Annotated in this window: 41 protein-coding genes, 1 tRNA gene and 1 pseudogene (1 of these 43 running past the window's edge); 26 read left to right on the top strand and 17 right to left on the bottom strand. The window is 69.6% G+C overall.

Annotated features, from left to right (window positions below):
- Together ABH926_RS12310 and ABH926_RS12305 are read left to right on the top strand one after the other, a co-directional pair.
- Positions 1–205: the 3' end of a hypothetical protein gene (locus tag ABH926_RS12310; RefSeq protein WP_370365607.1), read on the top strand. It extends 1,550 nt beyond the left edge of the window; only the last 205 of its 1,755 coding nucleotides appear in the window; the start codon falls outside the window, past its left edge; the stop codon is at positions 203–205.
- Between the two features lie 53 nt (positions 206–258).
- Positions 259–1,755, top strand: coding sequence for an AAA family ATPase (locus ABH926_RS12305; protein ID WP_370365606.1), 1,497 nt, complete (start codon positions 259–261; stop codon positions 1,753–1,755).
- Here the strand turns inward: ABH926_RS12305 and ABH926_RS12300 are convergent.
- Positions 1,752–3,059 carry a hypothetical protein gene (locus ABH926_RS12300; protein WP_370365605.1) on the bottom strand — a complete coding sequence of 436 codons (1,308 nt, stop codon included), beginning with the start codon at positions 3,057–3,059 and terminating at the stop codon, positions 1,752–1,754. The two genes, ABH926_RS12305 and ABH926_RS12300, sit on opposite strands and share 4 nt — an antisense overlap.
- A 106-nt stretch (positions 3,060–3,165) precedes the next feature.
- On the opposite strand from ABH926_RS12300, the gene ABH926_RS12295 reads away from it, so the two are divergent.
- From ABH926_RS12295 to ABH926_RS12285, 3 genes are all read left to right on the top strand, one after another.
- Positions 3,166–4,116 (top strand): ArsR/SmtB family transcription factor, encoded by a 951-nt coding sequence (locus tag ABH926_RS12295; RefSeq protein WP_370365604.1) that lies wholly within the window; start codon positions 3,166–3,168, stop codon positions 4,114–4,116.
- Positions 4,117–4,363: 247 nt separating this feature from the next.
- Positions 4,364–4,444 (top strand) — tRNA-Tyr (locus ABH926_RS12290).
- Between the two features lie 662 nt (positions 4,445–5,106).
- Positions 5,107–5,709, top strand: a complete 603-nt coding sequence (locus tag ABH926_RS12285) for a hypothetical protein (protein ID WP_370365603.1) — start codon at positions 5,107–5,109, stop codon at positions 5,707–5,709.
- Positions 5,710–6,603: 894 nt separating this feature from the next.
- Here the strand turns inward: ABH926_RS12285 and ABH926_RS12280 are convergent.
- A complete protein-coding gene (locus ABH926_RS12280; protein ID WP_370365602.1) occupies positions 6,604–6,879 on the bottom strand; it encodes a hypothetical protein in 276 nt (91 codons plus the stop codon).
- A 215-nt stretch (positions 6,880–7,094) separates the two neighbouring features.
- Here ABH926_RS12280 and ABH926_RS12275 point away from each other — a divergent pair, with 215 nt between their 5' ends.
- The 3 genes from ABH926_RS12275 to ABH926_RS12265 all read left to right on the top strand — a co-directional run bounded on the left by ABH926_RS12275 (position 7,095) and on the right by ABH926_RS12265 (position 11,481).
- A complete protein-coding gene (locus ABH926_RS12275; RefSeq protein WP_370365601.1) occupies positions 7,095–9,122 on the top strand; it encodes a hypothetical protein in 2,028 nt (675 codons plus the stop codon).
- A 9-nt stretch (positions 9,123–9,131) separates the two neighbouring features.
- Positions 9,132–10,385: a peptidase S8 gene (locus ABH926_RS12270; RefSeq protein WP_370365600.1), complete on the top strand. Its 1,254-nt coding sequence runs from the start codon at positions 9,132–9,134 to the stop codon at positions 10,383–10,385.
- Between the two features lie 625 nt (positions 10,386–11,010).
- Complete coding sequence (locus ABH926_RS12265; protein ID WP_370365599.1) at positions 11,011–11,481, top strand: hypothetical protein; 471 nt, start codon at positions 11,011–11,013, stop codon at positions 11,479–11,481.
- A 322-nt stretch (positions 11,482–11,803) separates the two neighbouring features.
- On the opposite strand, the gene ABH926_RS12260 is transcribed toward ABH926_RS12265, so the two are convergent.
- On the bottom strand, positions 11,804–12,133 hold the full coding sequence (locus ABH926_RS12260) for a hypothetical protein (protein WP_370365598.1): 330 nt from the start codon (positions 12,131–12,133) through the stop codon (positions 11,804–11,806).
- 115 nt (positions 12,134–12,248) lie between these two features.
- Between ABH926_RS12260 and ABH926_RS12255 the strand changes: the two genes are divergently transcribed.
- Positions 12,249–12,578, top strand: a complete 330-nt coding sequence (locus tag ABH926_RS12255) for a hypothetical protein (RefSeq protein ID WP_370365597.1) — start codon at positions 12,249–12,251, stop codon at positions 12,576–12,578.
- Positions 12,579–13,120: 542 nt separating this feature from the next.
- A complete protein-coding gene (locus tag ABH926_RS12250; RefSeq protein WP_370365596.1) occupies positions 13,121–13,573 on the top strand; it encodes a hypothetical protein in 453 nt (150 codons plus the stop codon).
- A 239-nt stretch (positions 13,574–13,812) separates the two neighbouring features.
- On the opposite strand, the gene ABH926_RS12245 is transcribed toward ABH926_RS12250, so the two are convergent.
- The 4 genes from ABH926_RS12245 to ABH926_RS12230 form a co-directional block, all read right to left on the bottom strand.
- Complete coding sequence (locus ABH926_RS12245) at positions 13,813–14,130, bottom strand: hypothetical protein (RefSeq protein ID WP_370365595.1); 318 nt, start codon at positions 14,128–14,130, stop codon at positions 13,813–13,815.
- A 4-nt stretch (positions 14,131–14,134) separates the two neighbouring features.
- On the bottom strand, positions 14,135–21,550 hold the full coding sequence (locus ABH926_RS12240; protein WP_370365594.1) for an RHS repeat-associated core domain-containing protein: 7,416 nt from the start codon (positions 21,548–21,550) through the stop codon (positions 14,135–14,137).
- Between the two features lie 870 nt (positions 21,551–22,420).
- A complete protein-coding gene (locus ABH926_RS12235; protein ID WP_370365593.1) occupies positions 22,421–22,666 on the bottom strand; it encodes an IPT/TIG domain-containing protein in 246 nt (81 codons plus the stop codon).
- 423 nt (positions 22,667–23,089) lie between these two features.
- Positions 23,090–23,749 (bottom strand): SMI1/KNR4 family protein, encoded by a 660-nt coding sequence (locus ABH926_RS12230; RefSeq protein ID WP_370365592.1) that lies wholly within the window; start codon positions 23,747–23,749, stop codon positions 23,090–23,092.
- A gap of 416 nt (positions 23,750–24,165) precedes the next feature.
- Here ABH926_RS12230 and ABH926_RS12225 point away from each other — a divergent pair, with 416 nt between their 5' ends.
- From ABH926_RS12225 to pstB, 11 genes are all read left to right on the top strand, one after another.
- On the top strand, positions 24,166–24,564 hold the full coding sequence (locus tag ABH926_RS12225) for a hypothetical protein (RefSeq protein ID WP_370365591.1): 399 nt from the start codon (positions 24,166–24,168) through the stop codon (positions 24,562–24,564).
- Positions 24,561–25,670, top strand: coding sequence for a phosphate ABC transporter permease subunit PstC (pstC, locus tag ABH926_RS12220; protein ID WP_370365590.1), 1,110 nt, complete (start codon positions 24,561–24,563; stop codon positions 25,668–25,670). The genes ABH926_RS12225 and pstC overlap by 4 nt, the downstream gene beginning before the upstream one ends.
- 1 nt (position 25,671) lies before the next feature.
- Positions 25,672–26,979 (top strand): PstA family ABC transporter permease, encoded by a 1,308-nt coding sequence (locus ABH926_RS12215; RefSeq protein ID WP_370365589.1) that lies wholly within the window; start codon positions 25,672–25,674, stop codon positions 26,977–26,979.
- Positions 26,976–28,688, top strand: a complete 1,713-nt coding sequence (locus ABH926_RS12210; protein WP_370365588.1) for a phosphate ABC transporter substrate-binding protein PstS — start codon at positions 26,976–26,978, stop codon at positions 28,686–28,688. The genes ABH926_RS12215 and ABH926_RS12210 overlap by 4 nt, the downstream gene beginning before the upstream one ends.
- Positions 28,685–31,525 carry a hypothetical protein gene (locus ABH926_RS12205; RefSeq protein WP_370365587.1) on the top strand — a complete coding sequence of 947 codons (2,841 nt, stop codon included), beginning with the start codon at positions 28,685–28,687 and terminating at the stop codon, positions 31,523–31,525. The genes ABH926_RS12210 and ABH926_RS12205 overlap by 4 nt, the downstream gene beginning before the upstream one ends.
- Positions 31,522–32,520, top strand: coding sequence for a hypothetical protein (locus ABH926_RS12200; RefSeq protein WP_370365585.1), 999 nt, complete (start codon positions 31,522–31,524; stop codon positions 32,518–32,520). The genes ABH926_RS12205 and ABH926_RS12200 overlap by 4 nt, the downstream gene beginning before the upstream one ends.
- Positions 32,521–32,576: 56 nt before the next feature.
- Positions 32,577–34,154, top strand: a complete 1,578-nt coding sequence (locus ABH926_RS12195; protein ID WP_370365584.1) for an Ig-like domain repeat protein — start codon at positions 32,577–32,579, stop codon at positions 34,152–34,154.
- Positions 34,155–34,288: 134 nt separating this feature from the next.
- Positions 34,289–35,443, top strand: coding sequence for a WxL protein peptidoglycan domain-containing protein (locus ABH926_RS12190; RefSeq protein WP_370365583.1), 1,155 nt, complete (start codon positions 34,289–34,291; stop codon positions 35,441–35,443).
- The gene (locus ABH926_RS12185; RefSeq protein WP_370365582.1) at positions 35,440–35,919 is read left to right on the top strand and encodes a hypothetical protein; all 480 of its coding nucleotides are present in this window, start codon (positions 35,440–35,442) and stop codon (positions 35,917–35,919) included. Before ABH926_RS12190 ends, ABH926_RS12185 begins: the two co-directional genes overlap by 4 nt.
- A gap of 106 nt (positions 35,920–36,025) precedes the next feature.
- The gene (locus ABH926_RS12180; protein WP_370365581.1) at positions 36,026–37,021 is read left to right on the top strand and encodes a sortase; all 996 of its coding nucleotides are present in this window, start codon (positions 36,026–36,028) and stop codon (positions 37,019–37,021) included.
- Positions 37,022–37,132: 111 nt separating this feature from the next.
- Positions 37,133–38,032 carry a phosphate ABC transporter ATP-binding protein PstB gene (gene pstB / locus ABH926_RS12175; RefSeq protein WP_370365580.1) on the top strand — a complete coding sequence of 300 codons (900 nt, stop codon included), beginning with the start codon at positions 37,133–37,135 and terminating at the stop codon, positions 38,030–38,032.
- A gap of 731 nt (positions 38,033–38,763) precedes the next feature.
- Here the strand turns inward: pstB and ABH926_RS12170 are convergent.
- The gene (locus ABH926_RS12170) at positions 38,764–40,170 is read right to left on the bottom strand and encodes a condensation domain-containing protein (RefSeq protein ID WP_370365579.1); all 1,407 of its coding nucleotides are present in this window, start codon (positions 40,168–40,170) and stop codon (positions 38,764–38,766) included.
- A 475-nt stretch (positions 40,171–40,645) separates the two neighbouring features.
- Between ABH926_RS12170 and ABH926_RS12165 the strand changes: the two genes are divergently transcribed.
- Positions 40,646–46,180 (top strand): DUF3320 domain-containing protein, encoded by a 5,535-nt coding sequence (locus ABH926_RS12165; RefSeq protein WP_370365578.1) that lies wholly within the window; start codon positions 40,646–40,648, stop codon positions 46,178–46,180.
- On the opposite strand, the gene ABH926_RS12160 is transcribed toward ABH926_RS12165, so the two are convergent.
- Positions 46,167–46,844: a TetR/AcrR family transcriptional regulator gene (locus ABH926_RS12160; protein WP_370365577.1), complete on the bottom strand. Its 678-nt coding sequence runs from the start codon at positions 46,842–46,844 to the stop codon at positions 46,167–46,169. The two genes, ABH926_RS12165 and ABH926_RS12160, sit on opposite strands and share 14 nt — an antisense overlap.
- Before the next feature lie 43 nt (positions 46,845–46,887).
- Between ABH926_RS12160 and ABH926_RS12155 the strand changes: the two genes are divergently transcribed.
- Positions 46,888–48,687, top strand: a complete 1,800-nt coding sequence (locus tag ABH926_RS12155) for a CDGSH iron-sulfur domain-containing protein (protein ID WP_370365576.1) — start codon at positions 46,888–46,890, stop codon at positions 48,685–48,687.
- A 7-nt stretch (positions 48,688–48,694) separates the two neighbouring features.
- Here the strand turns inward: ABH926_RS12155 and ABH926_RS12150 are convergent, their stop codons facing one another.
- From ABH926_RS12150 to ABH926_RS12115, 8 genes are all read right to left on the bottom strand, one after another.
- A complete protein-coding gene (locus ABH926_RS12150) occupies positions 48,695–48,907 on the bottom strand; it encodes a ferredoxin (RefSeq protein WP_370365575.1) in 213 nt (70 codons plus the stop codon).
- Position 48,908: 1 nt separating this feature from the next.
- Entirely contained in the window at positions 48,909–50,174 is a 1,266-nt protein-coding gene (locus ABH926_RS12145; protein ID WP_370365574.1) for an NADH-ubiquinone oxidoreductase-F iron-sulfur binding region domain-containing protein, read from the bottom strand.
- Positions 50,171–51,280 carry a ferric reductase-like transmembrane domain-containing protein gene (locus tag ABH926_RS12140; RefSeq protein WP_370365573.1) on the bottom strand — a complete coding sequence of 370 codons (1,110 nt, stop codon included), beginning with the start codon at positions 51,278–51,280 and terminating at the stop codon, positions 50,171–50,173. Before ABH926_RS12140 ends, ABH926_RS12145 begins: the two co-directional genes overlap by 4 nt.
- A complete protein-coding gene (locus ABH926_RS12135) occupies positions 51,277–52,332 on the bottom strand; it encodes an FAD:protein FMN transferase (protein WP_370365572.1) in 1,056 nt (351 codons plus the stop codon). The genes ABH926_RS12140 and ABH926_RS12135 overlap by 4 nt, the downstream gene beginning before the upstream one ends.
- 3 nt (positions 52,333–52,335) lie before the next feature.
- Complete coding sequence (locus ABH926_RS12130) at positions 52,336–52,644, bottom strand: hypothetical protein (protein ID WP_370365571.1); 309 nt, start codon at positions 52,642–52,644, stop codon at positions 52,336–52,338.
- A 173-nt stretch (positions 52,645–52,817) separates the two neighbouring features.
- Positions 52,818–53,477, bottom strand: a complete 660-nt coding sequence (locus tag ABH926_RS12125; protein ID WP_370365570.1) for a hypothetical protein — start codon at positions 53,475–53,477, stop codon at positions 52,818–52,820.
- 119 nt (positions 53,478–53,596) lie between these two features.
- On the bottom strand, positions 53,597–55,195 hold the full coding sequence (locus ABH926_RS12120; protein WP_370365569.1) for an ATP-binding protein: 1,599 nt from the start codon (positions 55,193–55,195) through the stop codon (positions 53,597–53,599).
- A gap of 4 nt (positions 55,196–55,199) precedes the next feature.
- Positions 55,200–55,910 carry a response regulator transcription factor gene (locus tag ABH926_RS12115; protein ID WP_370365568.1) on the bottom strand — a complete coding sequence of 237 codons (711 nt, stop codon included), beginning with the start codon at positions 55,908–55,910 and terminating at the stop codon, positions 55,200–55,202.
- Positions 55,911–56,284: 374 nt separating this feature from the next.
- Here ABH926_RS12115 and ABH926_RS12110 point away from each other — a divergent pair, with 374 nt between their 5' ends.
- The 3 genes and pseudogenes from ABH926_RS12110 to ABH926_RS12100 form a co-directional block, all read left to right on the top strand.
- A complete protein-coding gene (locus ABH926_RS12110) occupies positions 56,285–56,488 on the top strand; it encodes a hypothetical protein (RefSeq protein ID WP_370365567.1) in 204 nt (67 codons plus the stop codon).
- A complete protein-coding gene (locus ABH926_RS12105; protein WP_370365566.1) occupies positions 56,485–57,159 on the top strand; it encodes a cytochrome b N-terminal domain-containing protein in 675 nt (224 codons plus the stop codon). The genes ABH926_RS12110 and ABH926_RS12105 overlap by 4 nt, the downstream gene beginning before the upstream one ends.
- Positions 57,156–57,671: pseudogene (locus ABH926_RS12100) on the top strand (hypothetical protein); the annotation flags it as partial. The gene ABH926_RS12105 and the pseudogene ABH926_RS12100, both read left to right, overlap by 4 nt.

Genomic DNA, 57,671 nt, shown 5'->3' with positions numbered 1-57,671 from the left:
GCCCCTCGGGCCGGACAAGGCGCCGCCTTTCAATGCCCTGATCTACTCCCTCGACCTGCTGCTGCCGGTCATCAACTTCGGCCAGGGCCGCGCCTACGTCGCCACCGGCGGGACCCAGTGGATCGCCTATCTGCTCACCGCCGCCGGCTGGATCCTGGCCACCACCATCGCCGCCGGCGTCGCACGAGCCGTCAACCGCGCATAAGCCAGTGCGCCACCCCTGGTTCAGCCCCCTGAAGCGCTGGCATGGTGGACCCCATGTCGTCACAGCCGATGCCGCCGCGCCGCAACGACGCCGAAACGAGCGGCTCACGGAACCACGTCATCACCGGGGGCGGATTCTCCTCTGTCTCCGCCCCCGCCGCGGACGCCGCCCCGAACGGCGCCCCCGGCCTCGCCGAACTCCTCACCGGCCACCTCGGCCCCGACGCCGGCCTGTTCCCCGTCGCCACCACGACGTGGCCGCCCTATGAGCACGTCAACGTCCAGGGCGCCCTGGACCGTTGGCTGTCCCGCAACGGCACCCCCTTCCGCCTGGTCGGCATGGCCGGCTTCCGGCACCGCATGTTCGGCCTGTCCGACCTGTTCCACGAGACCGGCCAGCACGCCATGGCGATCAGCGGCGTGTCCATGACCGACCAGCCCAGCGGCCCCGGCGACCAGACCAGCACCTGCGTCCAGTGCGGCCTGTACCTCGTGGACGGCGTCGACGGCCCCGACGACGGCGACCGCACCGAGGACCCGCGCCCGCCGCTGGCCTTCCTGCTGCGCGGCACCGAGATGCGCGGCCCGCAGCAGGACGTCAGCCTGGAGATCGCCTGCGCCGACCGCGCCCTGGCCCGCAAGGCCGCCAACGAGATCCGCCGGCTGGCCGTGGAGTTCAGCGTCTACCGCGGCCACGTCCTGGAGTTCGGCGCCGAGGTGTTCGGCCCGCACCAGGCCGCCCTGAGCTTCCACGAGCGTCCGGCCATGGACCGCGAGGAGCTGATCCTGCCGCCGGGGATGCTGGAGGGCATCGAGGCGCAGATCCTGGGCGTGAACCGGCACCGCGCGGCCCTGCTGGCGCACGGCCAGCACCTCAAGCGCGGCGTGCTGCTGTTCGGCCCGCCCGGCACCGGCAAGACCCACACCGTCCGGTACCTGATGAGCCGCCTGCCCGAGACCACCGTCGTGGTCCTCACCGCCAACGCCCTGCGCCTGATCGGCCAGGCCTGCGAGATCGCCCGCGCGCTGCAGCCGGCGCTGGTGGTGGTCGAGGACGTGGACCTGATCGCCCAGGACCGCTCGGCCCACATGCACGCCACCCCGCTGCTGTTCCAGCTCCTCAACGAGATGGACGGGCTCGACGGCGACGCCGACGTCACCTTCCTGCTCACCACCAACCGCGTCGACGTCCTGGAGTCGGCGCTGGCGATGCGGCCGGGCCGCGTGGACCACGCGGTCGAGGTGCCGCTGCCGGACGCCGAGGGCCGGGCCCGCCTGCTGGAGCTCTACCGCGGCGGCCTGGATCTGGACCTGACCAAGGCCGACAGCCTGATCGAGCGCATGGACGGGGTCACCGCCTCCTTCATCAAGGAGCTGATACGGCGGGCGGCGCTCATCTCCCTCGACGAGCAGGACCAGGGCTCCGCCCCCGAGGCCGCCGGCAGCCTGCACGTCAGCGCCGACCATCTCGACGCGGCGCTGGAACTGCTGGCCGGCTCCCGCCACCAGCTGACCCGAAGGCTCCTCGGCGCCCCGGACGCCCTCGCCTAGCGCACCTTTAGGAACGCGTCGACGTCGGCGATCACGTTCGTCCCGTCGGCCCCGCTCAGCAGTTGTGTCCCGTGGTCCGAGCCGTCGTAGGTCAGGACGTGCGCCAGGTTCGGCAGATCCGCCTGGAAGGTCTTGGCGGCGTCGGCCGATCCGTAGCCGTCCTGGGCCGCCGTCAGCAGGAGCACGGGACACGTCAGCTTTCTGACATACGTGGACACATCGATGTTCGGGCTGAGCGTCGCCTCCGCGGACAACGTCACCACCGCGGTCACCGGCGGCTTGATCCCGGCCGCGGCGACCAATGAGATCTTGCCGCCCTTCGAGGCGCCGAGCAGGAACACCGGCCCGGACCCGTGCGCCCGGAGGCCGGCGACCATCGCGGTCAGGTTCGCGACAGGGTCCTGATCCGAGTAGTCCCACATCGCGACCTTGTAGCCCTCGCCGACCAGATGGTCCGCGTACGCCTGCCACGACCACTGGTCCTGGTCGCTCTCGTTGCTCAGCACGATTGTCCGCGCGCCGGTGCCCCAGACGGTGTAGCCGGCGCTCAGCCGCGCGGTGATGTAGTCCGTAACGGCGCCCTCGAACCCCTTATCCGCCAACAGGTCCCAGCCGTGTCCCGAACCGCCAGGCCGTACATCCAGCGTCTTGAGCACCGGCGGCGCCGCCAACGCGGCGAACAGATCGCGCTCGTCGGCGGTCGAGACGTTGGTATCGCCGTCCGCGACGGCCATGAAGACGGGGACGTGGATGGTCGGCGCCTCGGCCGGCAGAGTGCCGAGCTCGTCGGCGGACAGCGCCACGACCGCCGCCACACCGGGCGCCGAGTCCGCGGCGGGTCCGGCCTCGGCGGCCAGCGCCGCCGTCGCCCCGGCTGAGGCCCCGGCGAGCACGATCGTCGTGACGCCGGCGGAATGGAGCTCGTTCAGCGCGGTGTCGACGGCCGAGACGTCCTCGGCGGGGCCGGGGCCGGTCTTCGGGCACGTGCCGGCGCCTTGGCACGGCAGGTCGAAGACGAGGACATGCAGCCCCTTGGCCGCCAGCTCGCCCGCATAGGGCATCCATCCGCACTCGCCTCGCGAGCCGGCCTCCGGAACCAGCACCACGCCCCGGGCGCCCCGGCCCATCTCCACCGCGGGCAGCGTGAGGCTGTCGTCGGTGGTGAGCGTCAACGCCCGCGCGCCGGCCGGCTGCCCGGGACACGCCGCGGTCACAGGGGTCTGAGTCACTCTGCCGGGCGCCGCCGTCCGCGGACTGCCCCCGTGGCAGCCCGCGACGGCCAGCGCCAGGACCAGTGCGGACACGATGCGGGATGGTCGTCGCCAGTCCAGGGCCATGCCCCCGACGATGCACCGCGCGACAACCGGCGGCGAAGCTTTCTATCCTGGCGGAAAGGCTTGCGGAGGACCGATGTTGCGCATCCACTTCAGCCCCGGCGACTTCGCCCGGGTCCGCTTCCTGCCCCGGCCCGCGCCGCTGGTGGAGCTGAAGCTGTCGCTGATGATGTCCCGGCGCCGCGACTCGCCGGTCCTGTTCGGCCGCTGGCGCCGCGACGTGGGCCGGCGCCTCCCGGCCAGCACCAGGCCGCTGTGGGACCTGCTCCAGCCGTTCCGCGGCCCGGCCTTCCTCGACCCGGTCTCCCGCGACCTCGAGGAGGGCCTGGACCTGGTCCGCGGCACGCCGGGCACCGAGGTCCGCTCCGCCGTCGCCGGCCTCCAGCGGCCGCCGACCCCGTGGGTCAAAGCCCTGATGGACCGGGACGCCCAAGCCTGGGCCGTCCTCGACCGGGGCCTGCGCGACGCCTACCAGTCCGTCCTGGCCACCGCGTGGACCACCGTCCGCGAACGCCACGCCGCCGAGTTCACCCGCTTCGCCCTACGCGCCGCCGAGAACGGCGTCGAACCGGCCCTGACCACCCTGGCCGCCGGCTCCACGGTCCACGACGGCACCTGGCACATCCCCGCGCTCAAAGACCGCGACCACCACCTGACGGGCAAAGGCCTGACCCTCCTGCCCACCTTCCACTGGACCCACGAACCCCTGATCGGCTTCACCCCCGACCAGCCGCTGCTCCTCGTCTACCCGGCCGGCCCCGGCTTCCCGCCGCCCGCCGAGACCCCGACCGGCGACCCCCTCGCCGACGTCCTGGGCACCTCCCGAGCCCGCGTCCTGCGCCTGCTGGAGCACCCGCACACCACCACCGACCTCGCCGCCGACGCGAACCTCAGCCCGGCCGCGACCAGCTCCCACACCACGGCCCTGCGCCGAGCCGGCCTGATCACCACCCGCCGCGACGGCCGCAGCGTCCAGCACACCCGCACCGACCTCGGCCGCATGCTCACCGAAGCCGGCCCCGCGTAGGCCCGGCCTGCCGCCGCCCGCCGCACCGGCACCGCCGCCGGCGAAAAGCCGACGACCCCACCACCTGTCGACCCGATGATCACAGATCACCCGCCCCACCCGCCCCACCCAACCCCGCCCGACCCCCACCCGACGCCCACCAGACCCCCACCGGACAACCGAGTGGCGAAGCACCCCCCGCCATCCGCTATTCTTGTGCCGTCGCCCCACGGAGCCGGTCCCGATCGGAACCGCGGGACGCGCTATTGGCGGGTTGCCCGAGCGGCCAATGGGAGCGGACTGTAAATCCGTCGCGAAAGCTTCGAAGGTTCGAATCCTTCACCCGCCACAAGCAGGAAGAACAGCCCCTGATCTGCAGCAATGCAGTTCAGAGGGCTGTTTTGCTTTAAGCTTGGCTGGCCCGGCGCCGAAGAATGCACGGTGGAGCCGACACGCTTTGCTTCGATGACCCTCCCGACCTGGGCAGATGAGCCAAAGCCGGCCAAGCTTCGAGCGTCTCGAAATATGAGACGGGACGTATGGTCGAGCCTCCTCCATGTCACATACGCGCCAAAAATGACACCTTCTCGAGGACGGCACAAGCAGGTGGTGCCGTGACGGAGGACTCAGCATCCGTCGCAATTGGCAACGTCACGCGGAACGAGCGCCCACGCAGCGCGTATCTACATAGATCTCGACCTTGTGCGTGCCGACTATCTCATCCATGCGGGTCAGGCTGCGTGCTCGTACTCGTACTGCAGTCCGTCACGCAGTAGGAACTGCGGCACCGCGGCAGCGCGCTGTCACACCTTCACGAAGATCTTGGCAGAACCGCGTCTACTCATGCCTTGACCAGCCGGAACGCCCTCTGACCTGGGCGCAAGTGCCGAAGACGACGGCCGCCAATCGAGTGACTTCTCCGCAGGCGATCGCGACACGCTGTGACGGATGACCCGGCAAGGGCTGTTATTTGCCCAGTATGTCTCGAAACACATCGAGAACGGAGAGCCAATGAAGTTCAGGAGAAGCGTCGCGGTCCTGGTCGCCGCGTGCGGCCTGTCGGTGACGGGTATCGCCGGGGCCGGCGCGGCCCAGGCCGTCACGCCGTCGGCCGGGCCGGTGGCCATCGCCCACGCGCTGCGCGGCCAGGAGCAGCTGTCGCTACAGCAGCTGCTCGACCTGGCCACGCACAAGGTGCGGGGCACGTACCCGAACGCTTCGCTGATGCTGGCCGACGGCGCCTCGCCGACCGGCAGCACCCGGAACATGGAGGATGTGACCGACTGGCGGCTCGTCTACAACACCAACGACGCCAGCTCCCCGGTCAAGTCGCTGGAGCTGTACACAACCCTCGAGGGCGAGATCAGCCACCCGGTCCTGCACAACCAGCCCTGGGGCGGGGTCGTGCGCATCCCGGACCAGGTCGGCCTCTCGCCGGACATGGCCTATAGCATCCTGATGGACGCCGGGCACAACGACCCGTACCAGTACGTCTCGCTGGTCAAGCCGCTCATCGCCAACCCGCACCTGCAGTATCACTTCTCGAACATCCGGGGTGGCTGCGACGGGTTCGCCGTGAACGTCGACGACTTCGCCGTGAACCCCATCTGCTGAGGCGGTTCCCTGGCAAGGGCCCGGATCGGGATGCCTTCCCGATCCGGGCCCTCATTCCGTTCCGGGTTCGAATCCGGGTCCCCGCCTGCGGACACGCCCTGGCGTAGGGCTGTCTATCTCGCCGGGCGCACCTCTGGCACCGCACCGCACCGCACCGCACCGTCAAAGTGTCGCCACCCCCGCCCGGACGACCCCCGCGCCCAGGACAGCTCCTAGGACACGCCGGTAGGCACCCCCGCGTCGAACGCAGCGGCCACCGCAAGCGCCTCGACGTCCCACACGAGTCCCTCGATGTCGTCGGGCGCCAGGGACCGGTGTCCGCGCACAGCATCATGTCGATCGCGTCGCAGGGATCTGTGATGCGCAGATACGGCGGCTCGAAGGGGTTCGCCTTCTTCATCTCCCAGTGGAAGGCGTTCAGGGCCAGCGCCGCCTCCAGCCGCTCGGGCGTGATCGGCTCCGCGTCAAGTCCTGATTGTCCACGCCCCTGGGCCGCGACCCGTTGGACTACCGGACTACGGCGCGTACATCAGATGCCGGGGCCGGCCACGTAGGTGAAGCCGCCGGTGAGCGTGGCGGATCCGCCTGCGGTGCCGACCATAGAGGCACTGAAGGGTGGCCGCGCAGTCCACGTGGAAGAAGTCTGTGGCCGGGATCGTCTTGGCGTGAGCCCGTAGGAACGTGCGCCAGTTGTCGTCGTGCCGATGCGACGGAGGGATGCGGTGGGGCTCGCAGGATCCGGCGGATCGTGGATGCGCCGACGCGGTGCCCGAGGCGGCGCGGTTCGCCCTGGATCCGGATCACGCCCCAGGTCCGGTTCTCGCGAGCCAGCCGGACGATGAGCGCGCCCAACTCCTCGCTGATCGGCGGGCATCCGGGAGCTGTCGGCTGGCGCTATTTCGCTGTGGCCAGCCGGCGGTGCCACCGCAGCAACGTCGCGGGAGTGACGATCCGGTGGGCCCGCAGCAAATTCGGCAGCATCCGGGCCAGCGCGGCGAAGACCGCACGGTCGGTCCAGGTCAGTCCCGGCTTCGGGTTGCCGCGGCGCAGGACCATCACCTCGTGGCGGAGCACCAGTATCTCGACGTCCTTCGATGCCGAGGAGCGTGCCAGCAGCGCCAGCCAGGAGAGCAACTTGACGAAGAGCTGGTAGATCAGTCGCACGGCCACAGACAGATCATGTGAGTCGGGTCTCGGAACACAAGCTGGCGTCCAGGCCCCGAGACGCGGGCTGCCTAGAAGTGTCACAGCTCAACCCCAGCGGCCACATATTGGAGCAGCACAGAGTTGACCCGCCTGCGAATATCAAAGATCTGTAACAGGTGGCCATCTCCGCCGCGTCGGATCGAGTGCAACCCCGATCCACACGCTCGGAGGAACCCTTAGTGAACGCGAAATCCGGCCGTACCACGGCGCTGACCGCGAGCGCTTTAATGAGCCTCGCCGCTCTGACCGGTGCCGCCACGACTGCAGCCGCGGCATCAACGCCAGTCGCGCAGACCGCCGTCCCGATACAGCTCCCGGCGGACCTGGCTGGACACACGTACACGCTCCCCACCGGCGACATAGTGACGGTGCACGGCACCGGAAGCGGCGCCACCTATACCGTGCACGGCCCGGACGGCAGGCCCGCGCAGGCCATCGAATACGACGTCGGCAACGGCCACGCCTACGTCGTCCCGCTGTCCGTGATCGCGGACGACAAGGGCTTCGACCAGGCACAGTTCGACATCCCCGCCCTGGCCTCCGCGCCAGCGCCACCGAAACCGGCCGTGGTCCCGCATTACGCCATGAACATCCTGCAGGTAAACGCCACGGACCTGACCGGGGCGCCGGCGGTGTCCGCCATGACGCTGCTGACCAACGTCGACAGCGTGCAGCGGTGGGGCAACGTGATCCCGGTGGTCAACGGCGTGGCCAGGGCCGCGGTTCCCGCCGGGCACTACGCGGCGTACACGATCTTCGTGACCAGATCAACGGGCGGACCACTCAACACCGAGGTGGACACCGACCACGTGGTCGTCCAGAACGACCTGACCGTCCCGCAGACCGGCGGCGTCACCACGCTGACCGCCGACGAGCGGACCGCGACTTCGCAAGTCACGGCGGCAACACCCCGGCCCTCCACCACTGACGTGGTGCAGGCTCTCCTCACGCGCACCGACGCGGCCGGCCAGAAGGGCAACCTCCAACTCTTCGGGAACTCGCTGTGGCTCAGCCCTCAGCCGAAGCCCCAACTCGGCACCCTCAGCTACGAGCTCGTCTGGGGCGGGGGCGATCCGTACGGCAAGGACCCGTACCACTACGACCTGATGTACGGGCCCGTCGACCACATCGACGCGAACCAGACCTGGCCGGTGGACCCGCACAAGCTCGCTGTACAGCACAACACGTTCGACACCGACGAGGCGCTCGCGAATCAACGTGGTTTCTTCGGCGTGGGCGCCTTCCTGCCCAACGGGGGCGGCGGGTCAACCGCGGTCTACCCCATGAACCCGAGCCATCTCACCGAATATGTCAGTGCCCCGATGCCCGGCGCGCAGTGGACCGAGTCCTACGCCCCGAACATCGGGTTCGGCACCCCGATCGGTTCGGTTCCCCCGCTGAGGATGTTCGTCCAGCCACGCGTGGTGTCGTTCGTCCCGGGCACGGAAACCTGGCGATCCTGGGCACACGGTCCGCTGACGCCGCAGATCGGCCAGGTCCGCGGTGCCGGAGCGGTCTGCGGGGCATGCGCTGACGGCTCGACCCTCGACATGGCCTTCCCGCCGCTGGTCGACTCCGAGCCGGACACAGAGATCCTCCCGCTCGGCGCCCATTCCACCCACTTCTCCCTCTACCGGGACGACACACAGATCTTCAGCCAGGACATGGCCGACGGGGCCGAGGTCACCGGCGTCCCGCAGCAGGCTGGGACCTATCGAGCGGTCTTCGACATGGACATGTCCGGCTCCGGCCTGTCCCAGTCCACTGGGTCGCACACCGACGTGACGTTCCCCTACCGCCCGACCGGCGATCCGGCGTTGCCGACCGGGGATATGTGTCAGGCCCAGGGCGCGAGCACCACACCCTGCCAGATCCTGCCCGTCCTCAATCTGACCTACCACCTGCGCACCGATGGCATCGAGGTCGGTGACAAGCCGGTGCAGAAGCTCGACCTGACCGTCGGTCACCAGTCGTTCGACGGCCTCGGTTCCCACGCCGCCGTGACCGGTGCGACTGTCTCTGTCTCCTTCGACGGCGGCAAGACGTGGACCGCCGCGAAGGTCACGAAGACCGGGGGCGGCCACTTCACGGCGCAGTGGCCGAACAGCGCGGCCAAGGGCACGACGCCCTGGCTGAGGGTCACCGCCACCGACGCGATCGGCGGCGCCATCAGCCAGACCGTCGACAACGCCTACACCATCGGCTGAGGGGGAATCATGAGTCTGATACGCAAGCCGCGCGCCGTGCTCCTGACCGGGGTCGCGGCACTGCTCACCGCCACGCTGGTGCCGGCCGGCGGCGCCGCAGCCGCCGGCGTCACCGTCGCCAAGCCGGCTCCGGCCGGCAACGTCAAGGACGCGTGCGGCCCGGTGAAACCGGGCGACGCCCGCTGCTTCGCCGAGATCCGTACCGACGTCCACGGCGGCACCGGGGTCCGCGGCAAGGCGGCGGCCCGCATCACCGGGCACGCGGCACCGCTGCCGTCCGGACTCGGTCCGGCGGACCTGCACTCGGCCTACAACCTGCCGACGACCGGCGGCGCGAACCAGACCGTTGCCGTCGTCGACGCCGGCGACAGCGCGAACGCCGAGGCTGACCTGGCCGTCTACCGCAGCACCTACGGCCTGCCGGCCTGCACCACCGCGAACGGCTGCTTCCACAAGGTGAACCAGCGCGGCACCGCCACCGCTCCGCCCAGCGACCAGGGCTGGGGCGTGGAGGCTGCCCTCGACGTGGACATGGTCTCCGCGGCCTGCCCACAGTGCAAGATCCTCCTGGTGGAGGCGGACACCCAGGCCGCCTCGGACCTGGCCGCCTCCGTCGACACGGCGGTCCGGCTCGGCGCCAACGAGGTGTCGAACAGCTACGGCATCCAGGAGTCGGGCGACACCGCGACCTACGCTAAGGACTACCAGCACCCCGGCGTGGCCATCCTCGCCTCCTCCGGAGACTCCGGCTACACGATTCCGAGCGAACCGGCCGTCTACACCAGCGTCGTGGCAGTCGGCGGCACCTCCCTGGCCAAGGCGTCGAACACCCGCGGCTGGTCGGAATCGGCCTGGAGCCAGGCAGGCAGCGGCTGCTCCGCGTGGATCGACAAGCCCGCCTGGCAAACCGACCCCAACTGCCCCGGCCGCATGGTCGCCGACGTGTCGGCGGACGCCGACCCGAATACCGGCCCAGCCGTCTACGACACCCTCGATGGCGTCCCCGGCTGGATCATCGTCGGCGGCACCAGCGCCTCCTCCCCCTTCCTCGCCGGAGTGGTGGCACTGGCCGGCCACCCCGAGCACTTCGCCGACGCCTCCCGGCTGTACGGGCCTTCCGCGGCGGCCGGCCTCAACGACGTAACGACCGGCTCCAACGCCATGCCCTGGAACGACTGCGGCGGCGACTACCAGTGCACCGCGGGTGTCGGCTACGACGGCCCGACCGGCAACGGCACGCCGAACGGCTTGACAGCCTTCTGAGGACAGACGGAACGCAGACAGCCCCGGGGAATCCTCGGGGCTGTCTCGCGTGGCAGAGCACTCGCCATCGCGGCAGAAGGTGTCGTGTCCGACTGTCGCAAACGCCGTGTGCCGGCGTCTCGGGACTTTGTGTCTCGTCGATTTCTACAGGCTGGAAGCACAGAACCCCGTGACTCGTCGCCGCCTCGCGCTCACCATCGCCCTGGTCGCCTTCTGTCACCGCCGGATCGAGTCCTCAGCCGGCCAGTCCTTCGCACCTGAGGCTTCAAGTGACCGGTGGCCGCTCGAACGACGTCACGCACCTCGCGTTCCAGCTCACGGATCTGTCGGCGCAACGGAGGCTGTGCGATCCGCAAGCGAACGGCGGCCCGCTGGAAACCGCCTCCTATCCGGCTACCGGTGAGGCTTAGCCTGCCGAGCCAGCGACCGCACGCGGCGACACGATGACGGCCTACGCGGCAGGTCACCGGGTGGAGTAATGGCGGCATGCTGCCGCGTTGATGGGCGACCGGTCCTCCCTGACTCCGAGGTGTACGGATAAGCCGCTCCACGAGCCGGGAGACCATGATGGCCAGCAAGAAGACCAACGGACTCGCCGACGCAAACCGCCTGGGCGCCTGTCGGCGTGTCCTATTCGGCCGGCTGGAACACCGAGACCCTCACGCTGAGCGCCTACGCGGGCCGGACGATTGCCGCGATCAACCTCCGGTTCGCCGCACCGGCGCCGACCATGTACAACGTCAACATCGGCGAGCTCGCCTACCTCGAGGGCCAGCCCGTGATTCCTCCCGCCCCGAAGGGGTTCGCCATCGACGCCGCCTATGTCTACAACAACATCGCCGAGGTGCTCCTGTCCTGGACCCTCGACCCGGGCATCTGGTACTACGACATCAGCCGCGTCCGCCCCGACGGCTCGGTCGAGGCCCTCGGCCGCACCCTTGACGAGGTCTTCTACGTCAAGGAGGTCGCCAGAATCGGCAGCGGGACCTCGACCAGGATCCAGCTGACACCGGTCACCCTGACCGGAGGCGAGGGCCCGCCCGCGACCGCGACCCTGACCTGGCCCCGCACCGGGACGGGTCCGGCAGACGCCTAGCCCCCCGCCTCGTCCCCGAGGCGGCTGAGAAAGCGCTGACGTGGTGGTCGCGCAGACCGGCCACCACGTGCAGCCGGCGGCCGCCCCGCGGACCGGCTGGCAACCGCATCCGTGCCATCGCCAAGGGGCCGGCCTTCACCGTGCCCGCGCGGGTCCCATCGAGATCCTGAAACGGGGCCGATTACGACGCCGCCTATCATCTGGACGGGCGCACGACCAGTTCCAACCCCGGACGGCACCCGGCGCCGCACGTGAGAACCGCCGCGCCGACCGCCCCCACCGGAAAACGGATCAACACGACGAGTCCCGCCGGGCGAGGCTGTCAGTCGTTGACGAACATGACCGAGCCGGCGATCGGCAGCCGCAGCTCCGTGATCTGCCCCGGGTAGACGATCTGCACCGGGCCGTTGCAGTCCGGCGTCAGATACACCAGTGCGAGGCTGTCGGTGCGGTTGAGGACGGGGCCGGCGAAGCTCTGGGCCTGAATCTGCGTGCACTGATCGCTGGGCTGGTCGACCAGGACCTGTCGGCCGTACTCGTTGTGGTAGATGAAGATCCCGGACGAGGCCTGGGCGAGCCCGGCGGGGACGGCCACCGCGAGGGCTGCGGCTCCCGCGACTGCTGCGGCGGTGAGGACACGGCGTACAGGCATTGCAGTTCCTTTCATGTACGGCTACTGACATCAGGCTTCTTCCGCCAACTGTCCACCGCCATTCCCGACGCCACCCGAACGGACCATTCCAATACTCATCGACATATTGGATGACTTGTCGATCACGCGGCCGAAGCACCTCGCCTCGGCCACATCAGGCCTGACCGCGCAGGAACCCCGCCCAACCGGTCACGCCCCGGTGCTCGCCGGTCACGTTCGCTCGCACTGGGGCATCGAGAACAAAGTCCACTGGGCGCGCGACGTGGTGTTCGCCGAGGACGCACAACACGCCTGCCTCGGCGCGACCGCGCAGGCCATGGCCGTGTTCCGGAACCTGGCCGTCGGGATCATCCGGCTGTCCGGAACCGGGCAGATCACACGGACCGTGGAGCGAATCGCCGCCGCCCGCACAAGAATCCTTACGCTTCTCGCCGCATCCCGATGATGATCAAACGACTTCGCCTTCGCCCTGCCCCTGCTGGTGAGGTCAGCCATCCCGTGATCGAGGCTGTTCAAGTGCGCCGATTCGGGCACATTGGTGGTGCTACCTTCTGCTCGCCGAGCCTAGCGGTCCAGATCGCCTCACTGAACGCCTTGCGCCGTCCGATCGATACCTCTCGCCGCACTGCAATGATCGCGCCCATCCGGAGCATCTCAAGTCACAGTGGCGCCCATCGAACGGGATAGAATCAAGTCAACGAGAATTCATTTACGCCAAATTTGACATAGCTGACGTTCCGTCCCATGTCAGGGACGGTACATCAACCCCCTGTAAATCCGTCGCGAAAGCTACGAAGGTTCGGATCCTTCACCCGCCACATCGAGGGAAAAGGCCTTGTGTCCAGCGTTAAAGCCGGTCGCAAGGCCTTCCTCCGTATGACCCTGATTTACCGTGACTGACCGCCCGTCACCGCCTCCAGTGGCACGCGAGGGGCACGCTTCTGCTCGACGCCAGCAAAGCGCCGAGAGGGACATAGGAGGGCACGCGTGGCTCAGCTTGTACGCGAGGGAAGGATCCGCACAACCCTGGATCGCGAGGTTTGGTGGGTCGCCATGGCTGGCACCGAAAAGCTGATGCTGGATTTTACTCAGTCCACCTCCGAATGGACGCAGTACTTGCCTCAGGTGGAGGTAGTGCATCACGGAGGCCGCAACACCTGCGCCTCCGTCGCCGAAGCAAAAGACCTTGATTCGCGATCACGCTTCGAGGTCACGTCGATCAAGATCGGGATGCAGCGAGCCGGTAAGATCGCGGTCCACACCATTGACAGGCAAGTATCGGCATCTGTGAGCCAGATCAACGTCAACCCGATTGCCGTGATTACTTACACCGCGCAGGGGTCGAGCGAGCTGGACATCAATGGATTCGCAGATATCTCGTCGGCAGCGCTTGAGAAGTATAAACGCCGTCTGAACCCGTCCCGAGCGGCTCCAAGATAAAGCAATTCATGGCTCGCGCTTGGCGCGCAATCGCAAATCAACCCCTAGCCGTGCAAATTATTGGCGGAGTGGTGGCAGCACTGCTCACCGCTGTAATCATTGCGATGGCCGCTGCGAAGCAATCACGCGGCCTGCCGCATCTTGCAGGCAGAACCGACCCACGCCACCCACCCAACCGCGGCTTCCTTGCCCACTCCTCCGCCGTGATGTCGGCGATTCCGGCCAGCCTGCGCCACGGACTACCGCCCGCGGCCGATCCCCGTGATACCGAAACGCTCGGCTAGCCAGCCGGTGACATCTCCGGCGATCTCGGACTTACTGGACGACTCCCTGAGCTCGTGCTCATGAAACGCGGGGTCGCGGAATTCAAGCTCGTAGCGATCCGGCCCCAGCAGCGAGACGACGACGTACCATCGCGCAGTTCCCTCGCACGGCTCGATGACAAGGCTCGAGTTTTCCGGAAGCGCCAGCCGGCCGAGCATAATGAACAGTCTGTCTTCGGAGGGATCGTCAATAACTTCGCCGGCCTCGAACGTTGCGCGACTGAACTGGCACACTCGCCTACCCCCCACTAGGAAAGAGGTTCAGGGCGGTCTGCAGGTCTTCACCCGTCGTTGATCTGGAAGAAATCCAGCCGGCATTGGGTTCTTTGTTCGCCGGCCCCGGGTGCCGTGACGTCATATAGTACTCGACAGCGGCGGCATCGGCTTCCGAGTCAAAATTCTTGAGAATCGTCATCTGGTAGTCGCCGCCATATTCATTCGTCCAGTTTGCGAAGTCCGTCGCGTTGTAGCGCGTGAAGACGTTGTCCGTGATCCCCCATTTGAGGATCTCGCCCGTCGCCGGATCATGGATGACGTAGAACGATGTCTGCCCGCCAGACGGGTATTCTCCGTTGATGGGCAAACCTGTGTTCGGGATGGGCCCGCCGCACCAGCCCTTGCCTCCCGCGTTGTGGACCAGCACCGGCGTGTCGCCCGCGACCACATAGTACGTGTGCAAACTGTCGATGGTGAGGTCATACGTCACCATCGACGCCGTGTAGTTCCGCACCGCCAGCACGCTGACAACGACGTCGCCACCGGTCGTCTGAAGCCGGTCGCCAGGCAAGAGATCAGCGGCGTCGACGAAGCGGCCCGCCGTCAGGTCGTAGTACGGGTGGTTCTGGGTGCCCGTAATGGTCGTGGTGCCTGTCGGAGTGGTGACCGTGAGGTCGGTGAAATCCTTGTCGGTCAGCGTTTTGTGGATCTCGTCGACGCGATGGTGTTCGATGCCGCCGCCGGGTTGGGCGTTCTCGACCTCGTCGCCGACCTTGACGTCCTGGATCGGCTCCGAGACGCCGTCGGACAGGAGGACCTTCGTGCCGCCGGCGAACGAGTGCGTCACGCAGCTGGCGCCGATGCTCTCGTCGTCGCTGCCGAGGCTCCTCAAAGGGCCCTTCGTCAGCTTCGACATCAGTTTGCGCAGCGGGCCGCTCGCCTGACCCAGCACCGAGTCCTGCGCCGCGATCATCGCGGCCTCCTCGGAGCTGATGCCGACCTCGGCGTCGCCCTCAACGCGCCCCGCCTGACCCGCGGACGCCGCTTCGGCGCCGGCGATGCTCGCGGTCCACCGCTGCTGCTCGTACAGCGAATACCAGCCCGAGGACTTGCACTCCGGGATCTGGCCGCACGCCTGCTGCGCGACCGCCCCGAAGGTTCCGGCGTCGGCGAGGAACGGGACGTTGCTGGTATCGGCCTTGGTCCAGCCCGGCACCCATTGACCCAGCTCGTTGTAGTAGTTCTCGATGAACGCGTTGGTCCACGAGGCATCCGCCGGCGCGACGATCCAAGGGTGGATGTCGCCTTTCTTCCAGTCCCCGACCCCGACGCTGGCGACGACCGCGTACGCCTGGTCGCTGCTGTCGACCAGCATCGGCACGTCCCCGTTGCCACCCATCTGTGCGACAAGGCCGCTCGGGTCGCTGCCGTTGATCGGGTCGTTCGAGGCGTATGCGTACCCGCCGAGCGCCTGGGGGCTGCTCGATGAGAACACCGGGTCGATCGAGATGAACCGCCCCGTGGACGGGGCGTATTTACGCGCGCCGACGTCCACCAGCCCGGTGTCGGCATCGCTGGTTTTGCCCAGGAAGGTGTGGTCGTCCGGGAACGCGCCGAAGGTCGCCGGTGCCGTACCGCGAGCCTCGCCGTACGGTTCGGTATACCGGCGGGCGCTGATATGGCCGCGCGTCTGATGCCCCGGGCTGTCGTCGATCGTCGTGTCACCGGTGCCGAGACCGTCGGCGGCCTCGATGGCGACCGTGCCGTCGGAGTTGACGATCGTGGTCGGCGAGCCGGAGAAGGCGTAGTAGCGCTGGGCAGTCGTCTTGCCGTCGGTCACGTGGATCTCGGTCGCGCCCAGATACAGGGTGCTGCTGGTCTGCCCGGTCGTGGTGTCGGTGTCGCGCCGGATGAGCTGTGTGCCGCCGGCGTCGTACAGGTATGTCGCGGTGTCGTGGCTGGCTGTGTCGACGACCTGCGTCAGATGGCCTTCGGTATCCCAGGTCAGGGTCTGGTTGGCGGCGTTCGTGCCAGGAGCGGCGGCGACCTGCCGGGTCGTGGTGTTCCCTTCAGCGTCGTAGGCGTAGACGTCGGTACCAGCGGCCCCGCCGTTCGTGGTGACGGTACCCAGCAGGTGCGGCCCTGGCCCGGAACCGGCCACGCTGCTCCCCGATGTCAGCGTATTGCGCGTGCCGGGTTCGGCGTAGCCGCCATATGTCTGGATGGTAGAGGACCCGGAGCCGATGCCATGGTCGGTGACGGTGACCCGGTTGCCCATCGAGTCCGTCGCCATCCCAGGCGTGGAACCGGTGAAGTCCTGCCAGTACGGAGCGGGCCCGGACCCTGTCGTCGTAGCGGTCGTCGGAGCCACGCTCGTACAGGCCCCAAGGCCGCCGGCTGCGGTTCCGGAACCTGGAGTGGGGCTGGGCGCCGGCGTCGTACCGGCGTTGTCGGTCCACGCGTGCAGTAGCCGACCCAGCGGGTCATAGCTGTAACACTGCAGGTCAGTTGTGCTGGCATTGACGCCGCTGCCACCGCCGGGGCTTTGATCATTGTTCGCCGACGTCAGCTTTCCAGCGGGGTCGTAGGTATAGGTTCGGTGATCCACGCCGTCGCCGACGACCGTACCGCCGGCATCGGTGCCGGCGGAGGCGTCGGTGAACGACTGCACCAGCCGCCGCGTCGCCTGATCGTAAACGTTCTGCGTCACGACCTGGTAGGGAGCCTCGCCCAACGTCTGCGACGTGACCTCCCCGAACGGGGAGACCTCCGAGTCGTCCAGCAGATCCTGATAGTCCCCGCCGCTGCCCCGCGCCGAGTTCAAGACCCCGGTCGGCGTGTACTTGTCAGTGATCGTGTCCGCGGCCAGACCAGCTGCGGGAACAGCCGGCACCGTGTAGTGGTCGACCTGGCCTGTCACCGTGTAGGCAGTCGTGCTCTGATACACCCCGCCGAAGGCGGCATCCGGGCCGCTGGTCGGAATCGACACCTGGCTGCCCGTCGGCCGGTTCGCCACGTCATAGCCCGTGATCGCGCTGGTGTACGCCAGCCCGCCGGGTCCGGAGCCGCCGACATACCGTGTGGAGACGCTCGGCTGACCTTTCAGGACGGTGTCGTAAGTCCAGCCGAGGATCTGGTTGCCCTGGTCGGCGGTGGTGCCGGTGACTGGTGCGGAGTACTCGCCGATCTTGCGGCCCTGATGGTCCCAAGTGAAGTACAAGGAGATGCCGCGGCCGTCGGTGGAGCTCAACTGCAACCCGGCGTTGTCGTACGTACTCTTCGTGACGCCCGAGTCGGGGTCGTCGTTGCGGATGGTCCGACCCAACAGGTCGGTCGTGGTCGTCCATGTGTTCTTGCCGGTCGGGTCGGTGACGGTGACAGTCGCCGTGTCGTCGCCGTTGAACCCGTAGGCGTACCCGGTGACATCGGCACCCATGGCATCGGTGGCCGTGCCGTTCACCGTCGGCGGGTTCGCGTGGTACTGCCACAGTGCGGTGGTGCGGCCCCGGGCGTCGGTCATTGTGCTTGTCGCGGTGCCGCCGCTGGGCGGGATGACGTCTGTACGGTCGGCGCCCCAGGTGTGCGTCAGCGAAGACCACAGCGGCTGGTTGTGACCCAGCAAGGTGCTGGTCACGGTATGCGCGGGCAAGTTGTAGTCGGTGCGGGTGGCCGACGGGATCTGCGTCGGATCGCTGTACTGGACGAACGACCCCGACGGGGTGTTCGCCGCGTCATAAAACGGCGCGTCAGCCAGGTGCGCCCGCCCCAGCGCGTCGTAAGAGGTCTGTGTCACCACCTGTCCCGAGGACCCGTCGGTCGGCGTCGTCTGCGTCTGCTGCGTCCGGCCCAGCCCGTCGACGATCGTGTACGACGTCGACGTGTCACCAGCGGCATCGGTGAGTGTGTCGGTGTCCACGAACGACGGATCGGTGCCGCCGGGCCCGGCGAGGAAGTAGGAGTATGCGATGTCCGGGCTGGCTGATGTCGCCCGATCCGGCCGCCACACCGCGGTGGTGCGGCCCAACCCGTCATGGCCGATGGTCGTCTTGTGGCCGTTGGTGTCGGTCACGGTCAGCGGCTGCGCGCGCCCGGGATCCAGCGTCGTCAGTGTCGGAGCCCACGACCCGACGGCGCCGGTGGCCGGGTCCGGCGCGGTCACCGCCACCGAGGTGGGCAGCGCGTGATCGGCCGGTGTGTAGGCGGTGGCGGTGATGTTTCCGTCGGCGTCGATCGCCTGCAGTGGCCGGCCATAGACGTCGAACGCCGCGGCGGGCATGGAGGCCTTGGTGATCCAGGTGGCGTTCCCGCCGCCGTCGTTGGCGGATTCGACCTCGGTCTTCGTGGCGTTTCCAGGCCCGGAGCCGTCACCGAGCGGATTGCCGTCGAAGTACGTTCGGGTACCGGTGATCTGCGCGGTCGCCGTACCCGCCTGCGGCGGCGTCGGGGTCCATGTGCACGAGCCGCCGGCCGGGATGACGTCGGTGGTGACCAGATCGGCCAGGCCGCTGCGCTGAGCAACCTCCGCCGAGGCGACGGCGCCGCTGTTGGCGTACCAGGTCCGGGTGCACAACCGCGGCACGGTACCGTCGCCCTGGTCGAACGCGGCGATCTGGCGGCCGTTGCCGCCGGAGGCGATGGAGCCGGTGAAGGTCGGCAGGCTGTCGTCGAAGGTGAAGTTGGTCTCGGTGCGCCGCGTCCCGGTGGTCACCTGGGCATAGCTGAGGGTGGTGCCGGTGTGTTGGAACCGGGCGCGCTGCGTCGGCAGGGTGTCGATCCGTTTGTGGACGGCGGTCGGTGCCGACAGCACCGGATGGGAGATCACGTCTGACAACACCGGCGCGTCGGCGTCGGCGGACTCGAAGGTCTGGGTCTCGAGGACGACACCGGCCAGGGCGTTGTCGTCAACCGTGTTCGGGAACTGGCCGCGCGAGTCGGTGACGGTCGCCGGCGCCGCCACGCCGGCCAGATTCGGGTCCTGGTCCATGCCGCGCAGATAGGTGGTGACGGTCTTGGTGTTCAGAGTGTTGAAGACGCCCTTGGACGGGGCGTTCGGGTCGATCTGGCCGCCGGTGACCGCTACCACGGTGCCGAAACCACGGAACTGGTCGAAGGTGCGGTACTCCTTCTGCGTCTGCTCCGAGCCGTCGGAGTGCCACGCCGGGGCCGACGGATAGGAGTAGTCGCTGACCACAGACGAGGCCGAGCCGAGGCCCGCGGCGCCGGACAGTTTCGTGTCGTCGTCGGTCTGGACGCGAGTGACCACCCATTTGTTGAACCAGTCCAGGGACGGTGTGGTGTCGCCGGGCTTGACCCAGTACTCCGGGAAGCACAGCGTGTGGTTGGCGTCCACCGGCGGGGCGGCGCCGGTGCACGGATAGGCAGCGGTGTCGTAGGTGGCTCGGATGTCGCCGCCGAGTTCGTCGTCCACCTGGGTCAGGCGGGCCGACGAGGACGGGCCCTGCGAGGTGTAGACGGGGGAGATCTTCGCGCGGCTGTCGAAGAACTGGTAGGAGAAGGTCACATCCGGCAGTTGGGTGTGTTGGCCCCCTGACAGGCCGGTGTGAGTGACCGCGTCCATCTCCAGGGCGACGTCGCCGGAGTCGGGGATCTCCCAGTGCTGCTCGGTCTCCCAGGCGTCGACCGGGGTGAAGGTGCCGTTGACGCGCACCCGGGTGGTGACCGAGGCCAGCCGTGCGGTCTGGAAGAACGTCGGGGCGACGTTGCCACACGGGCCGGTGGCGGCACACATCTGGTCGGCGGGGACGTCGCGGAACGCCGCGTCGTTCGCATCGGTGATGCCCGCTGACACCAGGCCGGGGCCGGGGGTGGTCAGGGCCGACGGGCAAGTGATGGGTCCGTCGTCGAAGATGCATCGCGGGACCAGAGCGAAGTCCACCCGTTCTGCCGGCGGCAGTCCCGCGGCCACGTCCGGAGTGCGGAAGCCGTACTCGATCTGCGACAGATAGCCCGCCGAGGTGTATTGCACCAGGTTGCCGGTCGCGGCGTGCGTGTAGAAGTTGTACTCGCGCAAGTAGTCGTAGCGGATGATGTTCCCGTGCGGGTCGACGACGAAATCCAGGTTCCAGCGCCAGCCGGCACGGCACGCGTTCGGGTCCACGCCCGGTGCGGTCGGGTCGTTGCAGGTGGTGCCGGCGCCAGTACCGAACACCGGCTCGCCCCACGCCGAGTACGTCGGCGCGTCCGTGCCGGTACCGCCTGCCGCGGCGGGCAGACGGTTGGCGCCGAAGTAGTACTGGGTGCCGTCGGTGGTGGTCAGGCGCCAGTAGGCGTTGTTGTCCGCCGGGTCGCCGTTGGCGGCGCCGGTGAGCTCCTCCACGCGGGAGCCGTCGTCGCCGGACAGGCGCCAGGTGCCGGTGGCGTCGTCGTGGACGAGCTCACCCGAGTGGCCGGCCAGGGACACGGTCGCGTTCGGGATGCCCATGCAGACATCGCCGACCTCCTTCCAGGAGGCGGGAGCGCCGGGGACTTTGGCGCAGGAGGTGAAGGAGCGCTCGATGTAGCCGGCTCCGGCGTCCCAGCCGTCACCGATCTGCGAGCCCTGGGAGTTGGCGTTCGCGGTCTGGCCGTCGAGCGTCGATGAGGAGTAGTTCATGCCCAGCTGCGGTGCTGCTCCGCCCAACGACGGTGGCGCGGTCATCGGATAGGAGTAGGAGAACGAGCCAGCGTTCGTGACGGTCCAGGTGTCCGAGGCCTTCAGCGGGGTCGCGGTGTAGTCGCCGTTGCCACTTGACGGTGCTGATGTCGCGGCCAGGACCAGGGCGTGGGCCGCTGCTGCGCTTCGCAGGGCTATGGTCGTGTTCAGCGTTTTGGCAGCGCGGCTGTTCGTGAAGGCGATCGGCGTCTGGGTCCGGCAGGCCGCCTGGCTGGGAGTCGTCAGGGCACACGCCGGCAACGCGACCAGGCGCAGCCGGTCGGCGAACGAGCCGCCGAACGCGGTGCCGAAGCCGCTGTAGTCGACGGCCAGCGCCACCGGGGCCGCTCCGGTGGCGGAATCCGTGCGTCCTGCGGACAAGATGACGCCTGCGACTCCGGCCCGCTCTGCTGCTGCGTGGTCCGCGACCGCTACGTGGACAGAGACTTGGGTGGGCGTCCTGCTCGCCGCGTTGGCAACAGGCCCGAGCGACAACGACACCGGCAGGCCGGAAGGGTGCACGGCGGCGGGTGTATCGGGTGCGGGCAGGATCACGTCGGCGGATGCCGCCGCCGGCCAGGCCGGCGGTACCGCCGGAGTCACGGCGGGCTTCTTGGGCTGCGCCGCCGGACTGCCAGGCGTCTTGTGGCCCGGGACCGACGGTTCGGCGACCGCCGCGTGCGGGCGCCACTTGGCCGCCGAGCCCGGCGCCACACCGGCCCGGGACCCCGACGACATGCCGGTCAGTGTGGTCGCGGCGAGCGTCGCCGCGAGCGTCCACGGCACGATCGCGCGACGGTGGGACCGTCCCGAACGTGAAGAAGGAGAACGACGAGCCCCCATGTGAATCCCCCCGAAGTCCTGCCGCGTTCGTCACGCGACGGCAGTCCTGATGTGTCGAACCACCAGCAGGCTAACAAGGAGTGATCGAGTGGACACAAGTCAGGGCTCTGATATTTTGGAAATCCTTTGCCGGGGCTGTCGCCGGGAGCCTGACGGTGATCGCTCCAGCGGCCCGTACGAACGCCGCGCGTGGCTCGCCGAGCTCGGGAGCCGTTACCCGCCTGGTGCCGAGTTCCAGGACGAAGGGCACGTACAGCCGCTTGAGCGTGACCGTCTCGATTTGGAAGAAGTCGGTGGCCAGGATCGTCGCGGCTTGAGCCCGCGGGAACGTTCACCAGGTCGGGCCGTCGCCCCGGTTCGGGGCGGGCGCCACTTGGCAGCGACCAGCCGCCGATTCCAGCGCAGCCCAGTGCCCGGGGTGACCAGCCGGTGGGCGCGAAGATGTCTGGGCAGCAGGCGGATCAGCGCCGCGAACAGCGCACGGTCGGCCCAGTCCAGGCGCGGCTTCGAATTGGCCCGGCGCAGGACCGCCACCTCATGCCGAGCAGCTCCGACGTCCTTGGCCACGCTGCTGCGACCCAACAACACCAGCCATGAAGCTATCCGGCAGAACAGAAGGTAGACCAGACGCGGAGATACGAGTGCCATCATCCCCTACCCGGCCCCGCCATCCGGCAGTATTCACGCAGGTGAGACCCTATAGCAGGGCTTTTGGACCACGCAGGCGCCCTGCGGGGCGGAGGCGATTCGGCCTCTGCCCCGCAGGGGTAAGTGGGCCGCGACCCGTTGGACTACCGGACTACGGCGCGCACATCAGATGCCGGGGCCGGCCACGTAGGTGAAGCCGCCGGTGAGCGTGGCGGATCCGCCTGCGGTGCCGACCACGATGTCGGCCGCCCCGGCGGTCCCGGGCGGGGTGACGACGACCAGTTCGGTGTCGTTGACGCCCGAGAACGACGCGACGGCGCCACCGATGGTGACCGACGTGGTGGTGGTGTTGCTTGGGATCGCCACACTCGCGCTTCCGCGGGTGATGGGCTCCCGGGTGTGCTCACTCACCAGACCAGCCAACCAAGCGACGCGGCCAACACCGCCGAACCGCGCTCGCACGACGCGAATGGGCAACAGCAGATCAGACGTCGAAATGCGAACCGTGCTCTGAGACGAGCGAAGGCGACGAGGTACTTGCATCTGGGACACGCTGCAACACAAGTAGGCCGGTAAGCACGGGTAAGCAAGCATGAACTAAGCCTTGATGTCAAGCCACCGCGGGTAGTGCCAGGATTCTCACCAGTCGAGCCTAGCTCTGCGTCAAAATAGGGTCTCAGCTATGCTCCGCCTCAGTTCACGGGTGGTACATCAACCCCCTGTAAATCCGTCGCGAAAGCTACGAAGGTTCGAATCCTTCACCCTCCACACATCACAGCCCCTGACCGGGAGTTCCTGGCCAGGGGCTTGTTTGTGCGGTCCCGGAAATGTCTTTCACTCTTGCCCGGACCGCTGGAGCGCGGCTTCCGACGCTTCCAGCCAGGCCATATACCAAGTGAAGAAGCCCAATGGCCGACCGTCGGCGGAACGGGTCCGTTGGAGATACAGCCCGTTGCCGTGGCCGTCGGTCCAGATGCTCCCCCGCTCGGGGCCGGTCATGGCCAGCCAGTCCAGATATCCGCAGCCGTGGTGGGCGACGGCGACCACGCCGGGGAGCGGGACCAGTTCGTCGAACAGCGCGTCGTCGTCCTGGATCCAGCGCGCGCGGGCCGCTTCGTAGCCGCCGGCCGGGAAGTCGGTCCGGTTCGGTTCGACGGCGTCGTGCGCGTCCAGTGCCGAGATCGCCGCGGCGACGGCCGGCTCGCCGCCGAACGGCTGCCCGAGCCGGTCCGGTTTGACCGGATCGGCGGCCGTGCAGTCCCAGTCCCAGCGTGAATCCCCGCCGCGGGAAAGGATTGCCAGGCCGTAGTGCGGTCCGGCTCCGCCGGCGGAGACATTCAGGAGGAACTCGCGGTACTCGGCCGGGAACTCCACGCCGAACTGCGACTCGGCCTCGGTGACTTCGGCCTCTGTCAGCGGGTCGGCGAGCGCGAATCCGTGGCCGGACCGGCCTGTGGAGCCGAATATCTTCGGGGCCCCGTGTGAACGGCGCACTGCCGAGACTCTGTCTCGGACACCCGACCAGTTGAAGTCTTGGGTCATGTCGCCGCTCCTCTCCGTCGTTTGTTCGAGCGCCGACGATACAGCGGGGCGGGATCAAGGTGCCGTGAATTACCTTTCCACGCCCGCGAACCGGTGCCGGACCGCAAAGCCGTCGATAAAGCGGGTGAGTCCGGACCCGTTTGCCATTACGGTGCGTCACCGGCGAGGCGCTGTGAATCATCCAAGGTCAGAGAGCTGCGAATGCCTGCGGTTTGGGCGCGCCATGTCCGGCGTTAACACCTCAGACTCCGCTATGTCGCAGTGGGCTGGGACCTTCGGCCTGCACGGAACTAGTGTTCGCGGACGTCGGGACTGCTGAATCTCTCCGGCGTCCGGTCCTTGTCGGATGTGGGGGAGGTATCGGGCTCATGGCACATACTCGCTTTCACGTCGCGCCTTTGCCGGCCGCGCACGCCGGGCCGGGGTCGGCAGCGCTCCCGGCGTGGCGGCTGGTCGGGGGGAACAACCGGGTTCTGGGGCGGGCGCCCGAGGGCTTCGTGGATTTCGAGACCGGGTACGCCGCCGTTCTGTTCCTGCGGGAGCGGATCGCCGACGCGCTGCCCGTACTCGGCGTCGCCGCCGAGACCGGGGGGCGTACCTGGCGGCTGGAGATCGACAACGTCGTGGTCGCGCGGTCGGCGCGTACGTACCTGCGGGGACGCGAGAACCTCTACAACCTCGCGCACTTCTTGGAATCCGTTCCGCTCGCCGAGTTGCCCGCGCCCGCCCGAACACGGGACGAGCGCGGCCGGGTGTGCTTAGCATGACCGAACAGTTCAGCCCGCCTGCCGGCCGGCCCGTGGATAGCGGGTGGTCGGCAGACGGTCTCGGAACACCGGCGGCGGCCGCGACGCACGTCGTCGACCTGCCGCCGGCGGCCGGTGCCGAACCGCCGCGCGCGGTGCGCCTCAAGGCCCGCGGCGGGGACCGGGTCTTCCTCGTGGTGCTGGCCGGCAGCGGCATCCTGGTCCTGACGATCATCGCCGTCATCGGCGGCTTCCTCGGCACCCGGGCGTCGCAGGCGCTGCACGTGGCCGGGTCCGGCTTCCTCACCACCGCGGCCTGGTCGCCGGGCAACGGCAGCGGCGGCGCGTCCAAGTTCGGCGTGGCCGGGATCCTGACCGGGACGGTGCTCATCGGGCTGGTCGCGATCGTGATCGCGGTCCCGCTGGCCTTCGGCGTCGCGCTCTACATCTCCGAGTACGCCCCGCCGCGCCTGAAGCCGTTCTTCACCAGCCTGATCGACCTGATGGCCGCGGTGCCGAGCGTGGTCTACGGGCTGTGGGGCTTCCTGTTCCTGGAACACCGGGCGGTCGGGGTGGCGCACTGGATGGCGACGTATCTGGCCTGGATCCCGGGGTTCCGGGTCACCGGCGCGCGGGTGCACGATCCGCTGGCGCCGCTGACCGTCTACACCGCCTCGACCTTCATCGCCGGGACCGTGGTCGGGCTGATGATCACGCCGATCGTCAGCTCCATGATGCGCGAGTCGTTCTCGCAGGCGCCGCTGGGCGAACGCGAGGGCGCGTACGCGCTGGGCGCGACCAGGTGGGGCATGATCCGCACCGTCGTGCTGCCGTTCGGCCGGGGCGGCGTGATCGGCGGCGCGATGCTGGGCCTGGGCCGCGCGCTCGGCGAGACGATCGCGGTCTACATGATCATCTCGCTGGTGTTCCGGATCCAGCCGCACATCCTGCAGGCCGGTGCCAGCTCGGTGGCGGCGCTGATCGCCGCGCACTACGGCACCGCGACGCCCTTCGAGCTGTCCGCGCTGATGGCCGCCGGGCTCGTGCTGTTCCTCCTCACCCTGGTCATCAACCTGGCGGCGTCGGCGATCATCGCGCGCAGCCGGTCCGGAAGGGACAGCGGCTGACATGACGACCACCGAGGTCCTGGAAGCCCAGGACGCTGTGACGACCGTGCCGCCGGAACCGCCGTCGGAGTACGACGGCCCGCCCGAACGCGTCCGCCGCGTCCACCGCCTGAAACCCGACGCGGTGTTCGCCCTCCTCGGCGCGGCCGCCGCGGCCATCAGTCTGACCGTGCTGATCAGCCACTGGTTCGCGCCGTTCTCCGGCCCGCTGGGCTTCGTCGTCCTGTGCTATCCGCTGTTCCTCGCTTGCTATGCCGTCCTGGTCTGGACGGACGAGAGCGGCCCGATCCTGCGCGACCGGCTCATGGCCGTGGTGACGCACTCGATCGCGATCCTGGTGGCCGTCGTCCTCGTCCTGATCGTCGGCTTCCCGATCTGGGGCGGCATGAAGTCCCTGACCCACCTGAACTTCTACACGCAGGACCTGCGCGTGGCCGGCCCGGTCCAGCCGATCTCGATCGGCGGCCTGCGGCACGCCGTGATCGGCACCGCCGAGCAGATCACCATCACCCTGGCCATCACGGTCCCGCTCGGCATCGCCTGCGCCCTGTTCATGAACGAGTCCCCGGGCCGCCTGGCGAACCTGGTGCGCACGGTGGCCGCGGCGGCCACCGCGCTGCCCTCGATCGTCGCCGGCTTGTTCGTCTTCGCGCTGCTCATCCTGGAGCTCGGCCTGCCCAAGTCGGGGCTGGCCGCCGCGCTCGCGCTGAGCGTGATGACGCTGCCGATCATCATCCGCGCCTCCGACGTCGTGCTCCGCCTGGTGCCCGGCCATCTGAAGGAGGCCTCCTACGCCCTGGGCGCCAGCCGCTGGCGGACCGCGCTGCGGGTCACGCTCCCGACGGCGCGGTCGGGACTGGCCACGGCGGTGATCCTGGGTGCGGCCCGCGGCATCGGCGAGACGTCGCCGGTGCTGCTGACCGCCGGATACACGCAATACACGAACTACGACCCGCGCAAGGGCCCGCAGACCTCGCTGCCGCTGGCCACGTTCAAGCTCGTCACCTCCGGCCAGCCGAACTACGTCACCCGCGGATACGGCGCGGCGGCGCTGCTGATGCTGCTGGTGCTCATCCTGTTCGTCGCCGCGCGCGCGGTCGGCGGCAAGGGGGCCGGCCAGCTGAGCCGGCGGCAGCTGCGGCGCCGCACGCTGGCGTCGCAGCGGGTCCAGGAACGCTTCCTGGCACGCCGGACCGCCTTCGACACCACCGCCGTCGGCACCACCGCCGTCGAGCCGACCGGCCTGGCGGCCATCGGCTTCGACCCGGCGCCGACCGACCGGACCGACCCGATGGAGCCATCGTCATGAACCGCCTCCACCCGCGGCGCCGTCGATCGCCGCGCGGCAGAGTCCTGCTGCTCGCGGCCGCCCTCGGGCTGCTCGGCTCGCAGCTCGCCACGCCGCCGACCGCCGGGGCGACGCAGTACGCGCCGATCGCCGGCGCCGGATCCACCTGGGCCGAGAACGCGGTCAACCAGTGGACCAGCGACGTCGCCCAGTACGGCATGCAGGTCAGCTACACCGGCTCCGGCTCCTCCGACGGCCGCAACCAGTTCAAGGCGGACCCGGCCACGGTCGACTTCGCGATCTCCGACATCCCCTACGGCTCGGTCGACAACGGCACCCTGGACGTCCTGCCGGACAAGCCGTTCGCCTACATGCCGGTGGTCGCCGGCGGCACGGCGTTCATGTACCACCTGGACATCGGCGGCCACCGCGTGACGAACCTGCGGCTGGACGGCCAGACCATCGCGAAGATCTTCACCGGCGCCATCACCACCTGGAACGACCCGGCGATCGCGAAGACCAACCCGGGTCTGACGCTGCCGGCCCGGCAGATCATCCCGGTCGTGCGCACCGACGGCTCCGGCACGACCGCGCAGCTGACGGCATGGATGGCCGCCGAGTACCCGTCGCTGTGGGACTCGTTCTGCTCCGCGGCGGGCCGCGTGGTCTCCCCGCACTGCGGATCGACCTCGTTCTTCCCGCCGGCGCCGGCCGGATCCGCCTTCATCTCGCAGTCGCTGGACTCCGGCGTCGCCGGCTACGTCGCGCAGCCGACCTCCGAAGGCGCGATCACGTACACCGAGTACTCCTACGCGATCCAGTCCGGCTTCCCGGTCGCGAAGATGCTCAACGCGGACGGCTACTACACGCTGCCGACCGCCTCGAACGTCGCGGTGTCCCTGACGCAGGCCCAGATCAACCAGGACGCCTCGGATCCCACGCAGTACCTGACCGAGAAGCTCTCGCAGGTCTACGGGTACTCCGATCCGCGGACCTACCCGCTGTCCAGCTACAGCTACATGATCGTCCCGCTGTCCACCGCCCCGCCGTTCAACACGGCCAAGGGCGTGACGTTGAGCGCCTTCGACTACTACCTGCTGTGCCAAGGCCAGAGCACGATGGCGCCACTGGGCTACTCGCCACTGCCGATCAACCTCGTGCAGGCCGGCTTCAACCAGATCAAGAAGATCCCCGGCGCGGTCGTGCAGAACATCGTGATCTCCTCCTGCAACAACCCCACGTTCTCCACCAGCGGGGTCAACACCCTGGTGGCGACCGCGCCGAACCCGCCGTCCTGCGACAAGGCCGGCGCCACCCAGTGCGCGGCCGACGGGGTCACCGCGATCCCGGGCGGCGGTGGCGGATCGGGCGGCGGCTCCGGCGGCGGCTCGTCAGGAGGCTCCGGCGGCGGCTCCGGCGGCGATTCCGGGAGCGGCAGCGGCGGAACGACGGGAGGGCCCGCCGGCGGACCGACCGCGAGCGCCGGGGGCAAGGCCAATCCGTCCGCGCACCCGAGCTCGACGAGCAACGTCATCACGGTCCCGCTCCCGCCGAGTTCCGCCCCGGTCTCGCTCGACGACGCCGACGCCGCCGCGGTGCCGGTGACGGTCGGCAACTCGCTGGGCGGCTCGCTCGGCGCCTACCTCGCGACCGCGGCGGCGATTCTGCTTCTCACGACGGTGTTCGGCCCGCCTCTGGTGTCCCGCCTTCGAAAGGGGCGCCGATCATGAGGGCCGTCGCCGTCTCCCGCACCATCTCAGGGGTCTTCGCCATCTGTGTGGCGGTGTCCGGCCTGCTCGCCGGACCGGCCCAGCACGCCGCCGCCGGGCCGCTGTCGAGCGCGGCGCAGGACGCGAGCTCGTCCCAGACCAAGGACGGCACCGGCGCCTTCAGCGGCATGGCGGTGACGGTCGACAAGACCCAGAACCTGATCAACGAGGCCGTGGGCATCAGCTGGACCGGCGCGCCGACGACGCTTCCGTTGAACAACAACACGAACTTCGGTGCCGACTACCTCCAGATCATGCAGTGCTGGGGCGACGAGCCGACCGGCCCGGACGCCACGCAGTGCGAGTTCGGCGGGACCACGCTGGGCGGCCCGACGACGCGGCGGCTGAACAATCCCCAGCTCCCCGATCCGCTGCTACCTCCCGGGATCGCCGACGACCCCAACCAGGAGTACGAGGATTTCGTCCCGGCCCCGACGACGGCGCCGACGTCCGCGTACGTGCCGCCCGCGCCGACCAAGGACCCGTCGAACATCGCGACGTCCTTCGACAGCTCGAACACGGACGAGATCCCGTACGCCCGGACCTACGCCAACGGCACCGGCCACGTCTACTTCCAGCTGGACACCGTCCGCGAGTCGCCGGCGCTGGGCTGCGGGCAGCCGGTCACCGACCCGACGGCGCCGGGCGGCACCAGGATCGAGCCGTGCTGGCTGGTCATCGTGCCCCGGGGCACCCTGGAGGCGGACGGCAAGACGGTCGTCGACGGCACCAACGTCGTCCTGCAGACCTCGCCGCTGTCGCCGACGAACTGGGCGAACCGGATCGTCTTCCAGCTGACCTTCCAGCCCGCGGCCTCCGCGTGCGCCATCGGCGCGAACGAGGTGCAGATCGGCGGCGACGAGATGCTGGCCGAGGCGGTCAAGAGCTGGGAGCCGGGGCTGTGCGCGAAGAATCCCAAGGCCCCGTTCAGTTTCTCGCAGATCGGCGGTGACGCCGCGCGCCAACAGCTGGCCTCTCCGCTGCCCGGCTTCCAGTTCGTCTCGAATCCGGTCGCCCCGACGCCGGGGACGCCACAGCCGACGATGTTGTACGCACCGGCCGCGATCTCCGGACTGACGATCTCCTTCTATATCCAAAGCCAGGCGGTCGTCCCGCCACCGGGGCAGCCACCGAACCCGCTCGCGGCCCAGAACGGCGTGCAGCTCACCCGGCTGAACCTCAACGCCAGGCTGGTGGCGAAGCTGGTCACGCAGTCCTACCGCTGGGGCGTCGACTCCTCGGTGGGCACAGCTGAGGGCGCCGCTTCGGACCTGGCGGCGAACAATCCGCGGGACCTGACCGTGGACCCGGAGTTCCTGACGCTGAACCCGCGATTCAAGGGCCTGAGTTTCGCCGGCGGGATCCCGTCGGTGGTGGTGCCGTTCGGGAACGCCGACGCCTACACCGAGCTGTGGACCTGGCTCAAGAACGATCCGATGGCGGCCGAATTCCTCAGCGGGGTCCCGGACAACGCCGGGAAGTACGGCCAGCGCGGCTTCACGGGCATGACCGTGAACCCGAACTACCTCCGGACGCAGCTCCCGATCGAGGACTTCCCGACGACCGACCCCTACTGCCGGCCCACGGTGTATCAGGACCCTTCGCACGCCGGCACGCACAACCAGCAGGTGGCGCTGTGCGGCCTGGCTCTGCACCCGTACCCGGTCACCATGCACGACGGCGTCCTCAACGCCACCAAGGGCAGCCTGGGCCTGCGGGTCACATGGAGCCCGAACAGCGCGGACATCGGTTCCTGGGGCCCGACGCCGCCGCAGCCGGACGGCCAGGTCGCCATCCTGGTCCTCGCCGACGCGCCAACCACCGCGCGCTACGGCCTGCCGACCGCGGAGCTGTGCGACGACAAGGCCGGGTTGCCCGATCCGCTGCTGCCGCCCGGGCAGCAGCCCTCGGGCGACCTCGACGCGCACTGTGTCGCGCCGACCACCGACGCGCTGCTGAAGGGGGCCGCGGCGGCGCAGCCCAGTCCGGGCGCGCCGAGGGTGGTGGTCCCGAACCCGAACGCGATCGACCTCGGCGCCTACCCGTTGACCACGATCACCTACGCCGCGACGGTGCCCAGCAAGCTGACGAAGACCGACGGCGGGCACTACGCCGACCTGCTGGACTACATCGCCGGTCCCGGGCAGGTCCAGGGACTGGACCCGGGAGACCTCCCGCCCGGCTACGCCCCGCTGACCGCCGCCATGGCCGCGCAGACGGCCGCCGCGGCGAAGCTGCTGCGGACCGCGGCCGGGGTGCCGGACGCCGCGCCGATCGGGGCGGCGCCGACCGGCGCGGTCTCCAGCCGGCACGCGCCGGCCGTCACCCCGCACCCACCCTCGTCCCCGCCACCGCCGGCCGCCCCGGTGCAGCACCCGCCGCTGCCGAAGCCGACCGGTCCCGGGCCCGCGGTGGTCGTGCAGGGCACGATGCCGGCGGCCGACCTGGCCGCCTCGGCCGGGCCGACGCCCGCCGTGCCGATCGGCACGATCCGCTACGTCGTGCTGATCTGCCTGCTGGCGGCCGGGGCGAGCGTGCTGGTCGGCCCCGGGCTGCTGCGCGCGGCACGGCAGACGGCGGCGGCCGGCCCGGAGGCCGAGGCCGAGTCGGAGGCTGGGTCCGAGGCCGGTTCCGAGACCGACGGCGACGGCGACGGCGACGGCGACCCGGACGATCCCGATGAGCCGGACGACGCCCCGGACGACCCCGACGATCCGGACGCCGCCGGCGACACCTCTGAGAGTCCTGAGACGAACCCGTCCCAGGAACCGTCCCCCTCGAAGGGAACAGGGCAGTGAATCAGAAGGCGAAGAAGATCGCCGTCATCGGCGCGGTCGGGCTGTTCGTGCTCGGCGCGGCCGGCGCGGCGCAGGCCGACCCGAGCGGCTCCCCGCAGTACCGGCAGCTGGCCGGAGTCGGCTCGGACACCACCACCCCGGTGATGAACGCGCTGTCGAACGACCTCACCATCAACGGCACCAAGGTCCTCGGCTCCTACGACGCCACCGGCTCGGCGACCATCGCCACCCAGTCCGCCGCGGCCTGCCAGGCCATCGCCCGCCCGAACGGCTCCACGGCCGGGCGCACCGCGCTGCTGGCCTCGCTGGCCGCCAAGGACGGCTGCCTGCAGTTCTCCCGCTCCTCCAGCCTGAACCTGGCCTCCACCGGCGGCGCGCAGCTGACGTACGTGCCGTTCGCGCTGGACGGCGTGACCTACGCCATCACCGGCACCGACACGACCATCCCGCGCAACCTGGACCTGGCCACGCTGCAGTCCATCTACACCTGCAACCCGACCGTGGTCGGCAGCGGCCCGAACTACGCCATCACCGCGATGCTGCCGCAGGCCGGATCGGGCACCCGCTCGTTCTGGGAGGGCAAGATGGGCATCGCCGACGCGGACGTGGTCGCGGGCAAGTACCCCTGCATCACCGACAAGTCCAACGGCCAGCCGATCGAGGAGCAGGACGGCCGCGTCCTGACCGACACCTCGATCATCCCGTTCTCCATCGCGTCCTACGACGCCGAGGAGTCGCAGACCATCCAGGACGTGCGCGGTTCCGCGGTCCTGGGCGCCATCGGCGGGGTCGCGGCCCAGCAGATCAACTCGGCCTTCCCGGTCACCCGCGAGGTCTACAACGTGATCCCGACCGCCGACACCTCGACGGCGCCGTGGAGCACCACCTTCGTCAGCAACCAGTCGCTGGTCTGCACCGACGTCTCGACGATCACGAAGTACGGCTTCAGCGTCGCCCCCGACTGCGGTAGCACCACGAACGTTACCGCCCCGTAGTGACGGCCGTCCGGCCGCTCACGTCCCGCACCACGTGTACAGATAGGAGAAGCACCTTGTTCAGCACCAGGTTCGCCCGCTACGCGGCGACCGCGGTTGCGACCGCCACGGCGATCGGTGCGATGACGGTGCTCGGCACCGCCACCGCCTCGGCCGCCTCCACCGGCACCATCACGTTCTCGCCGAGCTCCGGCGCGGACACGTCGGTCTTCAACGTGAACACCTCGGGCACCTGCCCGGCGAACGACACGTACATCGACGCCACGATCTCCGGTGGCACCTTCCCGGCCAACGCCGTCGCCGTCAACAAGGAGCCGGTCTCCGTGCTCGCGGCGAACGGCAACGGCTACTCGATCGCCATCTCCAACAACCTGCGCCAGCTGGCGACCAACTACGCGGTCACCAAGCTGGACCCGAACCCGTCCGGCTCGACGCCGTACACGATCGACGTCCAGTGCATCCCGGCGCTGGGCAACACGGTCGGCGCGGACTACTCCGGCCAGCTGACCTTCACCAGTGAGACCGCGTGGAGCTCGGCGTCCAGCACGCCGACCGCGACCACGCTGGGCCTGGCCCCGGCCGGCCCGGTGAGCTTCGGCTCGCAGGTCACGCTGACCGCGACGGTCAACCCGGCGGCCGCCGGCACCGTCACGTTCTTCGACGGCACCACCGCCGTCAACGCGGCCCCGGTCGCGGTGAACGGCGGGACGGCCAGCTACCAGACCAGCTCGCTGGCGGTCGGGACGCACTCCATCACCGCCGCGTTCACGTCCACCGACGCGAACTTCTCCAGCTCGACCTCGGCGGCGTCCACGTACGTCGTCAACCAGGCCGGCCCGGTGTCCACCACCACCTCGCTGGTGACCACGCCGGGCTCGGCGCAGGTGCAGGGCGGCAACGTGAACCTGACGGCGAGCGTCCAGCCGGCCGGCGCCGCGGGTTCCATCACCTTCCTGGACGGCACCACCTCGCTCGGCACGGCCGCCGTCAGCAACGGCTCCGCGGTGTTCAACACCACCACCCTGGCGCTGGGCTCGCACAACCTGTCGGCCTCCTTCACGCCCACCAACACGACCGCCTACGGCCCCTCCGCTTCCCCGGCGGTCCCGTTCACGGTCACCAAGTACGTCCCCCCGACCGCGACGGAGACCATCACCACGACGGTCGACGCGGGCTCGCTGAACATCAGCGTGCCGACCGGCCAGGTCGCCCTGCCGGACCCGGTGCTGAACAGCAGCGGCACCCTGTTCACCACCTCCGGCTCGCTGGAGACGGTGACCGTCACGGACAACCGCGCGGGCAACCCCGGCTGGACCGCCTCCGGCCTGGCCACGGCGTTCTCCCAGTCCGGCGGCTCGGTCCAGATCAGCGCGGAGAACCTCGGGTGGACGCCCGGCCAGCCGACCGGCTCGGCGGGCCAGACCCTGACCATCGGCCCGTCCGTCGCCCCGGCGAACGGCGTCGCCGCCTCCGACAACGGCAACGCCGGCCTGTCGCAGTCCCGGACCCTGGTGTCGGCGTCCGCCGGCGCGGGCCTGGGCACCGCGAAGATCGGTGCGTCGCTTGCGCTGAACGTCCCGACCACCACCACGGCCGGTACGTATCAGAGCACGTTGACGCTGACCGTCATCTGAAGCACCCGAACCATCGGTTGGAGCGTTGTCACCTCCGCTGAATGAGTGAGGAGCGGCAGCCGGGCACCGATACCGCCCGGCTGCCGCGCCACGGCACCTCCCCACGCACCCCCTGTCGAGAGTAGGACCAGGCGATGCCCCGTCTCCGTTCCCTGATCAAGGCTCTGGCCGCGACGGCCATGGCCGGTGCGCTCCTGACGAGCCCGGCGTCGGCCGGGACGCCGCCCAGGACCGACCCCGCGCCCGCGAGCGGCGCCGCGACGTTCGGCATCCAGCCGGCCACCGCCACCGCGCGCGACAAGAGCCGCGACTCCTTCACCTACCAGGCGACCCCGGGCGCGCAGAAGACCGACTACGTCGCGGTCTCCAACTACAGCGCCAGCCCGCTCAAGCTCCGCGTCTACGCCACCGACGCGTACAACACCGCAGACGGCGGCTTCACCGTCCTGCCCCTGGCCACCAAGCCGAGCGACGTGGGCCTGTGGGTGTCCTTCCCCACCACTGTCGTCACGCTGCCCGCGAAGTCCTCGCAGATCCTGCCCTTCACCCTGAAGGTCCCCGCCGACGCCAAGCCCGGCGACCACGTCGGCGGCATCATGCTGTCCCTGACCACCCAGGCCGCCGACGGCAAGGGCGGCCAGATCGCGGTCGAGTCCCGGGTCGGGACGCGGTTGCAGGTCCGGGTCCCCGGGACGCTGAAGGCCCAGCTGACGGTGAGCCACGTGTCAGTGTCCTACCACGGCTCGTCGAACCCGTTCGGGAGCGGGAGCGTGACGGTGTCCTACACGGTCGCGAACACCGGCAACGTGCGGCTGTCCGGGACCCAGAAGGTCCACGTCTCCAGCCTGTTCGGCGGTTCCGAGCCGAGCCTGCCGATCGCCGACGTCAAGGAACTGCTTCCCGGCGACCAGGAGCGCGTGACGGCGACGGTGAAGTCGGTACTGCCCTCGTTCACCTCCACCGCGCACATCTCGGTGGTGCCGACGCCGGTCACCGGGGACATCGACCCGGTGCTCGCGGCAGTGGACCAGGACGCTTCGGTGGCGACGATCCCGTGGCCGGCGATCCTGCTCGTCCTGGTGCTGGGCGGCATCGGCGGGGTGTGGTTCTGGCGGCGGCGGGCGCGGGCGCTGCGGGCCAAGGCCGCGGCGAAGACCAAACAGGGTTCGAAGTCGGCGAAGCCCGGGACGTCCACGGCGAAGAAGGCCGCTCCTGCGAAGGCCGCTCCGGCCAAGGCGGCTGTCGGTTCTTCCGCCACGTCCGAAACGGGGAAGGCGGAGGACGCATGACACCGGTCCTCGCAGTGATCGTCATGACGGCGTGGCTTCAGACCGCGCCCGCCGACGGCTCCGCCGCTTCCCCCGCACCCGGTTCCGCCCTCGGCGGCGGGGACATCACCGTGTCCACGGTCATGGCGCCCGGCTCGCTGGTCATCAGCGTGCCGCTCCGGCTGCCGGCGCTGGCCGGGCGGCTCCAGCCGATCGTCATCACCGACAACCGCACCGAGGATCCGGGATGGACCGTGACCGCGATCCTCACCGGCCGGCCGTCCGCCGACGCTCTGGGCTGGAACCCGAACCTGCTCGGCTCGGCCCCGGGCGAGTCGATCGTGCTCGGTCCGAAGACCGGCCCGCGGCCCGGCCTCGGCCAGCCGCGCATCCTGGCCTCGGCGGCGCCGGGCGCGAGCCTCGGGACGACCCGCCTGGACGCGGCGCTGTCGGCGAACGCCCCGGCCGCCGCGACGTTCACGCTCACCGCGATCTGATGACCGCGCACACCGGAGTGAACTCCCCGACCGGGTGGCAGCCGGGCGTCGATACCGCCTGGCTGCCACCCCTTTCGCCGGTCCTGAAGAAAAGGCGTGGCCGACCGTGAGCACCGAGACCGCGGACCTCATCGAGGAGGAGGAGCCGGCCGCCGGCCGCGCGCGCCTCCTGGCATCCCGCCTCGCCTCAAGCCCCCCGTTCCGCTTCGCCCTGCGCGTGGCCCGCCGTGTCCAAGCCCTGATTCCCTCCTGGCTGACCAAGGCGCTCCTGATGCGGGCGGCCGGCGTCGCGGTCTGCACCCTCGGCGTCGCGCTGTCCACGTTCGTCGCCGAGGTGGCGGTGCTCGGCCGCTTCGAGCACCGGCACGACCAGCAGATCGAGTACGCCGCCTTCCGCGCCGAACTGGCCGCGGGCACCGCCCCGATCGGCCCGCACGACTACCGCGGCGTCCCGCTGCGCCCGGGCGCCCCGGTCGCGCTGCTGTCGATCCCGTCCATCGGCGTCGACGAGGTGGTCGCCGAGGGCACCACCGCGGCGATCCTGGAGTCGGGGCCGGGCCTGGTACCCGACACCGTGCTGCCCGGCCAAGCCGGGACGAGCGAGATCATGGCCCGCGCCGCCGCCTACGGCGGACCGTTCCGCTACCTCGACCAGCTGCAGCCCGGCGACCGCGTCGAGGTCACCACCGGCCAGGGCGTGGCCGAGTACCGCGTGTCCGACGTCCGGCACCACGGCGACCCGGAGCCCGCGCGGCTGCACGGCCAGCTCGGCCGCCTCACCCTGGTCACCGCGACCGGCACCTCGTACGCCCCGGACGACGCGCTGCACGTCGACGCCGACCTGATTTCCGACGTCCAGCCCACCCCGCTGGGCCGCTCCCCGCACCCCGGTTCGGAGCAGACAGCGCTGGGCGAGGACCGCTACGCGCGGTGGGACGTCCTGGGCTGGGCCGTGGTCCTGGGCGCCGCGACGGTGCTGGCGTTCTGGGCCGGACCGCGTTGGGGGCGTTCCAAGACCTGGCTGGTCGCCGCGCCGGTGCTGCTCGTGGTGGGCCTGACGCTCGCGGACCGGATCGCTCTGCTGCTGCCCAACCTGACCTGACGTGACCCGATTCAGCCCGCCCCGGCCCGACTCGATCCGGCCCGGACCGACCCGATGCGGCCCGACCCGACCCGGCCCGACGCTATCGAAGCACCACCTGGAGCGACCTCGATGACTGACAACGACATCGGCCCCGCCGAGGCCATCACCGCCGGCGGCGTGGCCACCGCACCGGCCCCGAACTCGCCGGACACACCGTCCCCGAGCACCCCCAGCACCCCGGGCACCCCGGGCACCCCCAGCACCCTGGAAGCCCGCGCCATCTCGGCCTGGTTCGGCGACCGCAAGGTCCTGGACCGGGTCTCCCTGACCATGCCCGGCGGCCAGGTCACAGCCCTGATCGGACCGTCGGGCTGCGGCAAGTCGACCTTCCTGCGCATCCTGAACCGCATGCACGAACTCGTCGCGTCGGCGGCCCTGGCCGGCGAGGTCCTGCTGGACGGCAGCGACATCTACGACCCGGCCATCCGCCTCACCCAGGCCCGAGCCCGCATCGGCATGGTCTTCCAGAAGCCGAACCCCTTCCCCGGCATGTCGATCTACGACAACGTCACCGCGGGCCTGAAGCTGACCGGCACCCGCCGCACCAGGTCGGAACAGGACGACATCGTCGAGTCCTGCCTCACCCGCGCGGGCCTGTGGAACGAGGTCTCGGACCGCCTCAAGCAGCCGGGCGGCGCCCTGTCCGGAGGCCAGCAGCAGCGCCTGTGCATAGCGCGCTCCCTCGCAGTCCGCCCCGAGGTACTGCTGATGGACGAACCGTGCTCCGCGCTGGACCCGACATCGACCAACCGCATCGAGGAGACGATCCGCGAACTGGCCTCCGAGGTGACGATCGTCATCGTGACCCACAACATGCAGCAGGCCTCGCGCGTCTCCCACAACTGCGCCTTCTTCCTGGCCTCCGCCGGCACCCCGGGCCGCATCGTGGAGCACGGCCCGACCGAGGCGATGTTCAGCTCACCGCAGGACCAGCGGACGTCGGACTACGTGAACGGGCGGTTCGGCTAACGGGCGGGCGCGCACGGGGGAAGCGGCCAGAGCGGCCGATGCGGCGGCCGGACACCGATACTGTCCGGCCGCCGCCTGGCCATTGTCTCGCGTCGCGCAAGCGGGGCGGTGGTGGGCCCTGCTTTGAGGATCACCGAGAGCCGTCGGCCTCGGCTCCGCTGGGCTGGCGCGCCAGGGCGTAGCTGGGCAGGGGGTCGAGATCCGGACCACCGCCGACACCGCCAGAACCGCCCCCGCCGCTGCGAGTAGAGCGAGTGCGAGCGATTCTCCGATCTCCCCGCCCGTACGCCACACCCCGCCGGGGCGCCCGGTCCACAACAGCTCCTCGCCAGGTGCCACATCCCAGTTCCAGCGCCTGTTCTCAGCCATCTGCGTCCCCCTCGACAGCGGGCCGTGCAAGCGGCGCGGCGATCGAATTCTGCTCCCGGCAGACCCCGCCGAGAAGGCAGCCGGCGTTTGCGGAACGTTTGCGTTTCCGGGCCTCCGGTCGCCGCCGAGGCCGTGAGCGGCGCGTGAGAAACGCAAGCGCGATGCAAACATTCGACCCCGTTCTCCCGCGTGATCACCGGGTGTACAACATCCGTTGGCGCCACTGAGACCGACGCAGACCACTGCGACCGTATCCGGCCTCAAGCGGTGCCGTCCCGCGGTCGGCGCTCGTGGGGGGAGTCGACCGCGGGACTTGAAAACAAGCTTTTGTCATCCAGTGATGTCCGGAGGGGACGGGTGGCTCATCCGACCGCCGACCGCACCCCGGTCGCCAGGTCCGCGTCGAACACCGCGGCCACCAGCAGCGATTCGAGGTCCAGCATGAGCGCGTGCGCTTCGTCCGCGGACACGTGATGGGTATCCACCTGGACCTCCAGCTCGAGCCCGTCCGGGGTGGCGCTGACCTGGACCATCAGCTTGTCGAGGTACGTCGCGAACGGCTCGCCCCAGCGCAGGGTGCTCTCGGCACACGCCGCTTCCAGCTCCTGTCGCGACGGCGGCGGGCCGGGCGGTTCGGCGTCGGCGCCGATGCGGCGGTCGTTGAAGAGGCAGGAGAGCTCGACGATCTCGCCGCGTTCCTCGTTGACGCGGGCCCGCAGCTCATCCAGCCGCCGCGGGTCGTAGTACGCGTACTTCGAGCAGAGCGCGGACGCCCGCTGGGTGCGGTTGACGGCCTCGTCGAAGGAGACGTCCGCGACGTCCGCCACGAACAGGCCGTTCACCGACAGCGGATGGGACACGTCCGCGATCCCCGGCCGGAACCTGTTGCTGACGACCACCTGGATCAGCGCGGGACTGATGCGGGTCAACCGCGCCACGGCCACGGCGTACCCGGCCAGCAGCACCGAGGAAGCCCGCGCGCCGACCCGGGCCGCGACCGCCTTCGAGGCCAGGTCCACCGCGCGGGACTCGAAGAACGCCCGGCGGTAGCGGGGCTCGCCACGCTCCACACGCGGACCGAAACGCAGGGGCGCGGCCGAGCGCAGCAGGCGCTCCCAGTAGCGCAGCGAAGCCTCACTCTGCCGCTGCCCCGACGGCGTCCGCTGCATCGCGGCCAGCTCCAACGGCCCCATCGCCGGCACCGGGTTCTTCGGCGCACCGGTGACGGGATCGCGTTCGGCCAGTTCCTCCAGCATGACGGCGATTCCGGCCCCGTCGCTCGCGATGTGGGAGATCGTCACGACCACATGGCTCACCACGCCCCGAGCACGCACCGCCGCCATCCGGATCGGCCACTCTCGCTCGTGGTCGAACGGCGTCGCGTCCCACTGCGCGGCCAGATCCCGAGCGGCCGAACCGGGATCACCGCCGTCCTCGACATCGACGATGCCCAGCACCGCCTCGCCCGAACCTGCCACCTCCTGGACGGGCTCGCCGTCCTCCCCCGGCCTGATCCGAGCCCGCAGCGACGCGTAGCGGCACAGGAAGAAAGCAAGCTCCGCCGCGAGATCCCCCTCGGTCCTGCCGTCCGTCACGGGCACCGCCCCGCCCATGCTCAGCGATGAGCCGGCCTGCCGCATCAGCGTCCAGACCTTCTGCTGCCCCCAGGTCAGATCCCCGACGCCGCCACCGGGACCCTCGAACGGCACGACGATCCGATCCGTCATGCGCACCCCGCCCAGCATCGCCTCCGGCGCCTGTCCAGCCATCGCCACCGCCCCCTCGAAATGTCGGAGCTCGGCCCCATGCCCCGGACCATCGTCGGCTAGGCGACTCGGCGATGCAAGACTCTGATAAATCTCAGCAAGAACACGACCCTCTGGCTCGAGTGGCGTCAGAGCACGCAATCCAGGTCTGATCCTCGCACCAGCCGTCAGCCAGCAACTTCGCTCCGAGGCCCGATCAACCCTGGCGTGACCAATGATCATATCGAATTCGCGGCATTAGCAAGTAGCAAAACCTGCTCTGGCCAGGAATTGAGAGGGCAGGAGGTTGTCCATATTTCACTGCCGGATACAAACAGTCCACGTCACCGCCGAGATCACGGCCCGAGTCTTGGGCCGCCCGCGAATTCGACCTAAATCCCAACTAGACTAGTCGCGCGTTTGCCTTAGATTCACCACTGACCGGACACGGGGCGACCGGCGCACGGCATGATGTCGTCTCGTTCCCACAGTCGAACCCTTGAGCGAGAAGAAGACGACGACATTGAGCGATGCGAGTTCCGATCGCGGTCCCGGGCGCGACAAGGACAGCGGAGACGCGCAGTTGCGCAACACCCTGCGCGAATGGCGGGAATCACTGATCGATCAGAGCGGACGCAACAAGCTGCTCAACTTCAAACACAGTAAGACCTCGACGCTGGAGCTGGTCTCGCCCCCGCCGGCGCAACTGCTCGCCCGGCTCGCGGATGGCTGGCACCTCATCCACACGCCCGCGCCGGACGGCGAGGCCGGTACCGCCGCCCATGAAGACGCCTTGCTGCTCGGTGCAACGCTCGCGCAGACGACGAAGTCATCAGAAGCCGATCTCCGCAGATCGCTGCGCAGCCTCGAACGCACCTCGGCCAGTTTTGAACTCGACCGCGGGCTCTGGGTGCTGTACCTGGGCCTCGGCATGCTGCACTGGATCGACGAGGACGGCAAGGAATACGACAGCCCGCTAATCCTCCATCCCGTCCGACTGGACCGCTCAGGCCACGGCCACGATTACCGCCTCGTCCAGCACGGCGGCGAGGAACCAGCTTTCAACCAGTCTCTGCACCTGAAGCTGGGAAGCCTGGGCTTCGAACGGTTCCCGGTACCCAGCCTCGACGACCTCGACCTCGATGCGTACCTCCGCCAGATCACGGACTCCGTGTCAGCGCGCGAGGGCTGGCATGTCAAGAGCCGGGCCGTACTCGCGCCGTTCTCCTTCGCCAAAGAGGTCATGTACGCCGACCTGCAGAAGAACGCCGAGCTTCTGCTACAGAACCCGTTGGTTCGGACGCTCGGCCTCAGCGCGCATGTCGAGTCCGGCGTCGACCTCGATTTCGATCCGATTCCTGAGGAACGGCTGGACGACGAGGCACCGCCGGAGACCACGCCCCTGGTCATCGACGCGGACTCCTCGCAGCGTCAGTGCGTGCAGGCGGCCTTGGCCGGCAAGTCCTTCGTCATGAAAGGTCCACCGGGAACCGGAAAGACGCAGACCATCGCAAACATCATTGCGGTCCTTCTGAATGCCGGTAGGAGCGTGCTGTTCGTCAGTGAGAAGGCCGCAGCCCTTGACGTCGCCTACTCACGCCTCAACAGTGTCGGGCTCGGCCATTACGTGCTCAAGCTTCACAGCCACCAAACTACGCGGAAAGCGGTCGCGCAGGAGCTCGGCAAAGCGCTGGCGTTTCACCAGAATCCGCCACCGGGCCTGAGCTCCATCGAACGTGACAGGCTCCGAGAGCTGCGGAATGAGTTGTCGGCCTACACGGCCGCGATGAACGAGCTTCGCATGCCATTGGGTCAATCGCTTCATGACGTCATTGGTCGCCTGGCTGCCCTGCCCGAGACGCTGCATGCTCGTTACGAAGGCATCGATATCCGGGCTCTCAGCAACCATGACTTGTCTCGAATCGCCGACGCGGCCACTCGCGCGGCGCGATCGTGGCGCCCAGTCCTGCAGGGCGAGTCCTTTGCCTGGCGCGGGGTCATCGCCAGGCAAAACGCTCTACTCAGCGTCGGCGACGCCCGGAGTGCTTTGGCATCGCTACTCAGCACCCTCAACGTGCACGGCATTGTTGTCGAGCAACTCGGCTTGCTCCGCCTGGCCGATATCGACCACGTGGTGGATGTACTGGGCGCGGCTGCCTCGCCACCGCCGGTTCCGAAAGCTTGGCTGGCCTCCAACGACTGGGGCGCCATAGAGGCACGTGCTCTCGGCCTCGCAGACACAGCACGGCGGGTCAGGACTGCTGGATCGACTGCCGTTGAGCTCGCCGGCTCCGACTGGGGCATGCACCAAAAGCTCGCCCAGAGCGCACCACCCGTCGTTCCTTCGCTATCCATCCGGTCGGCCGACGTCTCCTCGATGCCGGCCAACGCAATCCAAGCGCTTTCTGACTGGTTGTCAGCAAAGGCCCAGGAGGCGGATTCCCTGCGAGCTGCTTCAGCTCGTTTGGCATCCCAGTTCGGGATGCCCGCACCGGCTACAGCCAACGACGTCCAGAATCTGTGCGATCTGGCGGCTATGGCCTCCCGTCAGCACAAGCCGGAAGCAGCTTGGCTGGAGCCGTCTGGACTCGCACGTGCCCGACAGGCCACTCAAGAACTGAACGGCGCCGTATCAAGGCTGGTTCAGGCGCGCACCGTCTCGGATGAAATCTTTCGGCCCGAGGTACTGACGGCCTCGGAGCTTGCCGCGACAGCAGAACGGATCAGTCAGGCCGGCACCATCGCCAAGGTCGGCCTCTCGGGTCAGCATCGACGCGACAAGACTTACATCGCGGCGCTGGCGCACAAGGGAGTCTTCGACCGCGGCGTGCTCGACGCGGTTCCGCGAGCCTTGGCCTACCAGGAAGCCAAGCGCCACTTCGACCAGACCGCGGCCGAGAACAGCACGGCGCTCGGTCGCTATTTCGCAGCCGAGGCCACCGACTTCGACCAGCTCAACGACACACTTAGGGCCGCCGAGGACGGCAGGATCCTGGGACAGCACGGCGACCAGGCCAGGATCCGTACCTTGATTTCGGCCGACGGCCGCCTCGATCCAGCCGTCGTCGCAGCCGAGGCCAGCCTCCGGAACGATCTTGAGGGGTGGCGATCGGTACCCACCGAATTCGCAAAGGCATTGGAATGGGCAGCTGTCGGCCTCCTCCCCATGGAAGAAGCCTCCGCATGGTGTCGTGAGCAGCTACCGGCCCTCACCTACGCACACACGGTCACCCAGGCGATCTCTCAAACCACAAGCCGGGAAACCTTGGCCTACGCCGATTCCCTGCTCGCTCTGGATGCCGTCGCAGCCGCCACCGCTGGCGCTGCGGACCTGGCGGCGAACGAGGCCGCCGATCGGGAATGCGTCGGCGCCCTTTACGACGGCGCACAGACCACGGAGACGGCGATCAACCAGGCGTTGGCATGGGCTCGCGCGGTGCGGCACGCGGCCTGCGGTGGCGAGCGTCGCCCTGTGCCGGAACCGGCAGCTGTACACCTGCTCTCCGGTGTCTCCGCATCGGAGCTGGCGACCGCTCTGTCGGTCTGGAAAGCCACCGCAGCGGCCGTGGTGGCACTCTTCGACCCCGGTTCTGGTCAACAAATCACCGCGAGGCTCGGTGACCAACCCACTGTGGTGACCGAACTGCTTGACACTCTGCAAGCCGACCCCAGCGGTATCGACCAATGGCTCGACCACACCGAGGCCATCAATGAACTGAAGCAATTGGGCCTCGGCTCCGCCGTGGAGAGCTTTGTCGCCCATCGCTCACCGGCCGAGCAGTTCGTGGCTCATTGTGAACGCGTCGTCCTCCAAGCCTGGACCGAGGACATCGTGGGCAGCGACCCCCGCTTACGGCGGAGCTCGGCCGATGACCGTGACAGCCGAGTCGCGGAGTTCGCAGCCCTGGACCGCAGAGCCGTCACTGGCGGGCGTGGCACCATCGTCCGCGCCGTCGAGCAGCGCAAGCCGCAGGGCAGTGCCGGAGCGGCCGGTCGCATCAAATATGAAGCGGAGAAGAAGTCCCGGCACAAACCGGTCCGTGAGCTGATCGCTGAGAACGCGAACGACGTTCTGCGCATCAAGCCCTGCTTCATGATGAGCCCGATCACCGTGAGTCAGTTCGTCGACCCCAAAGTCGTCTTCGACGCCGTGATCTTCGACGAAGCGTCGCAGGTGCTGCCGGCCGACGCCGTCAACAGCATCTATCGCGGTCGACAGCTGATCGTGGCCGGCGACCAGAAGCAGTTGCCGCCTACCGCGTTCTTCTCGGCAGTCGACGCCGACGACGAGACGGCCGATGAGGACGACGAGAACGCCTCGACCGCGAAGGATTTCGCGAGCCTTCTCGACCGCTGTGTGGCGACCCGGTTCCGTCAGCTGCCTTTGCGCTGGCACTACCGGTCGCGCCACGAGTCCCTCATCGCGTTCAGCAATCACTCCTTCTACGACGACTCTCTGGTCACCTTTCCGACTCCGTACGAGGACCTGCCCGACTACGGCGTGAAGTTCTTCAAGATCGACGGCGTCTACCGTCGAGGCAGCACCCGGAACAATCCGAAGGAGGCCTCCGCGGTAGCCCAGCGCGTGTTGGAGCATTTCCGCACCCGACCCGGCAAGAGCATCGGTGTAGTCACCTTGTCGGTCGCTCAAGCGGCTCGAATCGACGACGAGCTTGAACGGCTCCTCGATCAGCACCCGGATTTGAAGCAGCACTTCGTCCAGGACCGCAACAACGGCCTGTTCGTAAAGAGCATCGAGTCCGTGCAGGGCGACGAGCGAGACGTCATCGTGCTGTCTGTGGGCTACGGCCCTGATGAGAACGGCAAGCTCACGATGGCGTTCGGTCCCATGAACCTGCAAGGCGGAGAGCGGCGGCTCAACGTCGCCGTCACCCGGGCGCGGCAGTTGGTCGAGGTCGTGTCGTCCATTCACGGCGCCCAGATCGAGGACGGTAACAGCGTCAGCCGCAGGCACTTCAAGCGTTACTTGGAGTACGCCGAGCACGGCCCGTCAATCTTCACCCGCGGCTCAGAGTCCTCGGTTGGCGATCCCGACAGCCCGTTCGAAGAGTCGGTCATCAGGGTCCTGAGGTCGTGGGGCATCGACGCGGTCCCACAAGTCGGAGTCGCCGGATACCGCATCGACATCGGCATCCCGCATCCCGACAAGCCAGGTGCTCTCGTGCTCGGCGTCGAATGCGATGGGGCGATGTACCACTCGGGGAAGACAGCCCGGGACCGCGACCGCCTTCGGGAGCAGGTGCTGAACGGCCTTGGCTGGAAGCTGCACCGGATCTGGGGAACCGCCTGGTATCGAGACCGGAAGGCCGCCGAGCAGCAGCTTCGGATCGCCATCGAGCAGGCTATCGCGGCCTATGACGCAGTGGCTGAGGTGCCGACATCGCAGCCGTGGGCCGCTGCACCTGCAGAGGAGCCGCCGGAATCGGTCCCGCTGGATCTCGTGGCCGCGGCCAACCCGGAGGAGAACCGTACTTGGGTCGTCGAGTACGAACCGTGGTCGGTACGGTTGGTGAACAGCCCGTACACCATGGACCTGCCCGAGGCGAGATTGGGAATCCAGGGGATCGTTCTGGAAGTCCTGAATGTTGAAGCGCCGATTCACAGGAATCTTCTCCGTGATCGCGTCCGTCAGGCGTGGGGCACGGGACGAGCCGGGCAGCGGATAAAGGACAACTTCGACACGGCGCTGCGAAGCCTTCAGTCGCAGAACAAGGTGACCCTCGAAGGCGACTTCGTCGACCGCCCCAGCCGAGTGACCAGCCCGGTGCGAGTGCACACCCACACCAGTCCGCGAGACATCGATCACGTTTCACCTGCGGAGCGCCAACTAGCCATCCGCAGGCTCGCGGAAGAGTCACCGGGTATGACACGCAACGAGATCGTCGAGCGCACAGCGCGGCTGTTCGGTTGGCGACGCGTGGGCTCTGATATCAGATCGGCGCTCGAAAGCGACCTCGTTTCGCTGATCAGCAACGGCATGCTCATCGACGACGGAGGTCTCAGGACTCCGTGATTCGCGGGACGGCGGTACCGGGTCGACCTGGCCCACCTTCGTCGACATCCCCACCAACAGCCCGCCACACCAAAACAGCCGCACGCACCGGCCAGTCCGCGGGAACAGCCTCCCCGGCCAAGGCGCGCCCGTACCAGCCACCGGTACACATCGTCACGGCGACCGCCAGGTCCGCGTCCTGGTCGATGAGGCCCAGCCGCTGAGCGGCTTCGAAGATGGCGGTGAGGCGCTGCCGACGAGGGTGGATCACCCTGGCCCGGTAGCGTTCGCGGACCTGCAAGTCGGTGCTCTCCTGGAGCATCGTGCCGACCAGGGACAGGCGGCCGGGGCGTGACACCTTCTGCTGGAAGTCGGTCAGTTCGGCGACCAGTGCGGCGAAGGGGTCCGCGATGGCCGGGGCTCCGGGCGGCGCTTCCGCCTGTGCTTCCTCGACGCTCGCGACGGCGGCGTCGGCCAGTTCGGCCTTGCCGGGCCAGCGGCGGTAGAGGGCCTGGCGGGTGGTGCCGGCCTCGGCGGCGACGGCCGCGATCGACATGCCCTCGTAGCCCAGCACCGCGAGTTGGCGCTTGGCCGCGGCGAGGATCCGGGCGTCGATGTCGCTGTCGCGCGCCCTGCCCTGGCCCGCCGGCCGGGCTGCGACCTGTGGCGTTGTCTTCCGATGCACTCCTGGATTGTATCTATCCAATACACACCTGTACCGTATTGATATGAGCACTGGACCTGACGCTGACACCGCGCCTCTGACGGCGTTGCTCGCAGGCGTACGCCGTGTCGAGCACCGCATACCCGAAGACATGTCGTCCCTCCTCGCCGAGTCGGTCATCAGGCCCCTGGCTCAGCTCGTCGGGGCCGCCGCCAGCACCGGGACCGCCAGCGACACCACCTCAGCCACCGCCACCGCCACCGAACAGACAGCCGGCGAGGAGCTGTCCGTCGACGCGGAACTCTGGCTCCTAGCCCAAGAAGCCACCCGCCTGCGCGCCACCCCCGACGCCTCCCCGCTGCTCATCGAGGCCACCGCCGCGCTCCAGGGCATCACCTGCCGGCTGACTTCGGACCCGGTGGAGGTGACAGCGCGGATCTCGCGGCTCATCGAGATGCAGTCCCGCCTGCCGACCAGCATCCAAGCCGCACCCGACGGCCCCTACCTCGTCACGAACGCGCCCGAGCTGACCACCTGGCTCGGCGAGGAGTTACCGGTCCGCCCCCAGATGGCGCTGTGCCGCTGCGGAGGCTCGGCGACCAAACCGTTCTGCGACGGCGCCCACGCGACGAACGACTTCACCGGTGCCAAGAGCCCGACTCGCACGGCCGACCATCAGGACTCGTATCCGGGCCAACAGATCACCATCCTGGACAACCGCGGGATCTGCGCCCACTCAGGCCTGTGCACCGACCGCCTCCCGACCGTTTTCCACCAGGGCCGCGAACCGTTCGTGACACCGAGCGGGGGGCGCATGGACGAGATCGTCCGAGCGGTCCGCGCCTGCCCGTCCGGGGCGTTGAGTTTCGCGATCGACGGCCGCGAGGCGCGCGACCAGGTGGACCGGGAATCCCGGCCGCCGGCCATCGAAGTCTCCAAGGACGGCCCCTACCGGGTCACCGGCTCGATCCCGCTGACCGGCCCCGACGGCGAGCCGGAGCCGCGCGCCGAGGGCGCCTCGGCCGAGCACTACAGCCTGTGCCGGTGCGGCGAGTCGCAGAACAAGCCGTTCTGCAGCGGCATGCACTGGAACACCGACTTCCGGGACCCGCCGCCGCCCGCCGAGCCGACGCTGTTCCAGTGGGCCGGCGGCCTGCCGGCGCTGACCAGGATGACGCGGATCTTCTACACGAAGTACGTGCCCGAGGACCCGTTGCTGGCACCGATCTTCGCGACCATGTCGCCGGACCACCCCGAGCGGGTGGCGGCCTGGCTCGGCGAGACCTTCGGCGGCCCCGCCCGGTACACCGACACCTACGGCGGCTACGACCGCATGGTCGGTCAGCACGCGAACCGGGGGCTCACCGAGGAGCAGCGCGCCCGCTGGGCCCAGCTCATCATCCGCTCCGCCGACGATGCCGGACTGCCCAGCGATCCGGAGTTCCGCGCGGCGTTCGTCTCCTACATCGAGTGGGGCTCGCGCATCGCCGTCGAGAACTCCCAGCCCGGCGCCCATCCGCCGCCGCACATGCCGGTCCCGCGCTGGTGGTGGGTCTGCGGCGCCACTCCGGACGCGCGGGTCTCCGCGCTCGCCGTGCAAACCGACCCGGAAGGACCAGTCATGACCCTGCCCGCCGACGACCAGCCGATCAGCTTCGAGACCCACATCAGAACCCTGTTCCGGGAGATGGACCGGCGATCGATGAAGTTCGTCTTCGACCTGTGGTCGCACGACGACGTCAGCCGGCACGCCGAGGCGATCCTGGCCCGGCTCCGGCAGGGGTCGATGCCGTGCGACGGCGCCTGGCCGGCTGCGAAGACGGACGTCTTCGAGCGATGGATCCAGGCGGGGAAGCCCGCCTGACCCGCGCCTAACCCACCAGTCGCAGTGCCAGCACCGGACACACCTTCACGGCATGCTCGGCGTGACGGACCAGATGCGGCGGGACCGGGCCGGGCGCGAGGACCGGATAGTTCCAGGGGTCGGCAGTGATCATCTCGGGGAAGGCCTCGATGCACAGCGCGTGGCCTTCGCACTTGATCGGGTCCACACGCAGGGTGCGCTCCTGATGTCGTCCGGGCATGTCACACCTTCGCCGGGATAGGGAGGATCGGGGTGCGGCGGAGACCTTGGCAAGGACCGCTCTGGCTGTGGGTACGGACGTCGTCCGCGAACTCCGTCAGGGCACTGTTGATCAGCCGGACGGCACCGTCCGGATGGTGGCAGGCGCCACGGCCGACGACGTACGGCGACAGCGCTGCGATGGTTCCAGGCCCCCGGCCACCGCCGCGCACGGCGAGCGCCGCCAGGGCGTCGGCGAGTGCGGGAAGGCCGTTGAGGCACGGCCCGCACTGCTTGGCGCTCTGGTCGGCCAGATACCTCGCCACCCGCGCGGTTTCAGCCAGGCCGCACGACGTGGCGGGCAGGGCGAGGAAGATACCCGCCCCCATCGCGGCACCGGCGGCGTGCAGCCCGTGCGGGCTGATCGGTGCGGCGGCGAAGCGATCAGCCCGCATCCACGCGCCGAAGTAGCCGCCGGCCAGGACCGCGCCCAAGGGCTCGGTGGCGCCGCCGGCGAGCGCCAGGAGGTCGGCACCCGAGATGCCGAGCCCGATCTCGTACACGCCTGGCGCCGCAACGGCTCCGGCCACGGTGACCAGTGCCGTTCCCGGCGCGTCCGGGGTCCCGGCGGCGCGGAACCAGGCGGCGCCGTGCCGGACGGCCAAGGCGAGCTGCGCCAGCGTCTCGACGTTGTCGACCAACGTGGGCCGGCTCCGGACGCCGCGTTCGAAAGGGCGCGGCGGCGTGGACAGCGGCAACGCCGGTCCGCCGTTGAGCAGGTGCACCAACGAGCTTTCCTCGCTGGCGACGTAACGGTTCGGCACCTCGACGACGGCGACGTCCACGTCCGGCAACGCCGCCGCCTCGCGCTCGGACAGCGCACGTCTCAGAGTATTGCGAAGATCGTCCTGACCCTCGTGGACACAGAGGTATGCCCGCTCGGCGCCGACGGCTCGTGCCGCGAGCGTGATGCCGTCGAGGATCAGGTGCGGCGCCTTCAGCAGCAGGCTGCGATCCTTGGCGCTGGCGGGTTCGCCCTCGCATCCGTTGGCGATCACGACCGCGCCGGATCGCCGCGCGTTCCCCGCGACCGTGCGCAGCTTGCGTCCGGTCGGGAACGCCGCACCGCCGCGGCCGGTCAGGCCCGCGGCCTCGACGGTGTCGATGATGTGCGCGGCGTCGGCCGCACCGGCGACGGGCAGCGGGCCGTGGCAACGGACATGCGCTGCCAGGTCGGCGTAGTCGCCGCCGGTCGCGGTGAGGCGCTGCGTGGTGTTCATGACGCTCATGGCGCACTCGCCGTCAGCGAGCCGCTCATCGTGGAGCCGGAAACGGAAGCGGAACCGGAGAGGCTGACGTCGAGGCTGAGCATGACCGTCGATCCGGCGCTGTCCGTCGCGCTCGCGAGGATGTTGCTCCCGTTCAGCGAACTCACATGTCCGGTGTACTGGCGCGGGTTGGCCGTGGGCCCGAACGAGACCTGGCTGCTCGTCATCTGCACTCCTCCTCCCGATGCCGCCGGACCGCTGATGACGACTTGGAACGCGACCGACGCGGTGCCGGCGCCGTTCAAAGTGACGGTCGTCGTGCCGGAACCCGAGGAGGAGGTGCTGGAGGTCCCCGAGATGTTCGTCGTGAACGGCAGAGCGGGAAGCTGGGAAGCGGAGGCGGAAGCGGAAGCGGGCGCCTGCACCCGGGCCAGCAGCACGGCCGGGGTCCCGGACCGTGCGGCCCAGCCAGGGCGCAGCGGCCCCACGAGCGCCCAGACCAGCACGGCGACCGCGAGCGCCGCCCCGGTCGCGCCGGCCGTGAGCCGGGCGGTAGCGTGCTCGGGCCAGCCGGACGCCAGCCGCCAGACACCGGCCAGGAGTACGGCCGCCACGCAGGCGATCGTGACCCCGAGCACGAACGGCTGCTTGGTGTCCGATCCCGTCCCCAGGCTGTGGATGACCGCGGACGGCCAGCACGCGTAGGCCGCCCAGTGGACCAGCCGCCATAGACGGGCACTGATTCGCGTGCGCAGCAGGCTCGTGATCGTCACGGCGATCAGCAGATCGAAGGCGACGGTCCCGAACCCGAGCCACACCGGGCGGTACGACGAGGCGAACGGCACGACGACCGACAGCCACCCGACCGGCGCGTAGCTGTCGACGACCGCGGTGAGGATGTGCAGCGCCAGGAACGCCAGCACCAGCAGCGACAGGTTCCGGTGCACGCCGAGCGTGACCAGCCGCGGCCACCGCCGCGAGGCCGCGCGGACCTGCACGGTGATGCCGAGCACCACGCTGCCGGTGAGCAGGATCAGGGCGATGACACCCGTGGCCCGGGTCGCGTACCAGAGCCAGCTGTTGGAGGCGACCACGCTCGAGGCGACGACATTGGAAGCAAGGATCATGGCCGGCTGCCGGGAAGGCGGTGCGCGGACGGGCGCGGGGCGGTCGCGACGCCGAGTTTCGGCAGGGCGCTGACGGCGGGGGTGGGGGTGCCGGAGTCCGGGTCGTCCGGGTCGTCCGGCCAGCCGCCGACCGTCACGACCGAACCGTCGGCGTGCACCAGGCGCGCGGGCAGGCCCAGCCCGGCGAGCCAGCGCGCGGCGGCGTGGCCGCGCACGATGGCGGCGGTGGCGGCGACGTTGGCGTCCAGGCAGGTGGCCGCCGCGACCGAGACCGTGCGCCAGGCGCCGTCGGTGGGCCTTCCGGTGCGGGGGTCGACGATGTGGTGGACCGTGACGCGCCGCGGCACCGTCTCGTCCGACCAGACCTGCCAGGCCCGGACCACGGTGCTCGACGTGGCCAGTCCGCCCTCGGTGATGACGACGGTCTGGCCGGGGAGGTCGTCGCCGCTGCGGTGGTCCTCGGTCACCCGGACCCGCCAGCCGGCCTCGGGCGCCGGGCCGCAGACCGCGATGTCCCCGCTCAGGCTCACCAGGACGCCGCTGCCGGTCGCGGTGGCCGCGCGCCCCGCGGCGCGGTCGGCCGCCAGCGCCTTGGCCGTGGCGCCGAAGTCCAGTGCGGTCCCGGCCGGGATCCGGACCGCGGACCGGCCCTCGTCCCAGTCGACGGCGCGCCACCCGGCCCCGGCGCGGACCACCGCCGAACGGGGAGGAGCGGCCGCCAGATCCGCGAAGTCCCTGTCGTAGCCGAGCGCCCGCACGGAGGTCCCGCAGGTCGGATCCACGTCGCCGTCGGTGGTCCGGGCCGCCCAGAGCGCGGCGCTCAACGCCTCGGCGAACAACGGGCCGACCTCGACGTACTCCCCGGCTCCGGCGTTGACGTGGGACAGCTCGGAGTCGTCACGGAAACGGCTGCAGGCCAGGTCGATCGCCGCGACCTCGGCCCGCACCGCCGCGACCGCCTGTTCGACGGCGCCGGGGTCCGCGGTCAGGACGACCGCGAGTCCGCCGAGTGCTGCGAACTCGGTGCGGCCGACCGGTGCCTGCGCCGCCATCACTCAGGACCCGCCGGACCTGACGTGGCTTCCGCCTCCGGAACCCTGCTGCGGCACGGTTCCGGGCCCCTGGATGCCGTTGCCGTTGCTGTTGCCGGAGTTCGACGATCCGCTGCCGCCCGTCGAGCCGGAGCCGCCGGAGCCCCCGGAGCTGCCGAGGTGCGGCAGATGCGTCGGCAGCAGATGCGCGAACCCGGCGCCGAGCACCACGGCCCCGATCGCCGCGAGGCTCCCGATCCGCCAGGTCATGTGGCTGATCCGGTGGACCGCACGGTCCCGGGCGGCGACGGCGTCGCGCGTTCTGGCGTCCATCAGCTCGGCTCCCATCGGCCACCCTGCGCTGGATCATGCCGGTTCCTCGCGACCAGCCTTCCCCGCCTACATGAGAAAAGGGTTCGGAAGTCCTTCAGAGAAGGTAAAGATCTCCATAACGGCGCCAAGCCGCAGCTCAGGGCGGGCCGCCGTGGACCGGATCGGACTCCGGCTCACCGCCATGCGGAGGACAGGTGCGCCGCCAGCATCGCGAACACCAGGCCGCCGACCAGCCCGGCCACGGTGACCGACCAGCGCAAGGCGCTCCCGCCGACGGCGGTCGCGGCGCCGCGCATCCGGCGCACGCCCGGGACGTCGGAGGCGACCAGCCGCGGCAGGCGCCAGAGGTAGGCCAGGACGTGGATGGTCATGGCGCCGGCCCAGACGATGAAGAAGCCCTTGTGCAGGAACAGCATCGGCAGGCCCAGCACCGTCTCGGACTTCGCGAAGCCCAGCAGGATGCCGGTCACCAGGACGGCGCACGACGTCAGCACGACGAACGGCCCCAACACCCGCAACAGGATCATCGGGGGCCCCTTGCGCACATACGCCGGCTTGCCCGTGTAGTAACGCCCGAAGCGGTAGACCGTGGCGCAGATCTTCACGCACACCGGCCCGACCAGCAGGAAGCCGAAGAAGTAGTGCCAGTAGAGCATGCCGCCGAGTTCGAGGATCGTGACGCCCTCGATCGCGAACAGGACGAGCAGGAGCGAGCCGGTGATCGCGGTGAGGCGCTCGTTGCCCTCGGCCCCGGCGGCTGCCGCGGCGGCTTGGTCTCGGGCTCCGGCGGCGTGGGCGCGGCGGTGGGTCTCGGGCGTCGCGGGCGCGGTCACGCGGGTCCTTCCGGCGGCGGTGGGTCGTGGGGCCAACGGGACACAGCATGCCGCGTCGGTTCTTCAGAAAAGGCAAAGAAAACCGCTGCGCATATATAAGGTCTCGACGCCGCTCGCGATCACGCCACCGGGAGCTCCACGATCACGGTGAGACCGCCGCCGGCGGTGTCGGTCAACCGGACCTCGCCACCGTTCGCGGAAACCAGCCGGTCCACGATCGCCAGCCCCAGCCCGGTTCCCGAACCGCTGCTGGTGCCGAACCGGCGGAAGGCGGTCTGCTTGGCCGCCGGGCTCATACCGGGACCGTCGTCGACAACGCAGACGACGACGCGGTCACGCTCGTGGTCGGCGCGCGCCTCGACACGGACGTGGCCGCCGGCCGGGACCGCGGCCAGGGCGTTCGCGATGAGGTTGTCGAGGATCTGCTCCAGATCGCCCGGCGCCAGCGAGGCCGGCAGCGCACCGCCGGCGGCCGGGCCGACGGCGCTGAGGTGCTGGCCGTGCTCGTGGGCCAAAGGCTCCCATGCCACCACGCGCTCGGCCGCGACGTCGGCCACCGGCACGGCCTCGCGCCGGGCGACCACGGACTCGGCGCGGGCGACGGCGAGGAGGCCGTCGACGAGGCGGGAGAGGCGCTCGATCTCTTCTTGGACGCCGGTGAGTTCGGCGGCGAAATCGGGGCCCGGCCAGGCGGGGGCGGCGGCGCGCCGATCGGCCGTCGGCGGCGTCGGCGCCGGCACCGGCGGTTCGGCTGCGGCATCAGGGCTCTGCTCGCCGGTCCGAGCAACCGCGGCGGCGCACCGATCAGCCGGCGCCGGCGATTCGACCTCGCGATCGGGCCCCTGCTCAGCCTGCCCACCCTGCTCCGTCTGCTCCGTCTGCTCCGTCTGCTCCGTCTGCTCCGTCTGCCCCGCCTGCCCCGCCGCCTCGGCAGCCTCCCCGACCAGCACATCCAACCGCAGCCGCAGCGCGGTCAGCGGCGTGCGCAGCTGGTGCGAGACATCGGCGACCCAGCCGCGGTGTCCGTGCACCAGCGTCTCGGTGCGCTCGGCCATGCGGTTGAAGGTCCCGGCCAGCCTGCGCACCTCCGGCGGCCCGCTCTCGGCCGGCGCCCGCACGTCCAGCGCGCCGTCGCCGAGCCGTGCCGCGGCGGTGTCCAGGGCCAGCAGCGGCCGGGCCACCCAGCGGGCCAGCGCGTAGGCCAGGGCCACGCCGAGGCCCAGACAGGCGGCGGCGGTCAGCGCGAGCCAGCCCCACATCGCGTCGACGTGGTGGTCAAGCGATTCAGCCGAGCGCGCGAAGACCACGGCGCCGGCATCGTCGTCGTCGCCGACCGGGATCGCGGCGCGCAGCCAGTCGCCGTCGCGGGTGACGATCTGAGTGCGGGCCGACAGCGCGTGGGTGGCCAGGGCGACCGCCGAAGCGTCCTTCGCGGTGCCGCAGGCGGTCGAGGCGATGACGTCCGCGCCGGCGGCGTAGACCGCCGCGCAGTCGCCGTGCCGCTCCGCCTCGGCGACCGCCCGATCCATCGCGTCCGGGGCGTGGTGGTCGTCGAGGGTCTCCTCGGCGGCGGCGGTCAGCTGGCGCGCGTCGGAGATGGTGGCGAAGCGGAACGACTCCTCCTCGCGGGACTGCATCGCCGCGCCGAGCGGCAGGACGGCGGCCAGGAGCAGGACCGCGACGAGCGCGGCGAAGGCCAGGGCGATGCGGCGGGTCATCGGGTCAGCCCCCTGAGGGATCCGTAGCGGGCGGCGCGGCGATCCGGCCGAGCCGGAACCCGCGTCCGTACACGGTCTCGACCAGGCCCTCGACCCCGAGCTTGCGGCGCAGCGCGGCGACGTGGACGTCGAGCACCTTCGTCGGCCCGTACCAGTTCGCGTCCCAGGCCCGCTCCAGCAGCTCCTGCCGGGAGACCACGCGGCCCGGATCGGCGGCCAGGCACTCGAGGATGTCGAACTCCTTCGGCGTGAGCATCACCTCGGCGCCGGAGACGGTGACGCGGCGGGTGCGCGGGTCCACGGCCAGCGGCCCGTACAGGTACACCGCCGGACCGGCCGGCCGGACCCGTCGCAGCACCGCGCGCACCCGCGCCAGCAGCTCGGCCAGCCCGAACGGCTTGACCAGGTAGTCGTCGGCCCCCTCGTCCAAGGTGGCCACCCGGTCGCTCTCCTCGCCGCGGGCGGTCACCACGATGATCGCCACGTCGCCGCGACGCCGCAGCCGGCGGCACACCTCGACGCCGTCCACGTCCGGAAGGCCCAGGTCGAGCAGCACCACGTCGGCCGGCGGGGCGGCGAGCGCGTCCGCGCCGGTGCTCGCGGTGTCCACCACGTAGCCGGCCCTGGCCAGCCCGCGGACCAGCGACTGGGCGATCCCGGCGTCGTCCTCGACCACCAGGATCCGGGCTCCGGGTTCGGTTCCGATCCTCTCCACGGCCCCAACCCTAAACGCCCGACCGGCATATCCCCTCTGACCACGAGGTCAGCGACCTAATGAGGCATAAGCGCCAGAGCTCGGCACTACGGAGCGGGTCGTAGATGTCGGTCATGCGCGAGCGGGCGCCGACGGCGGAATCCTAGCGTGCGCCGTAGACCGCGAAGCGGTAACGACAACGTACCTACCCGTAGTTGACACCACGGTAACCTGCGCGTAGTGCTTGTTTACCGCCAGAGCCTTGACATGCGGGCGCTGATTTCACAAGACTCTCGCGGCGACGGCCGTCTTCACCCGTTCCCGGACCACCCACTCCGGGGCACCGATCCTGCCCTCGCCGCCCACCCGGCGGCTCGCACTCGATGAGGACACCTGTGACCGCCACACCTGCCACCGCCCCACACCTGGCCTTCGCACCACCCGTGGACCTCAACGGCCACGGGCACTACCTGCACTGGGGAATCGTCCAGATCTCCGCCGCCAACACCGTCATGATCGTGCTCATCGGCGTGGCCTTCCTGGCCGCGCTGTTCGTGCCGTTCCCGAAGCCCAAGCCGAAGGGACGGGACGGCGAATGACCGACCTGATCGAGGCCACGACACTGCCGGAGCCGATGCCGGACCCGGAGCCGGCCGGCGGATGGACCGGCGCGCTGCGGCGCCGCATCTTCGAGACCATGCCACCGGAGCAACTGCTCCCGGACACGCAGCCCGCATACGTCGCGTCGTGGATCTACGTCTTCGGGGTACTCACCCTGACGGCGTTCCTGACCGTCGTCGGCACCGGAACCGTGCTCGCGCTCAAGGGCGCGGCCTGGTGGCACGTGTCCGGCACCGGACACTTCGTCAACAGCCTGCACCTGTGGTCGGTGGAGCTGTTCATGACATTCATGTCGGTGCACCTGATCGCCAAGTTCTTCATGGCGGCCTGGCGCGGCAAGCGGGCGCTGACCTGGATCACCGGCGTGATCGCGCTGGGCGCCTCGGCGTTCACCGCGCTGACCGGATACCTGATCCAGCAGAACTTCGACTCGCAGTGGGTCGCGACACAGGCCAAGGACGGCCTGAACTCGATCGGGGTCGGCGCCTACTTCAACACGATGGACTTCGGGCAGATGCTGATCTGGCACGTCGCCCTGCTGCCGCTGGTCGTGTCGGTGGTCGTGGTGCTGCACATCCTGCTGGTCCGGCGGCGGGGCGTGGTACCCCCGCTGGCACCGCGGGACACCGCCGAGGAGGTGCAGGCGTGAAGCGCCGCACGCACACCGAACCGGACCCGTACACCTTCGGCTCACGGCCGTACGACCTGGTGAAGGAGTTCGTGATCGCGCTGGTCGCGGTCGTGGTGCTGACGATCGTGCTGGCCGCGGCGTTCTCCTCCCCGGACGTGAAACCGATGACGATCACGTCCTGGTCAACCAACGACCCCGGCGACTTCACGACCACAGCCCTGGCCGAACTCGACGGCGCCAGCACCACCGCCGGCTACGGACCGCCGTACAACACCGCCGCCGAAGGCCAGAAACTCGGGCCACTGGCGATCGCGAAAATGGCCGGCGTCACGCACCCGATCGACACCGTCGACGCCTTCGTCCTGAAGCCGCTGTCCTCGGTACCGCAGAACCCCGCGGTAACGGCCGCGATCGGCACCTGGAAGGCGGCGGACCGCGACAAGCAGACGGCATGGACCGGCGCGTACTCCACCGCCCTGGACAAAGCCGGCGGGGACCCGGCCAAGGTCGCACCCGGGGACTACGGACCG

The sequence above is a fragment of the Catenulispora sp. GP43 genome (assembly GCF_041260665.1).
Taxonomy (GTDB): Bacteria; Actinomycetota; Actinomycetes; order Streptomycetales; family Catenulisporaceae; genus Catenulispora.
This window is presented reverse-complemented; position numbering and strand designations above follow the sequence as displayed.

What these genes read in the sequence shown, in the direction of transcription:
- ABH926_RS12305 (WP_370365606.1), top strand. Translation starts at nt 259, where the DNA reads ATGTCGTCACAGCCGATGCCGCCGCGCCGCAACGACGCCGAAACGAGC.
- ABH926_RS12295 (WP_370365604.1), top strand. Translation starts at nt 3,166, where the DNA reads ATGTTGCGCATCCACTTCAGCCCCGGCGACTTCGCCCGGGTCCGCTTC.
- ABH926_RS12285 (WP_370365603.1), top strand. Translation starts at nt 5,107, where the DNA reads ATGAAGTTCAGGAGAAGCGTCGCGGTCCTGGTCGCCGCGTGCGGCCTG.
- ABH926_RS12270 (WP_370365600.1), top strand. Translation starts at nt 9,132, where the DNA reads ATGAGTCTGATACGCAAGCCGCGCGCCGTGCTCCTGACCGGGGTCGCG.
- ABH926_RS12260 (WP_370365598.1), bottom strand. Translation starts at nt 12,133, where the DNA reads ATGCCTGTACGCCGTGTCCTCACCGCCGCAGCAGTCGCGGGAGCCGCA.
- ABH926_RS12225 (WP_370365591.1), top strand. Translation starts at nt 24,166, where the DNA reads ATGGCACATACTCGCTTTCACGTCGCGCCTTTGCCGGCCGCGCACGCC.
- pstC (WP_370365590.1), top strand. Translation starts at nt 24,561, where the DNA reads ATGACCGAACAGTTCAGCCCGCCTGCCGGCCGGCCCGTGGATAGCGGG.
- ABH926_RS12215 (WP_370365589.1), top strand. Translation starts at nt 25,672, where the DNA reads ATGACGACCACCGAGGTCCTGGAAGCCCAGGACGCTGTGACGACCGTG.
- ABH926_RS12210 (WP_370365588.1), top strand. Translation starts at nt 26,976, where the DNA reads ATGAACCGCCTCCACCCGCGGCGCCGTCGATCGCCGCGCGGCAGAGTC.
- ABH926_RS12205 (WP_370365587.1), top strand. Translation starts at nt 28,685, where the DNA reads ATGAGGGCCGTCGCCGTCTCCCGCACCATCTCAGGGGTCTTCGCCATC.
- ABH926_RS12190 (WP_370365583.1), top strand. Translation starts at nt 34,289, where the DNA reads ATGCCCCGTCTCCGTTCCCTGATCAAGGCTCTGGCCGCGACGGCCATG.
- ABH926_RS12185 (WP_370365582.1), top strand. Translation starts at nt 35,440, where the DNA reads ATGACACCGGTCCTCGCAGTGATCGTCATGACGGCGTGGCTTCAGACC.
- pstB (WP_370365580.1), top strand. Translation starts at nt 37,133, where the DNA reads ATGACTGACAACGACATCGGCCCCGCCGAGGCCATCACCGCCGGCGGC.
- ABH926_RS12170 (WP_370365579.1), bottom strand. Translation starts at nt 40,170, where the DNA reads ATGGCTGGACAGGCGCCGGAGGCGATGCTGGGCGGGGTGCGCATGACG.
- ABH926_RS12155 (WP_370365576.1), top strand. Translation starts at nt 46,888, where the DNA reads ATGAGCACTGGACCTGACGCTGACACCGCGCCTCTGACGGCGTTGCTC.
- ABH926_RS12150 (WP_370365575.1), bottom strand. Translation starts at nt 48,907, where the DNA reads ATGCCCGGACGACATCAGGAGCGCACCCTGCGTGTGGACCCGATCAAG.
- ABH926_RS12145 (WP_370365574.1), bottom strand. Translation starts at nt 50,174, where the DNA reads ATGAGCGTCATGAACACCACGCAGCGCCTCACCGCGACCGGCGGCGAC.
- ABH926_RS12140 (WP_370365573.1), bottom strand. Translation starts at nt 51,280, where the DNA reads ATGATCCTTGCTTCCAATGTCGTCGCCTCGAGCGTGGTCGCCTCCAAC.
- ABH926_RS12135 (WP_370365572.1), bottom strand. Translation starts at nt 52,332, where the DNA reads ATGGCGGCGCAGGCACCGGTCGGCCGCACCGAGTTCGCAGCACTCGGC.
- ABH926_RS12130 (WP_370365571.1), bottom strand. Translation starts at nt 52,644, where the DNA reads ATGGACGCCAGAACGCGCGACGCCGTCGCCGCCCGGGACCGTGCGGTC.
- ABH926_RS12120 (WP_370365569.1), bottom strand. Translation starts at nt 55,195, where the DNA reads ATGACCCGCCGCATCGCCCTGGCCTTCGCCGCGCTCGTCGCGGTCCTG.
- ABH926_RS12105 (WP_370365566.1), top strand. Translation starts at nt 56,485, where the DNA reads ATGACCGACCTGATCGAGGCCACGACACTGCCGGAGCCGATGCCGGAC.